General features: G+C 63.1%; 53 protein-coding genes (2 of these 53 running past the window's edge). 37 read left to right on the forward strand and 16 right to left on the reverse strand.

Features of this window, described 5'->3' with window-relative positions:
- Both glnD and map read right to left on the reverse strand, forming a co-directional pair.
- On the reverse strand, positions 1 to 1,274 hold the 5' portion of the coding sequence (gene glnD, locus ECTHA_RS0100410) for a [protein-PII] uridylyltransferase (RefSeq protein ID WP_025281070.1). 1,435 nt of this gene lie to the left of the window's left edge; only the first 1,274 of its 2,709 coding nucleotides appear in the window; its start codon is at positions 1,272 to 1,274; its stop codon lies beyond the left edge, outside the window.
- Between the two features lie 10 nt (positions 1,275 to 1,284).
- Positions 1,285 to 2,055, reverse strand: coding sequence for a type I methionyl aminopeptidase (gene map / locus ECTHA_RS0100415; protein WP_025281071.1), 771 nt, complete (start codon positions 2,053 to 2,055; stop codon positions 1,285 to 1,287).
- Positions 2,056 to 2,261: 206 nt separating this feature from the next.
- Between map and rpsB the strand changes: the two genes are divergently transcribed.
- The 13 genes from rpsB to lpxA all read left to right on the forward strand — a co-directional run bounded on the left by rpsB (position 2,262) and on the right by lpxA (position 14,885).
- Entirely contained in the window at positions 2,262 to 3,050 is a 789-nt protein-coding gene (gene rpsB / locus ECTHA_RS0100420; protein WP_025281072.1) for a 30S ribosomal protein S2, read from the forward strand.
- A 72-nt stretch (positions 3,051 to 3,122) separates the two neighbouring features.
- Positions 3,123 to 4,001, forward strand: a complete 879-nt coding sequence (gene tsf / locus ECTHA_RS0100425; RefSeq protein WP_025281073.1) for a translation elongation factor Ts — start codon at positions 3,123 to 3,125, stop codon at positions 3,999 to 4,001.
- A gap of 79 nt (positions 4,002 to 4,080) precedes the next feature.
- Positions 4,081 to 4,809: a UMP kinase gene (gene pyrH, locus ECTHA_RS0100430; protein WP_025281074.1), complete on the forward strand. Its 729-nt coding sequence runs from the start codon at positions 4,081 to 4,083 to the stop codon at positions 4,807 to 4,809.
- Between the two features lie 5 nt (positions 4,810 to 4,814).
- Complete coding sequence (frr, locus tag ECTHA_RS0100435; protein ID WP_025281075.1) at positions 4,815 to 5,372, forward strand: ribosome recycling factor; 558 nt, start codon at positions 4,815 to 4,817, stop codon at positions 5,370 to 5,372.
- Between the two features lie 26 nt (positions 5,373 to 5,398).
- Positions 5,399 to 6,151: a polyprenyl diphosphate synthase gene (gene uppS / locus ECTHA_RS0100440; protein WP_026623407.1), complete on the forward strand. Its 753-nt coding sequence runs from the start codon at positions 5,399 to 5,401 to the stop codon at positions 6,149 to 6,151.
- A complete protein-coding gene (locus ECTHA_RS0100445; protein WP_025281077.1) occupies positions 6,144 to 6,965 on the forward strand; it encodes a phosphatidate cytidylyltransferase in 822 nt (273 codons plus the stop codon). The genes uppS and ECTHA_RS0100445 overlap by 8 nt, the downstream gene beginning before the upstream one ends.
- 108 nt (positions 6,966 to 7,073) lie before the next feature.
- Positions 7,074 to 8,285 (forward strand): 1-deoxy-D-xylulose-5-phosphate reductoisomerase, encoded by a 1,212-nt coding sequence (gene ispC / locus ECTHA_RS0100450; RefSeq protein ID WP_025281078.1) that lies wholly within the window; start codon positions 7,074 to 7,076, stop codon positions 8,283 to 8,285.
- Entirely contained in the window at positions 8,285 to 9,646 is a 1,362-nt protein-coding gene (gene rseP, locus ECTHA_RS0100455; RefSeq protein WP_026623409.1) for an RIP metalloprotease RseP, read from the forward strand. The genes ispC and rseP overlap by 1 nt, the downstream gene beginning before the upstream one ends.
- A 6-nt stretch (positions 9,647 to 9,652) precedes the next feature.
- Complete coding sequence (gene bamA, locus ECTHA_RS0100460) at positions 9,653 to 11,956, forward strand: outer membrane protein assembly factor BamA (protein WP_029762303.1); 2,304 nt, start codon at positions 9,653 to 9,655, stop codon at positions 11,954 to 11,956.
- Between the two features lie 62 nt (positions 11,957 to 12,018).
- Positions 12,019 to 12,537 (forward strand): OmpH/Skp family outer membrane protein, encoded by a 519-nt coding sequence (locus tag ECTHA_RS0100465; RefSeq protein WP_025281080.1) that lies wholly within the window; start codon positions 12,019 to 12,021, stop codon positions 12,535 to 12,537.
- A gap of 5 nt (positions 12,538 to 12,542) precedes the next feature.
- A complete protein-coding gene (lpxD, locus tag ECTHA_RS0100470) occupies positions 12,543 to 13,589 on the forward strand; it encodes a UDP-3-O-(3-hydroxymyristoyl)glucosamine N-acyltransferase (protein ID WP_025281081.1) in 1,047 nt (348 codons plus the stop codon).
- A 61-nt stretch (positions 13,590 to 13,650) separates the two neighbouring features.
- The gene (fabZ, locus tag ECTHA_RS0100475; protein WP_128571863.1) at positions 13,651 to 14,100 is read left to right on the forward strand and encodes a 3-hydroxyacyl-ACP dehydratase FabZ; all 450 of its coding nucleotides are present in this window, start codon (positions 13,651 to 13,653) and stop codon (positions 14,098 to 14,100) included.
- Positions 14,097 to 14,885, forward strand: a complete 789-nt coding sequence (lpxA, locus tag ECTHA_RS0100480) for an acyl-ACP--UDP-N-acetylglucosamine O-acyltransferase (RefSeq protein WP_025281083.1) — start codon at positions 14,097 to 14,099, stop codon at positions 14,883 to 14,885. Before fabZ ends, lpxA begins: the two co-directional genes overlap by 4 nt.
- A 27-nt stretch (positions 14,886 to 14,912) precedes the next feature.
- Here lpxA and ECTHA_RS19705 read toward each other — a convergent pair whose 3' ends face one another.
- From ECTHA_RS19705 to ECTHA_RS0100515, 7 genes are all read right to left on the reverse strand, one after another.
- A complete protein-coding gene (locus tag ECTHA_RS19705; RefSeq protein WP_156946774.1) occupies positions 14,913 to 15,089 on the reverse strand; it encodes a hypothetical protein in 177 nt (58 codons plus the stop codon).
- 28 nt (positions 15,090 to 15,117) lie between these two features.
- Positions 15,118 to 15,981, reverse strand: a complete 864-nt coding sequence (locus ECTHA_RS18765; RefSeq protein ID WP_128571864.1) for a PH domain-containing protein — start codon at positions 15,979 to 15,981, stop codon at positions 15,118 to 15,120.
- Between the two features lie 93 nt (positions 15,982 to 16,074).
- Entirely contained in the window at positions 16,075 to 16,374 is a 300-nt protein-coding gene (locus ECTHA_RS0100495; RefSeq protein WP_025281085.1) for a hypothetical protein, read from the reverse strand.
- Positions 16,349 to 18,217 carry a Na/Pi cotransporter family protein gene (locus ECTHA_RS0100500; protein ID WP_025281086.1) on the reverse strand — a complete coding sequence of 623 codons (1,869 nt, stop codon included), beginning with the start codon at positions 18,215 to 18,217 and terminating at the stop codon, positions 16,349 to 16,351. The genes ECTHA_RS0100495 and ECTHA_RS0100500 overlap by 26 nt, the downstream gene beginning before the upstream one ends.
- Positions 18,218 to 18,269: 52 nt before the next feature.
- Positions 18,270 to 19,439: a lipid-A-disaccharide synthase gene (lpxB, locus tag ECTHA_RS0100505; protein ID WP_275259900.1), complete on the reverse strand. Its 1,170-nt coding sequence runs from the start codon at positions 19,437 to 19,439 to the stop codon at positions 18,270 to 18,272.
- On the reverse strand, positions 19,432 to 20,526 hold the full coding sequence (locus ECTHA_RS0100510; RefSeq protein WP_025281088.1) for a DegT/DnrJ/EryC1/StrS family aminotransferase: 1,095 nt from the start codon (positions 20,524 to 20,526) through the stop codon (positions 19,432 to 19,434). Before ECTHA_RS0100510 ends, lpxB begins: the two co-directional genes overlap by 8 nt.
- 52 nt (positions 20,527 to 20,578) lie before the next feature.
- Entirely contained in the window at positions 20,579 to 21,541 is a 963-nt protein-coding gene (locus ECTHA_RS0100515; protein ID WP_026623411.1) for a Gfo/Idh/MocA family protein, read from the reverse strand.
- 189 nt (positions 21,542 to 21,730) lie between these two features.
- Here ECTHA_RS0100515 and rnhB point away from each other — a divergent pair, with 189 nt between their 5' ends.
- The 6 genes from rnhB to hypE all read left to right on the forward strand — a co-directional run bounded on the left by rnhB (position 21,731) and on the right by hypE (position 30,418).
- On the forward strand, positions 21,731 to 22,351 hold the full coding sequence (rnhB, locus tag ECTHA_RS0100520; RefSeq protein WP_051582515.1) for a ribonuclease HII: 621 nt from the start codon (positions 21,731 to 21,733) through the stop codon (positions 22,349 to 22,351).
- Positions 22,352 to 22,441: 90 nt separating this feature from the next.
- Entirely contained in the window at positions 22,442 to 25,981 is a 3,540-nt protein-coding gene (gene dnaE / locus ECTHA_RS0100525; protein ID WP_025281090.1) for a DNA polymerase III subunit alpha, read from the forward strand.
- A gap of 85 nt (positions 25,982 to 26,066) precedes the next feature.
- Entirely contained in the window at positions 26,067 to 27,023 is a 957-nt protein-coding gene (accA, locus tag ECTHA_RS0100530; RefSeq protein ID WP_025281091.1) for an acetyl-CoA carboxylase carboxyl transferase subunit alpha, read from the forward strand.
- Between the two features lie 6 nt (positions 27,024 to 27,029).
- Positions 27,030 to 28,328: a tRNA lysidine(34) synthetase TilS gene (tilS, locus tag ECTHA_RS16370; RefSeq protein WP_025281092.1), complete on the forward strand. Its 1,299-nt coding sequence runs from the start codon at positions 27,030 to 27,032 to the stop codon at positions 28,326 to 28,328.
- A complete protein-coding gene (gene hypD / locus ECTHA_RS0100540) occupies positions 28,312 to 29,415 on the forward strand; it encodes a hydrogenase formation protein HypD (protein WP_025281093.1) in 1,104 nt (367 codons plus the stop codon). Before tilS ends, hypD begins: the two co-directional genes overlap by 17 nt.
- Complete coding sequence (gene hypE / locus ECTHA_RS0100545; RefSeq protein ID WP_025281094.1) at positions 29,408 to 30,418, forward strand: hydrogenase expression/formation protein HypE; 1,011 nt, start codon at positions 29,408 to 29,410, stop codon at positions 30,416 to 30,418. Before hypD ends, hypE begins: the two co-directional genes overlap by 8 nt.
- A gap of 13 nt (positions 30,419 to 30,431) precedes the next feature.
- On the opposite strand, the gene zapE is transcribed toward hypE, so the two are convergent.
- Positions 30,432 to 31,520, reverse strand: coding sequence for a cell division protein ZapE (gene zapE / locus ECTHA_RS0100550; RefSeq protein ID WP_025281095.1), 1,089 nt, complete (start codon positions 31,518 to 31,520; stop codon positions 30,432 to 30,434).
- Positions 31,521 to 31,682: 162 nt separating this feature from the next.
- Between zapE and trpB the strand changes: the two genes are divergently transcribed.
- Positions 31,683 to 32,912, forward strand: coding sequence for a tryptophan synthase subunit beta (gene trpB, locus ECTHA_RS0100555; RefSeq protein WP_025281096.1), 1,230 nt, complete (start codon positions 31,683 to 31,685; stop codon positions 32,910 to 32,912).
- Positions 32,913 to 33,038: 126 nt separating this feature from the next.
- Entirely contained in the window at positions 33,039 to 33,437 is a 399-nt protein-coding gene (locus tag ECTHA_RS0100560; RefSeq protein ID WP_128571865.1) for a hypothetical protein, read from the forward strand.
- A gap of 27 nt (positions 33,438 to 33,464) precedes the next feature.
- On the opposite strand, the gene ECTHA_RS0100565 is transcribed toward ECTHA_RS0100560, so the two are convergent.
- Positions 33,465 to 34,409, reverse strand: coding sequence for a sodium-dependent bicarbonate transport family permease (locus ECTHA_RS0100565; RefSeq protein WP_025281098.1), 945 nt, complete (start codon positions 34,407 to 34,409; stop codon positions 33,465 to 33,467).
- Between the two features lie 106 nt (positions 34,410 to 34,515).
- Between ECTHA_RS0100565 and ECTHA_RS0100570 the strand changes: the two genes are divergently transcribed.
- The 5 genes from ECTHA_RS0100570 to ECTHA_RS0100590 all read left to right on the forward strand — a co-directional run bounded on the left by ECTHA_RS0100570 (position 34,516) and on the right by ECTHA_RS0100590 (position 39,690).
- On the forward strand, positions 34,516 to 34,935 hold the full coding sequence (locus tag ECTHA_RS0100570; RefSeq protein WP_025281099.1) for a hypothetical protein: 420 nt from the start codon (positions 34,516 to 34,518) through the stop codon (positions 34,933 to 34,935).
- A gap of 99 nt (positions 34,936 to 35,034) precedes the next feature.
- Complete coding sequence (locus ECTHA_RS0100575) at positions 35,035 to 36,174, forward strand: DUF5610 domain-containing protein (RefSeq protein WP_025281100.1); 1,140 nt, start codon at positions 35,035 to 35,037, stop codon at positions 36,172 to 36,174.
- A gap of 74 nt (positions 36,175 to 36,248) precedes the next feature.
- Entirely contained in the window at positions 36,249 to 37,241 is a 993-nt protein-coding gene (locus tag ECTHA_RS16375; RefSeq protein WP_025281101.1) for a hypothetical protein, read from the forward strand.
- On the forward strand, positions 37,241 to 38,341 hold the full coding sequence (locus tag ECTHA_RS0100585; protein WP_025281102.1) for a hypothetical protein: 1,101 nt from the start codon (positions 37,241 to 37,243) through the stop codon (positions 38,339 to 38,341). Before ECTHA_RS16375 ends, ECTHA_RS0100585 begins: the two co-directional genes overlap by 1 nt.
- The gene (locus ECTHA_RS0100590; RefSeq protein WP_025281103.1) at positions 38,338 to 39,690 is read left to right on the forward strand and encodes a vWA domain-containing protein; all 1,353 of its coding nucleotides are present in this window, start codon (positions 38,338 to 38,340) and stop codon (positions 39,688 to 39,690) included. The genes ECTHA_RS0100585 and ECTHA_RS0100590 overlap by 4 nt, the downstream gene beginning before the upstream one ends.
- Positions 39,691 to 39,792: 102 nt before the next feature.
- Here the strand turns inward: ECTHA_RS0100590 and pdxH are convergent, their stop codons facing one another.
- The gene (gene pdxH / locus ECTHA_RS0100595; protein WP_025281104.1) at positions 39,793 to 40,431 is read right to left on the reverse strand and encodes a pyridoxamine 5'-phosphate oxidase; all 639 of its coding nucleotides are present in this window, start codon (positions 40,429 to 40,431) and stop codon (positions 39,793 to 39,795) included.
- A gap of 6 nt (positions 40,432 to 40,437) precedes the next feature.
- Positions 40,438 to 41,916, reverse strand: coding sequence for a phytoene desaturase family protein (locus tag ECTHA_RS0100600; protein ID WP_025281105.1), 1,479 nt, complete (start codon positions 41,914 to 41,916; stop codon positions 40,438 to 40,440).
- Between the two features lie 159 nt (positions 41,917 to 42,075).
- Here ECTHA_RS0100600 and ECTHA_RS0100605 point away from each other — a divergent pair, with 159 nt between their 5' ends.
- Genes ECTHA_RS0100605 through ECTHA_RS0100625 form a run of 5 tightly spaced genes read left to right on the forward strand, consistent with a single transcriptional unit; the run spans position 42,076 to position 48,189 of the window.
- A complete protein-coding gene (locus tag ECTHA_RS0100605) occupies positions 42,076 to 44,424 on the forward strand; it encodes a Tex family protein (RefSeq protein ID WP_025281106.1) in 2,349 nt (782 codons plus the stop codon).
- A gap of 24 nt (positions 44,425 to 44,448) precedes the next feature.
- On the forward strand, positions 44,449 to 44,790 hold the full coding sequence (hypA, locus tag ECTHA_RS0100610; protein WP_025281107.1) for a hydrogenase maturation nickel metallochaperone HypA: 342 nt from the start codon (positions 44,449 to 44,451) through the stop codon (positions 44,788 to 44,790).
- Between the two features lie 38 nt (positions 44,791 to 44,828).
- Positions 44,829 to 45,635, forward strand: coding sequence for a hydrogenase nickel incorporation protein HypB (hypB, locus tag ECTHA_RS0100615; RefSeq protein WP_025281108.1), 807 nt, complete (start codon positions 44,829 to 44,831; stop codon positions 45,633 to 45,635).
- 9 nt (positions 45,636 to 45,644) lie between these two features.
- Positions 45,645 to 47,954: a carbamoyltransferase HypF gene (gene hypF, locus ECTHA_RS0100620; RefSeq protein ID WP_025281109.1), complete on the forward strand. Its 2,310-nt coding sequence runs from the start codon at positions 45,645 to 45,647 to the stop codon at positions 47,952 to 47,954.
- Positions 47,955 to 47,973: 19 nt separating this feature from the next.
- Positions 47,974 to 48,189: a HypC/HybG/HupF family hydrogenase formation chaperone gene (locus ECTHA_RS0100625; protein WP_025281110.1), complete on the forward strand. Its 216-nt coding sequence runs from the start codon at positions 47,974 to 47,976 to the stop codon at positions 48,187 to 48,189.
- A gap of 108 nt (positions 48,190 to 48,297) precedes the next feature.
- On the opposite strand, the gene metK is transcribed toward ECTHA_RS0100625, so the two are convergent.
- Genes metK through ECTHA_RS0100640 form a run of 3 tightly spaced genes read right to left on the reverse strand, consistent with a single transcriptional unit; the run spans position 48,298 to position 51,158 of the window.
- Positions 48,298 to 49,455, reverse strand: a complete 1,158-nt coding sequence (metK, locus tag ECTHA_RS0100630; protein WP_025281111.1) for a methionine adenosyltransferase — start codon at positions 49,453 to 49,455, stop codon at positions 48,298 to 48,300.
- Positions 49,456 to 49,512: 57 nt separating this feature from the next.
- The gene (locus tag ECTHA_RS0100635; protein ID WP_025281112.1) at positions 49,513 to 50,349 is read right to left on the reverse strand and encodes a methyltransferase domain-containing protein; all 837 of its coding nucleotides are present in this window, start codon (positions 50,347 to 50,349) and stop codon (positions 49,513 to 49,515) included.
- Entirely contained in the window at positions 50,349 to 51,158 is an 810-nt protein-coding gene (locus ECTHA_RS0100640) for a glycine/sarcosine N-methyltransferase (RefSeq protein ID WP_025281113.1), read from the reverse strand. Before ECTHA_RS0100640 ends, ECTHA_RS0100635 begins: the two co-directional genes overlap by 1 nt.
- 878 nt (positions 51,159 to 52,036) lie before the next feature.
- Here ECTHA_RS0100640 and ECTHA_RS0100645 point away from each other — a divergent pair.
- The 6 genes from ECTHA_RS0100645 to ECTHA_RS0100670 form a co-directional block, all read left to right on the forward strand.
- Positions 52,037 to 52,579 (forward strand): flavodoxin, encoded by a 543-nt coding sequence (locus ECTHA_RS0100645; protein WP_025281114.1) that lies wholly within the window; start codon positions 52,037 to 52,039, stop codon positions 52,577 to 52,579.
- A gap of 130 nt (positions 52,580 to 52,709) precedes the next feature.
- Positions 52,710 to 53,459 carry a MotA/TolQ/ExbB proton channel family protein gene (locus ECTHA_RS16380; protein WP_025281115.1) on the forward strand — a complete coding sequence of 250 codons (750 nt, stop codon included), beginning with the start codon at positions 52,710 to 52,712 and terminating at the stop codon, positions 53,457 to 53,459.
- Positions 53,449 to 53,847 carry an ExbD/TolR family protein gene (locus ECTHA_RS0100655; protein ID WP_025281116.1) on the forward strand — a complete coding sequence of 133 codons (399 nt, stop codon included), beginning with the start codon at positions 53,449 to 53,451 and terminating at the stop codon, positions 53,845 to 53,847. Before ECTHA_RS16380 ends, ECTHA_RS0100655 begins: the two co-directional genes overlap by 11 nt.
- Positions 53,848 to 53,852: 5 nt before the next feature.
- Positions 53,853 to 54,278, forward strand: coding sequence for an ExbD/TolR family protein (locus ECTHA_RS0100660; RefSeq protein ID WP_026623415.1), 426 nt, complete (start codon positions 53,853 to 53,855; stop codon positions 54,276 to 54,278).
- A 2-nt stretch (positions 54,279 to 54,280) separates the two neighbouring features.
- Positions 54,281 to 55,051: an energy transducer TonB gene (locus tag ECTHA_RS0100665; protein ID WP_025281117.1), complete on the forward strand. Its 771-nt coding sequence runs from the start codon at positions 54,281 to 54,283 to the stop codon at positions 55,049 to 55,051.
- Positions 55,052 to 55,168: 117 nt separating this feature from the next.
- On the forward strand, positions 55,169 to 56,612 hold the 5' portion of the coding sequence (locus ECTHA_RS0100670; RefSeq protein WP_025281118.1) for a CTP synthase. The gene runs 215 nt beyond the window's last position; only the first 1,444 of its 1,659 coding nucleotides appear in the window; it begins with the start codon at positions 55,169 to 55,171; its stop codon lies beyond the right edge, outside the window.

Consider the following 56,612-nt stretch of genomic DNA (forward strand, 5'->3'; position numbering starts at 1 on the left):
AGTATCTCCATGAACAGGCTGCGGCAGGCCAGGTCCTGGCGGAAATTGTCGTCGATCAGACCACGATGGCAGCGGATCTCGCGGATGGTCGAGGCCCGGATCCCCTTGAGGTCCGGGTGCTGCTGGAGTAACAGGAAGACTTCCAGGAGGGCAGGGGGGTACTGGCGGAACACCCGTGGGTGGGTGATCTCCAGGAATCCGCGCCGGGCCTGGAAACGCCGGTTGATGGGCACGATGTCATCATCGGTTTCGTCCAGCAGAATGGCCTCGCTGAAGTGTTGCAAGAGCATCTCATTGAGCCGTTCCAGTTCCATCACGGTGCGGAAGTACTGCTGCATGAACTGCTCCACGGCCAGATTGTGGTCGTGGTCGCTGAAGCCCAGCAGATTGGCCAGGCGGCGCTGGTAGTCAAACAGCAAGCGATCTTCCTTGCGGCCGCTGAGCATGTGCAGTGCAAAGCGCACGCGCCACAGGAAGGCTTGCCCATCCATCAGGTCGTGGTACTCGGCCTGGGTGAGAAAGCCATGGGCCACCAATTCAGCCAGGGCGCTGGAGCCGAAGTGGCGCTGCGTGACCCAGCCGATCATCTGGATGTCGCGCAGGCCTCCCGGGCTCTCCTTGAGATTGGGTTCCAGGCGATAGGCGGTTTCGCCGAAGCGCTGATGGCGGGCCTCCTGTTCGTCCAGCTTGGCGCAGAAAAAGGCCCGACTGTTCCACATGCGCTCCGGGCTGATACGTGACTCCAGTTCGGAAAACAGTGACTCGGGGCCGGTCAGGGGGCGGGATTCAAGCAGGTTGGTGGCCACCGTGATGTCGGCGGCCGCTTCGCGACTGCAGTCCTCCAGGTTACGCACGCTGTGCCCCAACTCCAGGCCGATGTCCCAGAGGAAGGTCACGAATGCGCCCAGGCGTTCCTCGATGCCCGGAGAGATCCCGTTCTGGAAGAGGATCAGGATGTCCACGTCCGATCCTGGATGCAGGTCGCCTCGTCCATAGCCCCCTACCGCAGCCAGGCCCAGCGTCTCTTCCTGATCCAGGGCCATGCCGGCCCAAGCGCTGATCAGCAGTCGATCCATGGTGGCAGCGCGTGCCTGCACCAGGTCGGTGACATCGCAGCCCTCGGCAAAGGCCGTTTCCAGCGTCAGGCGCACATGGTTGAGGGCATCCACGTAGGTCTGTTTGTCCGGCGGGGAGTGAGCACGCAGGCGCTGCTCCTGCGACTCCCAGTCCAGGCGCTGTTGAATGGATTCCGGCAAGGGCCTCAATGCGGACATGGGACTGCCCTCAGCTGGCGCGCTCGTCCTTGCGCAGAGTCAGAATCTCGTGGCCGTCTTCGGTCACCAGGATGGTGTGCTCCCACTGGGCCGACAGGCTGTGGTCCTTCGTGACCACTGTCCAGCCGTCGGCCAGCAGACGGGTGTGACGCTTGCCGATATTCACCATGGGTTCGATGGTGAAGGTCATGCCTGGCTGCAGTTCCATGCCTTCTCCAGGGGTGCCGAAATGCAGCACCTGGGGGTCTTCATGGAACTCCCGGCCAATGCCGTGACCGCAGTACTCGCGCACCACGCTGCATCGTTCGGCTTCGGCGTAGGTCTGCACCGCATGACCGATATCACCCAGGCGGGCCCCGGGGCGCACCATCCGGATGCCCCGCCACAGCGCCTCATGGGCGATGTCCACCACGCGCTGCGCCTTCACCGAGGGCTTGCCGATGACGAACATGCGACTGGTATCCCCATGGTAGCCGTCATGGATCACGGTGATGTCGATATTCAGGATGTCGCCGTCCTTGAGGCGGCGTTCACCGGGGATGCCATGGCAAACCTGGTGGTTCAGTGAGGTGCAGATGGAACGGGGAAAGCCCCGGTAATTCAGCGGCGCGGGCGTCGCCTTCTGTACGTTGACAATGTGCTGGTGACAGAGTTCGTCCAGTTCGCCGGTGCTGATCCCGGCCTGCACATGGGGCGCGATCATCTCCAGAACTTCGGCGGCCATGCGGCCGGCCACGCGCATTTTTTCGATCTCTTCCGGGGTCTTGATGGATACGGGCATCAGGTGGGGTCCACGGCGGGTTGGGACGCGCTATGCGTTTGTTGTGAAAGACCGTTTATGGTATAAAGCGCCCGCGCTCCATGCAAACCAGACCGCCGGGAGCGTCCACTCTATCGAATCCACACATACGCCGTCACGCATGGCTGGGTGCCCTTGGTGGGTTGCCATGCGGGGCGTATGGAGGCTCAACCCTCGGGAGAATCATCATGCCTAACGTGACCATGCGTCAGATGCTCGAAGCGGGCGTCCACTTCGGACACCAAACCCGTTACTGGAACCCGAAGATGGATCAGTACATCTTCGGTCACCGCAACAAGATTCACATCATCAACCTCGAAAAGACGGTTCCGTGCTTCAACGATGCGATGAACTACCTGGGCAAGATGGCCGCCAATGGTGGCAACATCATGTTCGTGGGGACCAAGCGTTCCGCTCGTGATCTGGTGGCCGAGCACGCCAGACGCTGCAAGATGCCCTTTGTGAACCACCGCTGGCTGGGTGGCATGCTCACCAACTTCAAGACCGTGCGCCAGTCCATCCGCCGCCTCAAGGACCTGGAGGCCATGCAGGAAGACGGTAGCCTGCGGGTGCTGAACAAGAAGGAAGCCCTGATGCGCACCCGCGAGATGGAAAAGCTCGACCGCAGCCTGGGCGGCATCAAGGATATGCCGGGCCTGCCCGACGCCCTGTTCGTGATCGACGTGGGCTACGAGCGCATCGCCATCAGCGAAGCCCGCAAGCTGGGCATTCCCGTCGTGGCCGTGGTGGACAGCAACAACTCCCCCGATGGCGTGGACTATGTGATCCCCGGCAACGATGATGCCATGCGGGCCATCCAGCTGTATGTCAGCGCCGCTGCCGATGCCATCAACGATGCCCGGAGCGTGGCCCGTGCCGGCGCCGGCGACGAGTTCGTCGAGGTGAAGGACGAAGCGCCTGCCCCGGCCGCCCAACCCGCGGAAGCCCCCGAAGCCGGACAGGCTGAGGCCAGGTAACTCTTTCCAGACCCCGCCGATGCCCAGACGGCATCGGTGGGGCGCTGCAAACGAATCTTCAGGAGTATCCCCATGCAGATTACCGCATCCATGGTCAAAGAACTGCGCGAGACCACCGGCGCAGGCATGATGGAGTGCAAGAAGGCCCTGACCGCGGCCAATGGAGACATGGAAGCCGCCATCGAACAGATGCGCAAGTCCGGTGCCGCCAAGGCCGTCAAGAAGGCGGACCGTGTCGCTGCCGAAGGGCAGGTGATGGTGGCCAGTTCCGATGATCATCGTCGCGCCGTCATCGTCGAAGTCAACTGCGAAACCGACTTCGTGGCCAAGGACGAAAACTTCAACTCCTTTGTGACCCAGGTCGCCGAACAGGCATTGGCGCAGCAGCCCGCCGATGTGGACGCCCTGATGGCGCTGTCCGGCGCCGAAGGCAGCCTGGAGGAGACCCGTGCAGCCCTGGTGGCCAAGATTGGTGAGAACGTCCAGGTGCGCCGTTTCGAACTTTTCGCCAGCGAAGATGGTGAACTGGCCCATTATCTCCATGGCACCCGCATCGGTGTGGTGGTGGAAATGGTGGGTGGCAATCAGGACCTGGCCCGCGACGTGGCCATGCATATCGCCGCCAGCCACCCCGTGTGCGTTGACGAAAGCCAGGTGCCTCAGGATCTTCTGAAAAAGGAAGAGGCCGTGTTCCGTGCTCAGGCCGAAGAAAGTGGCAAGCCCGCCGAGATCATCGACAAGATGATCACCGGTCGCATGAAGAAGTATCTGGGCGAGGTCACCCTCCTGGGCCAGCCCTTCGTCAAGGATCCCGATCAGACCGTGGGTCAGATGCTCAAGGCCGCCGGTGCTCAGGTACGCCAGTTCGCCCGTTTCGAAGTGGGTGAGGGTATCGAGAAGAAGACGGAAAACTTCGCTGAAGAGGTCATGGCCCAGGCGAAGGGCTCCTGATATTGTTCTAGACAACACCGCCCCAGAACCCGGGGCTCACTGGCCCCGGGGACCGACAATCCAGCCATCAAGGTTACCCATGACTGACGACACCCGCCCTGCCTACAAGCGAATCCTGCTGAAGCTGAGCGGCGAGGCCCTGATGGGGGATCTGGAGTACGGCATCTGTCCGAACGTGCTGGGGCGAGTGGCTCGCGAAGTGGCCGAACTGAGCCGCCTCGGTATCGAAGTGGCCATCGTCATTGGGGGTGGCAACATCTTCCGGGGGGCAGGGATGGCCCAGGCTGGCATGGATCGGGTGAGTGCCGATCACATGGGCATGCTGGCCACCGTGATGAACGGCCTGGCCATGCAGGATGCCCTGGAACGGGTGGGCAAATTCTGCCGGGTGATGTCGGCGCTCAAGATCAATCAGGTCTGCGAGGACTACATTCGCCGCCGCGCGGTGCGTCATCTGGAAAAAGGGCGCATTGTCGTGTTTGCCGCCGGTACCGGCAATCCCTTCTTCACCACCGATACCGCTGCCAGCCTGCGTGCCATCGAGATGAACTGCGATGTCATGATCAAGGCCACCAAGGTGGACGGTGTCTATGATTCCGATCCCATGCGCCATCCCGAAGCCAAACGCTACGATCGGCTCACCTTTGACGAAGTCCTCACGGCGCGTCTGGGGGTCATGGATGCCACGGCCATCGTCATGTGTCGGGATAACGATATGCCCCTTCGGGTGATCAATATATTCAAGGAAGGGGAACTCATGCGACTCGTCATGGGCGAGCGCGTGGGCACCCTGGTCGAGAGAGGTTGAGTGACATGCTTGATGCCATAAAAGACGATGCTTCCACCCGCATGGGTAAGAGTATTGATTCCCTGCGGCTGGAAATGGCCAAGATCCGCACCGGCCGTGCCCAAACCAGCCTGCTGGACCACGTTCAGGTGGAATACTACGGTAGCGAAGTGCCCATCAACCAGGTGGCCAACGTCAACGTGGAAGACGCCCGTACCCTGACCGTGACACCCTGGGAACGGGATATGGTGAGCAAGGTGGAAAAGGCCATCATGAATTCGGATCTGGGCCTGAACCCTTCCTCCGTGGGCACCGTGATCCGCGTGCCGATGCCGGCCCTGACCGAGGAACGACGCAAGGACCTGGTGAAGGTGGTGCGCCACGAGGCGGAGAACGCCCGGGTGGCGATCCGCAACATCCGGCGGGACGCGAACAGCGATCTCAAGGCCCTGCTCAAGGACAAGTCCATCACCGAGGACGATGATCGCCAGGGCCAGGAGATCATCCAGAAACTGACCGATCAGCACATTGCTGAAGTGGACAAGGTGCTGGCCCAGAAAGAAAAAGAACTCATGGCCATTTGATTTCCACGGATGGATATCAAGACGCAGTGAGCCAATCTCCCGTGAATGCCGCGGGCACGCCGCGCCATGTGGCCATCATCATGGATGGCAATGGACGGTGGGCCCGCTCCCGCTTGCTTCCCCGGACAGAAGGTCATCGTCAGGGTGTGAACGCTGCCCGGATGGCGGTGCGTTACTGCGCCCAGCAGGGCGTCCGGGTTCTGACCCTGTTCGCCTTCAGCAGCGAGAACTGGCGTCGCCCACGTCAGGAGGTGGGCACGCTGATGGATCTGTTCGTGGGTTCCATCGGCCGCGAGGTACCGGAACTGGTGGAGAAGGGCATTCGCCTTCGCTTCATTGGCGATCGCACCACCTTCTCCGCCAAGCTCCAGGCGCGCATGGCCGATGCCGAGGAGCGTACCCGGAGCAATGAGCGTATGGAGCTGGTGGTGGCGGTCAGCTACGGCGGGCGCTGGGACATCGCCAACGCCGCTGCGGCGCTGGCTGAACGGGTGCGCCGCGGGGAGCTTGAACCGGAGCAGATCACCCCCGAAGTCATGGACAGGCATTTGTCCACAGCGGGTCTGCCTGAGCCGGATCTGTTCGTGCGTACCGGAGGCGAACAGCGCGTCAGTAATTTCCTGTTATGGCAGCTGGCTTACACCGAGCTGTTCTTTACCGATGTGCTCTGGCCGGATTTCGACGAAGATGAATTGGGTCGGGCCTTTGAATACTTCGCCGGGCGTCAGCGGCGCTTCGGGCATATCCAGGAACAGGTCGTGGGGACGGGGGATGCTTAAACAACGAGTGATGACCGGCGTGATCCTGGCGGCGGCCGTCGTGGCGGCCGTGTTGCTGCTGCCCAATTCCGTCTTCGCGGTGGTCATGCTGGCGGTGACGCTGCTAGGCGCTTGGGAATGGAGTCGTCTGTGCGGGCTCGATGAAACCCGGGTGCGCGCCGCCTACGTGGGAGGCCTGGCCGTTCTGGGAGGCATCACCTGGTGGCTGGTCTTCGTGCAGGTGCATCTCTGGCCCGTGGCCATTGGAGTCATCTGGTGGGTCTGCGTGCTGGTGATGCTGGCCCTCTACGAGCCAGGGTCCGGGGAGCGTCGGGCCCTGCGTCGGTACGGGCTGGCCTTGGCAGGGGCGTTGACCCTGATCCCCGCCTGGGCCGCATTGGTCTGGTTTCATCAAGTCCAGCCGCTTCTTGTGCTGTATCTGGTGTTGCTCACTGCCACCGCCGATACGGCGGCCTACTTCACGGGAAAGCGCTTCGGTCGGGTGAAGCTGGCACCGTCCATCAGTCCCGGCAAGACCCGGGAGGGCCTGCTCGGGGCCATCGCCGCCATCGTGCCCTTTGGTTTGCTGGGTGCCTGGGGCTTCGGTGTGGAACCCGGGTTGTGGTTTTATTTCGTGGCCCTGTGTGTGATCACTGCTTTGATTTCGGTGGCTGGCGATCTATTCGAGAGCCTGGTCAAGCGGGAGGCGGGAGCCAAGGACAGCGGTACCCTGTTGCCGGGGCATGGTGGGATAATGGATCGCATCGACAGCCTCACGGCCGCAGCGCCGGTCTTCCTGATCGGTCTCTTGTGGGCCGGAATTATGGCAAGATAGCGCTCGGCGAGGGACCGGGATTTCTCCAATCACCCGATCCCTGGCCTCGCACACGCCGGCGGTATCCGTCCGCGTCAACCTGACTGTATGAGTACCGGGAGTCTTTCCATGGCTGCTTCCCCCAAGGGCGTGACCGTTCTCGGCGCCACCGGAACCATCGGCGTCAACACCCTGGACGTGATGGCGCGCCATCCCCAACTCTATCGGGCCGTGGCCCTCACGGCCAACGGTAATGTGGAGCGCCTGGTGGAACAATGCCGCGCCCATCGACCCGCCTATGCCGTGGTGGCCGATCCCCAACACGAAGGCGCCCTGGCCGCCGGATTGAAGGCGGCCGGGCTGGACACCGAAGCCCTGTCGGGGCCCGAAGCCCTGGCGCATGTGGCCGCTCTGCCGGAAACGGATTATGTGATGGCAGCCATTGTGGGCGGTGCCGGCCTGCTACCCTCCCTGGCCGCGGCTCGGGCGGGTAAACGGGTGCTGCTGGCCAACAAGGAGGCCCTGGTCATGTCCGGGCGCATCTTCATGGACCAGATCCGTCAAAGCGGCGCAGAACTGCTGCCCATCGACAGTGAGCACAACGCCATCTTCCAGTGCATGCCGGGCGACTTCGATCGAGGTCTGGGGCGTGTCGGCGTGGAACGCATTCTGCTGACCGCGTCCGGTGGCCCCTTCCGTGCCTATGCCGCGTCGGATCTGGAGGCTGTGACCCCGGAGCAGGCCTGCGCGCATCCCAACTGGGTGATGGGGCGCAAGATCTCGGTGGATTCCGCCTCCATGATGAACAAGGGACTTGAACTGATCGAGGCCTGCTGGCTGTTCGATACCAAGCCGGACAAGGTGGAGGTGGTACTGCATCCCCAGAGCGTGATTCACTCCATGGTGTCCTATGTGGATGGCTCGGTACTGGCACAGCTGGGCAACCCCGATATGCGCACACCCATCGCCCATGCACTGGCCTGGCCGGAACGCATTGCCTCCGGTGTGGATCCCCTGGATATCGTGCAGGTGGCCCGGCTGGATTTCGAACGACCCGACATGGATCGCTTCCCGTGCCTGCGCCTGGCCTACGAATCCTTCGAGGCGGGGGGCACTGCCACGGCCATCCTCAACGCGGCCAACGAAGTGGCGGTGGAATCCTTCCTGGAGGCACGCATTCGCTTCACGGACATTCCCCGGGTGATATCCCACTGCCTTGAGACCATGGAACTGGGCACGGCGGATACCCTGGAGGAGGTCCTGGCGGCCGATGAGGCGGCTCGCGCCGTGGCCCGTGCGGTTGTCACGGCAGGTGGTCTTGGCCGGCGGGTCACCGCCTGATGACCTTCTTGATCAGCGTTCTGGCCTTTGTGGTGGCCATCGGGGTGCTGGTCACCGTGCATGAGTTCGGCCACTACTGGGTGGCGCGTCGCTGCGGTGTGAAGGTGCTGCGTTTCTCCGTGGGTTTCGGCCGCCCTCTTTGGAGACGGGTGGCTGGCAAGGACCGCACCGAATACGTGATTGCCGCGATCCCCCTGGGGGGGTACGTGAAGATGCTGGACGAGCGTGAGGAGCCTGTTGCCGAGAAGGACCTGCCTCGTGCCTTCAATCGCCAGAACGTCTGGCGTCGCATCGCCATCGTGATTGCCGGGCCCACCGCCAATTTCCTCTTCGCCATTGCCGCCTTCACCCTGATGTTCATCGTTGGGGTCTCGGGGGTGAAGCCGTTGGTGGGTGAGGTGATGCCAGGGTCCCTGGCAGAACAGGCGGGCTTTGAACGCCAGGATGAGATCCTGCGGGTGGAAGACAAATCCACGCCCACCTGGGAACTCGTGGCCCTGAATCTGCTCGAAAAAGGCCTGGATGCCCGTGAGGTTGATGTGCTGGTGCGCACGGCCGGGGGGCAGGAAGTGTGGCGGACGCTGGATCTCACCGATCGGCGTCAATTGCTGGCGGATGGGCCGCTGCTGGATAAACTGGGAATGGAAGTCTGGCGGCCCTGGTCCGAGCCGGTCTTTGGTGAGGTACTGGCGGATGGGGCGGCTGAACGTGCCGGCGTACGACCCGGGGACCGCATCCTGAGCGTGAACGGTGAATCCATTTCCAGTTGGCAGGCCTGGGTGGAGTATGTCCGGGCGCGTCCTGACGAAACACTGGAGGTTCGCCTGCAGAGGAATGGATCTCCCATCACGCTCACGTTGCGGACCGAGGTCCGCAACGACGGAGAAGAGCGGATCGGTCAGATCGGCGCCTGGCCCCGCATGGACGATGAGGCGGTCGAGGCCATGCAGCGGCAGGTGCGCTACGGGCCTTTCACCGCCATTGCCCTGGGTCTGGAACGGACATGGGATATGTCGGTGCTGACCCTGCGGGTGATGTGGCGTCTGATCACGGGGGAGGCCGCAGCCAGCAACATCGCTGGCCCGGTGGGCATTGCCGAATATGCCGGCGTGAGTGCGGTCATCGGCTTTTCCGCATTCCTGAGTTTTCTGGCCATCGTCAGTCTCAGCCTGGGCATCATCAATCTGCTGCCCATACCGATACTGGATGGGGGGCACTTGCTGTATTACCTAGTGGAGATCATCAAGGGCAGTCCGGTCTCACAAACGGTGGAGGCCATCGGTCAGCGCATCGGCCTGGTGATGATTGCCATGCTGATGTCACTGGCCCTTTACAACGATTTCATGCGAATCCTGGGTTGAATCTGAATGTTTCTTGAGGTGCGACGTCTGATCGCCGGCACGGGCCTGGCCATTGCCCTGGCCAGTACCCCCACCATCCTGCATGCCAGCAATGAGCGGTTTGTCATTGAGGATATCGAAGTGGAGGGTCTGCAGCGCATCGCTGCCGGCACCGTTTTCAGCTACCTGCCGGTGGGTGTGGGGGATTCCTTCGATGAGGCCCAGAGTGCCGAGGTGATCCGTGCCCTGTATCGTACCGGCTTCTTCTCGGACGTTTCGCTGCTGCGGCGTGACGGGGTGCTGGTGGTGATGGTGGAAGAGCGCCCGGCCATCAACGAGATTCGCATCAGTGGCAACCGGGACATCAAGACCGATCAATTGATGGATGCCCTGCAGCAGGTGGGCATGGCCCGCGGCCGCGTGTTCAACCGCAGCGTGCTCGAGCGGATGGAGAACGAGTTGCTGCAGCAGTATTTTGCCCGAGGCAAGTACAACGTCCAGGTGGATGTGGAAGTGGACGAGCTGCCCCGCAACCGCGTGGATGTGGTCATTGATATTGCCGAAGGTCGGGTGGCCCGTATCCAGCAGATCAATCTGGTGGGTAACGAGACCTATACCGACCGGGAGCTGACCCGCCGTTTTGATTCCGGGGCGCCACCCTGGTACAACCCCTTCAGCCGACGTGACCATTATTCCCGCCAGCGCCTGTCGGGGGATCTGGAGGAGTTGCGTTCCCGCTATCTGGATTCGGGTTTCGTGAATTTCAATATTGACTCCACGCAGGTCACGCTCACCCCGGATCGCAAGGACATCTACGTCACCATCAATATCGATGAGGGTGATCAATACTCCATCAGCGAAGTGAGTCTGGCAGGCGACCTGGTGGTCAGCGAGGAAGAGCTTCGTGAGTTGCTGGACATCCAGCCCGGGGACACCTTTTCCCGCAGCCGCATCACCCGCAGTGCCAACGCCATCAGCGACCGTCTGGGCGATGAGGGCCATGCGTTCGCCAACGTGAATCCCATCCCCGAACTGGATGAGGAGAATCAGACGGTGGCGCTGACCTTTTTCGTGGACCCCGGGCAACGGGTGTACGTGCGGCGCATCAATTTCAGCGGTAACACCCGTACCCGGGATGAAGTCTTCCGCCGCGAGATGCGACAGATGGAGGGGGGCTGGTATTCCGCATCCAACGTGGATCGCTCCCAGGTGCGTCTGCAGCGGCTCTCGTATGTGGAAAACGTGAATGTGGAAACCCGCCGCGTTCCCGGCACGGAGGATCAGGTGGATCTGGACATCACCGTGCGCGAGCGCCTGTCGGGCAACTTCATGGTGGGTGCGGGTTATTCCCAGAGCCAGGGGGTTCTGTTCAACACCAGTCTCTCCCAGGAAAACTTCTTCGGTACGGGTAACCGGGTCTCCCTGGCCGTGAATACCAGCCGGGTGAGCACCCTGTACAGCCTCTCCTATACCAACCCCTATTACACCATTGACGGCGTCAGCCGGGGCTTCAATATCTTCTATCGGGAAACGGATGCCTTCCGGGCTGACATCTCCCGTTACTCATCCAACCGGTTCGGGGCCAATGTCACTTATGGCATCCCGCTGACCGAGTACAACACCTTCCGGATCACGCCCGGGTTCGAGAGCGTGGAGATTCTCACCTCGGACAACACGCCCGACGAGATCTTCGACTATCTGGAGACCGAGGGGGATCGGTTCGACCTTTACACCCTGACGACCAGCCTCAGTCACGATACCCGTAACCGCACGGTGTTCGCGGAGAAGGGCAATCTGCAACGGGGCACGCTGGAATTCTCCCTGCCCGGTAGCGATCTGGAATATTACAAGATCGACTACCGTAACCAGCTGTTCGTGCCGGTGCGGGATAACCTCACCTTCAAGCTCTCCGGAGAGGTGGCGTATGGGGAGTCTTACGGGGATACGTCGGATTTGCCGTTCTTCGAGAAGTATTTTGCCGGCGGTACGCGCTCCGTGCGTGGCTACCGGGATCTCAGCCTGGGCCCCCGTGACAGCCGCGATGACCCCTTCGGCGGCAACTTCCGGGTGCTGGGCGGGGCCGAGTTGATCTTCCCGCCGCCCTTCATGGAGGAGGCGCCCAACGTCCGCATGAGTCTGTTCCTGGATGCAGGGCAGGTCTATCCCAGCTACGATGACTTCAAGGCGGACGAGATCCGTGCCTCGGTGGGCGTCGGCATGACCTGGTTGTCGCCGGTGGGCGCGTTGACTTTCAGTCTGGCCGAGGCGTTAAATGACGAGCCTGGTGACCGCCTGCAGTCGTTCCAGTTCAACATTGGCGCCTCCTTCTGAGATCCGGTGGACCCACTGCACGGGCGTCCCCATAGCCGCGGAGAAAGGGTTTGAAGAGTCATATGTCGCGAATCATCACCGGACTGGTGCTGGTCCTGGTGCTGATCATGCCCGGGCTCGCGCTGGGGGCAGGTTCCATTGCCTTTGTGAACATCAATCGTGTCATGGATCAGTCGCCCCAGGCGGAAGCCTCACTGAGTGCCCTGGAGGAAGAATTCGCCCCCCGGGATGCGGAACTGGTGGCCGAGCGTGACGCATTGCGTCGCTTGCAGCAGCGCCTGGAGCGGGATACGGACATCATGGGTTCAGAAGAGCGTCTTGAACTGGAGCGGGAATTTCGCAACCGCTCCCGAGAGTTCAAGCGATCCCAGGACATGTTTCAGGAAGACCTGAACGTTCGCCGCAATGATGAACTGGCCCGTCTGCAGCGACTGGTGCACAACGTGATCCTGGAGATCGCGAAAGAGCAGGGCGTGGATCTCGTGGTGACCGAACGCACCGTCCTGTTTGCCAGCGATCGTATCGATATCACCAGCAAGGTGCTGGACGAGTTGCGCCGGCAGCATCGGAACGGTGGTTGATGGGGATGACGGGGACCGTCATCACGCTTGGCGAGCTCGCAGAGTCTCTGGGTGCCGAACTGCAGGGGGGTGAGCCGGGTACGCGAATGCATTCGCTGGCCCCCCTGGAACGGGCTGGTCCGGGCCAGTTGGCCTTCATGACCCATCGTCGTTATCAGGACGCACTCATCCGCACTCGCGCCGGTGCAGTGATCCTCTCCCCCGAACACCTGCCCCATTGCCCCGTGCCGGCCCTGGTGTGCCAGCAGCCCCATGTGGCCTATGCACGGGCCGCACGATGTCTTCATCCGGATCCCGTGGCCTTGCCCGGCATTGCCCCCAGCGCCTGTGTCAGCGATCAGGCCCAGGTGCATCCCACGGCCGAGGTGGGCCCGCAGTGCGTGGTGGAGGCTGATTGCCTTGTGGGGCCGGGGGTGATCCTGGGGCCGGGATGCATACTCCAGCAAGGATGTCAGGTGGGCGAGGGTTCGCGACTGGTGGCGCGAGTGACCCTGGGCCCCCGAGTGCGGCTGGGAAGACGCAACCTGGTGCAACCGGGGGCGGTCATCGGCGCGGATGGCTTTGGTTTCGCCCGGCAGGGGGAAGCCTGGCTCAGAGTCCCGCAGGTGGGCAGTGTGCTGGTCGGTGACGATGTGGAAGTGGGCGCCAACACCACCATTGACCGGGGTGCTCTGGATGACACGATCATCGAGGATGGGGTCAAGCTGGATAACCTCATCCAGGTGGCGCACAACGTCGTCATCGGGGCGCACACCGCCGTGGCCGGTTGCGTGGGCATTGCTGGCAGTGCGCGTATTGGCCGGCGCTGCGGCATCGGTGGTGGTGCAGGTATACTGGGGCACCTGGAGATCGCGGACGATGTCACCGTGACCGCCATGACGCTGGTGACGCATTCCATACGGGCACCCGGGGTCTATTCTTCCGGCATGCCTCAGGCACCCGCCCGGGAATGGAATCGAAGCCTGGCTCATCTGCGGCGGCTGGGGGAGCTTTTTCGCAGGGTGAGGGGGCTCGAGCAGGGGGGCGATCCGAATGGCAGGCAGCGTCGCTGAGGCCTTTCATCGCCGCAATGCGGTTTTTCTCGGATAAGAACAGGACAATAATGTGGATCAAATGACCATACATGAGGTGCTGCGATATCTGCCGCACCGTTTTCCTTTCCTGATGGTGGACCGGGTGCTGGACTATCAACCCGGTGATTACATGAATGCCATCAAGAATGTCTCTTTCAACGAGCCTTATTTCCAGGGGCACTTTCCGATTCGTCCGGTGATGCCCGGTGTGCTCATCCTGGAGGCCCTGGCTCAGACCACCGGTCTGCTCGCCTTCAAGACTCAGGAACACAGCGGCGAGTCCGGTGACAAGCAGCAGCTCTATCTGTTCGTGGGCATCGACGAAGCCCGTTTCCGTCGCCAGGTGGAGCCTGGGGATCAGCTGCACCTGTACGTGAAGCATGTGCGTACCGTGCGTGGCATCTGGCGTTTTGAGGCAGAGGCCAAGGTGGATGGCAAGGTGGTTGCCACGGCCACACTCATGTGTGCGGGCAAGGACGTGGAATCATGATTGACTCCCGTGCCGTTGTGGACCCCGGCGCGCGGATAGAAGAGGGCGTCAGCATTGGCGCCTTTTCCATCATAGGGCCCGACGTGAAGATCGGTCGAGGCACCTGGATCGGTCCCCATGTGGTGATCAACGGGGACACCACCCTGGGGGAGGATTGCCAGGTATTCCAGTTTGCCTCTCTGGGGGAAGCACCTCAGGACATCGGCTATCGGGGTGAGCCAACCCGCCTGGTGATCGGTGATCGTAATATCATCCGCGAATTCACTACCTTGAGCCGCGGCACCCCGAAGGGTGGAGGCTGCACCCGGGTGGGGTCGGACAACCTCATCATGGCCTATGTGCACATTGCCCATGACTGCGAGGTGGGCGATCACGTGGTGTTCTCCAATGCCGCCTCGTTGGCAGGCCACTGCCATGTGGGGGATCGGGCGATCCTGGGTGGCTTTACCCTGGTGCATCAGTTCTGCCGGGTGGGTACTCAGGCCTTCACCAGCATGGGGGCCGCCCTGAACCGGGATCTGCCGCCTTACTGCCTGGCCAGCGGCAACTATGCCCGGGCGGTGGGTATCAACAAGGTGGGCCTGAAGCGGCGTGGTGTATCACCTGAGGCGGTGCGCGCCCTGCATCGGGCCTTCAAGCTGCTGGTTCGGGGCCGGGATCGGTCCCAGGGGCTTGAGGCCGTGGCTCCTCTTGTCCAGGCTCATCCGGAGGTGGCCGCCTTCGTGGACTTCATCCAGAACAGCCCTCGCGGCATCATCCGTTCCGGTCGTCGCGGCGAGGGCTGAGGAATCAGGGACGGGGTTGAGCCCCTGCTATTGCCCGCCCCCTGATCCGGAATCCTTGTCCTTGAGGCGCACATCCAGAATGCGCACGCTTTCCACCGCCTCCACCTGATTGGGAGCAATCAGGCGCTCAGCGAGGCTCTTGACGTCAGCCAGTTTCACCTTGCTCAGGTTAACGTCCAGTTCAACGGTTACTTCCACTTTCACGGTGTGACCTCCTCGCTGCAGGGCGTGTTCAGATGCTGGGGGCAGTGGTGTGGGTCGGGTCCAGCATGTCCCGCAGGCTCATGGGATCGGCGATCCCGGGCAGCTTGATGCTGCCACCGTCGCGACCGATGATGCCCACCTTGCCATAGCCCAGGAGTCGGCCCAGCCGGCCTTGAGACAGTCCGGCAGCCCGGATGTGGTCAAGTTCCAGCGTGCGCTTCCTCCGAAAGAGTGTGCCTGTCACCGTGATCAATCGTCGGTCGGTGACGGACACCTCGGTATTGAGGAAGATGGCCAGCGCGCGGGCCATGACCCCCGGTACGATCACCACATACACCACGGCGGCAACCACTTCACCCCCAAGGCCAAACGGACCCAACACCAGCAGGATGCAGAAGGTGAGGAGCTGGATGGGCGGCAAAAAGATGGCCCAGTGGGTGTCGGCGCGGAACAGGATATCCTCGTCAGGTTCCAGGAGGTCCTCGGTGACCTCGTCACGACTCAGGGAGAAGGACACCAGGGCAGCCACCATGGCAGCCGGCAATAGCAGCGTACCCGCAACCAGCAGAGTGGTGCCCAAGGGCGTGCCGAAGAAGTTCAGCCCTGCGAACACGTTGATGGCGGCGGCCACCAGCACCCCAGCGGATACGAAATTCAGTCGCCGTTTCCACCGTCGACTATTGGGCAGCGACTGGCAGGGGCGCGAAGGCCACCAGCGGACCAGCATCACGATCAGGGTGATGGGGAACAGGACGATAAAAAGGCTCAGGGAGAACAGGGCCGCCCGGCCCAGGAAGACAAGCGACCCCATGAGACTGAGCAGGGTGCACCAGAACAGCACGTGGGGAAGCCAGCGGCTCCAGAAGCTCCTTTTTTTGCGCTTTTCGTTCAAGGCCAGACTCCGGTGGGCATCTTGAGTATTTTCCCCTTTGGGGGATTGCCCTATTTTGCCTGAGTATCCACCGGATTGTCCCTGTATCGGCGGTTACGAGTCCTTGATCTGGTCCTCGGCCTTACCCTCTCCTTTCTCGGGTTTGTCGACGCCGCGCAGTTCCTTCACCCGATCCAGGCCCTTGCGTCGCTGCGCGTAGATCACCTCCAGCTTGGCGGCGATCTCGTCACGCTCCTCGCCCGCGGGAGCCTTGGGCAGCTTCTCGCGCAGGTCTCGCTCCTTGTGCTTGAGCTTCTTGAGCACCTTGCGGATGGAGTCAATCTCCTTACGCTGCGAGGCTCGGTCAGCATCCAGGAACCTGCCCAGCTTAGCGAGCAGTTTTTTCGTCGCCATGGGTATGATCCGGTTGGGGTGAGTCAGGTTCAGCACTGGCCATCCGCTCGATGTCGCTCGCGTCCAGCGCCAGCGCCCCCTCCGCGGCCTGCTCAGCCAGTGTACCGGTCTGGAGCAGTGCCTGTGCCGCCTCCAGGAGGTTTTCACACACCTCAGAGGCATACTTCTCATCGTTCAGCATCGATGTGGCAATGGCGGGGGATAATCGCCGGCTACGGACCATCCGGTTGATATCCGAGGTGAATCGGCGACCGGATTTCTCCATGCATAGCCTAAGGGAGTCCAGTGACAGGCTTGTGACAGTTTCGGGGTCCTGCTGCCGCAATTGCCGTATCTCCCGCAGCACCCGGGCAATGCGCAGGCGGATGTCGTCATAACCCTCCCGCACCGGCACGTTGGAGGACAGCCCGTAGCGTGACAGATTCTTGTGCAGGTGCTTGGTGGCCTTCACGGCCTCAACGATGTCCCGGCTGGCCTGCTGCAGGGCGTAGACCTGATTGATGGCGTATTCGGACAACTCCCTGCCCTGGATCTCGCTGGCAAAGGCGATGACCTCGTTATGCAGGCTCTTCACCTTGTGCTCGTACACATCATCCACGTCCAGCGGGATGATCCGGTGGGTCTTCTTCACCGCCTCCGTCAGGGAGTCGTCCGAGGCGATCACGGAGCGCCGCAGACTCACACCGTGGGCGATCAGGTCGTGGGCATTGTCATATAAGTGCCCCACCTCCTTGCGCAGTGCGGTGAGGGCACTGGCCGGCGTTTCCAGGGCCCCCGGGTACAGATAAAGCGGTTGCGCCCGGGACTTGGGGGTGAATTGCACATAGCGCAGCAGCGCCCATTCCAGTTGCTTGATGAAGGGGGCCAGCAGCAATACCCCGAGCAGGTTGAACAGCGTGTGAAACAGCGCCAGCTTGAGAAGAAGATCGTCCTGGATCCCCATGAGCACGCTGAGCTGATCCACCACCCAGCCCATCTGTTCGATCAGGGCAATGGCCACCGCAGCGGTCATGATGTTGAAGATCACATGGGCCATGGCCAGGCGCTTGCCGCCCAGGTTGGCGGTCATGCCGCCGATGGCGGTGGTGACGGCGCTGCCCAGATTGGCGCCGATGGCCAGTGCCAGGGCCGCATCGTAAGTGATCTGGCCGGCGGCCAGGGCGGCAATGATCACCAGCAGGGTGGCGTGGCTGGACTGCATGATCACCGTGATGAGCACACCGATTCCGGTGAACAGCAGCACACCCCAAAGACCGGGCACCTCGTAGGCCGAAAGTTCGAAGGCCTGCTGGAAGGCCTCGAAACCCTCCTTCATGTAATGGATGCCCAGGAACAGGAACCCCACGCCCAGAGCCAGGTACCCCAGGCCCTTCACCAGCTTGGAGCGCTGCAGCAGCATGACCACGCCAAACACCAGGGCGGGCATCGCATAACCGGCGATGTCCACCCGAAGCCCCAGCCCGGCGATGAGCCAGGCCCCGGTGGTGGTGCCCAGGTTGGCGCCCATGATGATGCCGATCCCCGCCGCCAGCGTGATCATCTCGGCGCTGACGAAGGAGATGGTGATCAGGGAGACCAGGGTGCTGGACTGCATCAGCGTGGTGGAGCCGATGCCGAAGGCGATGCTTTTCCACAGCCGGTTGGTGGAACGGCGCAACACCCGCTCCAGGGCGCCGCCGGTGAAGGCCTTGAAGCCCTTTTCCAGGGAGATCATCCCGAACAGGAACAGGGCCACGCCGGCGGCAATCTCCTTGAAATGCGGGCTCACCCAGAAGCCATAGCCCAGGATGATGAACACCACCAGGAGCCAGTAGCGACGCGGGTCCAGCAGGTGGATGTGCATCTTCAAGGCGTTGCTGTCCTCACGGTTGTGGGCACCGGGCAGGCGGCGTGATTCACGTTTCCTTCAGCGTGCCTTCCCGTATCAATTCCAGGGCCATGCGGGCCACCTTGTCCGAGCCTCCGCCTTCGCCCAGACGTTCGCGAATCTCGGCCAGAGAGGCCACCACCTCCCCATGATACGCTTCATCCATGAGCAGTCTCTCCACTTCCATACCGATCTGCTCGGCATTGGCTTCATCCTGCACGAACTCCCTCACCACACGTTTTTCGGCGACGATATTGGCCAGGCCGATGTCCCGGATGAGGATCATGCGCTTGAGGATGGCATGAGTGATGGGCGAGACGCGATAGATGATGGCCATGGGGGTCTTGAGCAGGGCGGCCTCCAGGGTTGCCGTGCCCGAGGCGATGATCAGGGCCCGGCTCACCGACATCACGTCATGGGCCTGGCCGATCACCTGATGAATGCCCAGCGAGGCATCCACGTGGGGTGTGATGTCGGACTGGATATCCACCCCCGGTGCCAGGGGCATCACCCACTGAATGTCCGGGTGGCGTGCCCTTAGCCAGCGGCAGGTCTCCATGATGATGGGCAGGTGGCGTCGCAGTTCACCGGAACGGCTGCCCGGTAACAGACCGATCACCGGCCGCTGGGGGTCCAGTCCTAGAGAGGTCATGATCTCCTGGCGACTCCCCGAGGGTTTGACACTGTCCACCAGCGGGTTGCCCACGTAGCGCACGGGGATCCCGTAACGCCGGTAGACCTCCACCTCGAAGGGGAACAGCACGGCCATGGCGTCGATGACGCGGCCAATGCGCTTCACCCGGTGGGGTCGCCAGGCCCAGATCTGCGGGCTGACATAAAACAGCACGCGGATGCCCTGCGCCTTGGCCGCCCGGGCCAGGCGCAGGTTGAATTCCACATAGTCCACCAGTACCAGCAGGTCCGGCGGATCGCTGTGCAGGCGTTCCTTGAGGACGTTCAGGGCACGGCGGATCTCCCGGTACTGGGCGATCACCTCCCACAGGCCCACTACCGCGAGGCGGCGCGCGTCAACCACCAGTTCCACACCGGCCTCACGCAGGGCATTGCAGCCCATGCCCGTGTAGCGGTTGCCCGGGCTCAGGTCCTCCAGGGCGCGGACCATGGCGGCCGCATGCTGGTCACCGGAGGCTTCTCCGGCCACCACCATCACGTGCAGGGGTTGGCCGGCCTCAGTCAAGGGCGCCCCGGATGACCTGGGTGATGCGCTCGATGGATGCATCGGGCAACTCCGGATAGATGGGCAGGGACAGGCAGCGCGCGGCCACCGAATCGGTCACCGGCAGGTTCACTCCGGCGGTGGTGTCGGCAAAGGCCTTCTGACGGTGCAGGGGGATGGGATAGTAGATGGCGCAGGCGATCTGTTCGGCCTGCAGGGCCTTCATGATGACATCCCGCTGATCGCTGAGGATCGTGTACTGGTGGAACACATGGGTGCCCAGACCGTCTTCAAAGGGCGTGGACACGCCGGTACCGGCCAGCAGTTCGTTGTAGCGATGGGCGACGCGGCGGCGGCTGAAGTTGTAGTCGTCGATATGGGGCAGTTTCACCCGCAGGATGGCCGCCTGGATCTCGTCCAGGCGGCTGTTGTAGCCGATGCGGTCATGGTGATAGCGCATGTCGCTGCCATGGTTGCGCAGATTGCGCAGCATGGCCGCATGGGCCGCGTCACGGGTGGTCACCAGGCCGCCGTCTCCGTAACACCCCAGATTCTTGCTGGGGAAGAAGCTGAAGCAGCCGAAATCGCCCGCAGCCCCGGTTTGTTGAACGCCCACCCGGGCGCCAAAGGATTGGGCGCAGTCTTCCAGCAGCATCAGGTCGTGTTGCCGACAGAGCTGTTTCAGGGTGTCCAGGTCGGCGGGCTGGCCGAACAGGTGCACCGGCATGATGGCGCGTGTCTTGTCATTGATGGCCCCACGCACCTGCTCCACATCAATATTGAAGCTGTGGGGATCGATATCCACGAATACCGGTGTGGCACCCACGTAACGGATGGCCTCGGCGGTGGCAATGAAGGTGAAGGCAGGGGTGATCACCTCGTCTCCAGGCCCGATGCCGGCAGCCCTGAGGGCCAGATGCAGGGCGTCGGTGCCCGAGGAGCAGGTGATGGCGTGCTGGACGCCCAGATAATCGGCCAGTTCCTGCTCCAGAGTCTGAACATTGGGGCCCAGGATGAAATGGGTGCTGTCGAGCACACCCTGCACGGCGGCGTCGATGTCGCTCTTGAGATGCTGGTATTGGGTCTTGAGATCGACCATGGGGATCATGGTGGGGTCCTTCTGCAAACGAATCGGGTGTTGGGACGATCGGGCGAGGGGCTCAGCAGTCCTCGCCCAGCACATGGGCGCCGTGGCGCACCTGCTCGGTGATGCGAATGGCGGTTTCCAGGGCGCGTTGCCCATCCTCGCCGGAGACAATCACCGGCCCACCGTTCCGCACGGCTTCCAGGAACGCGGCAATCTCGGTCTTCAGGGCATCGCCTTCCTCGAAGATGCTGGTTTCGGTGGTCACTTCCGGTATGCCGGGGAACATCTCTCGCTCACCCAGGCGGTGGATGGACAGGCCGCGATTCTGGAAATCCACAGAGACATAAGCGTTCTTCTGAAAGATGCGCATCTTGCGCTCGCTCTTCAGGCTCACCCGGCTGGAGGTGACATTGGCCACACAGCCATTTTCGAATTCAATACGGGCATTGGCGATGTCCAGCGCCTCGGATAGCACCTTGGCGCCACTGGCGGCCACGGATTTTACCGGTGAGCGCACCATGTCCAGGATGATGTCGATATCGTGGATCATCAGGTCCAGTACCACATTCACGTCGGTGGCCCGGGGCTTGAAGGGGGCCAGCCGGTGAGATTCGATGAACAGGGGGGGGCAGCGCTGGTCGGCCAGATCCAGCAGGGCGGCGTTGAAGCGTTCCAGATGCCCCACCTGCAGGATGGCATTGTGCTCGCGGGCGATGCGGTTCAGCTCCGCCGCCTCTTCCACGGTGCTGGTGATGGGCTTCTCCACCAGTACATGAGTACCTCGCTCCAGGAAGTCCCGCGCCACCTGATAGTGCAGGGTGGTGGGCACGGCGATGCTCACCGCGTCCACCTCACCGAGCAGCTCCCGGTAATCGGTCACCCCGCGACAGTCGCAGTCCGCCGCCACCCGGGCGACCGCCTCGGCGTCAGTATCGGCCACGGCGACCAGATCGGCGTGGGAAAAGGCGGCGTACTTCTGGGCGTGAAACTTGCCGAGATAGCCGACGCCGATGACGGCGCATCGGGTTGGAGTCATGGGTTTTCCAGGGTTCGGTTTTCCAGGGATTTTCCGGGACGGTGCGTGTGGAACGGCCAGTCGTGGGGTGCCAGGATACACCGTCGTGGGGCGCCGGGCCGCTTGGCCATGCATCCATGCCGCTGATGCCCGTGGGGCTGGCTTTGCCTTGGCTGACCTGCTTAATTGATTGTTGATGGCATCATTTTAATGGATCGTGAGGGCCTTGTGGTGACGGAAGCGGAACTGACCCGATTGCTGGCACAAAACGACGTGGCCGGCGTGGATGAGGTGGGGCGCGGCCCCCTGGCCGGCCCGGTGGTGGCTGCCGCCGTGATCCTGGATCCTGCCCGCCCCATTGCCGGGTTGATGGACTCCAAGTCCCTGACACCGGCCCGCCGCGAGGCGCTGGCGGTGCTGATTCGTGAGCGATCCCTCGCCTGGTCCCTGGCCCTTTGCACGCCGGGGGAGATCGACGAGATGAACATCCTGCGCGCCACTCTCGAGGCCATGCGGCGGGCTGTGGCCACGCTGACGCGACCGCCAGCCATCGCACTGGTGGACGGAAATCGCTGCCCTGAACTCAACTGTGCCGCCTACCCGGTGGTGAAGGGGGATGGCCGCGCCCCCTGCATCAGCGCTGCCTCCATCATTGCCAAGGTTCACCGGGATGCCCTGATGGCCGACCTGGATCAGATCCATCCCGGTTACGGGCTGGCCACCCACAAGGGCTACCCCACGCGGGCCCATCGGGATGCCCTGGTCAGGCTGGGCCCCAGTCCATGCCATCGCCGCAGTTTCGCTCCCGTCCGGGAAGCCGGGATGCGCTGAGCCTCCCTGGCCGCAAGGCTGGATCAAGGGCCCCCCTCTGGCCTTATACTCCACGACTGTCCAGCTCGACCCAGCAGCCCCACGGCACCCATGACACCCAGTTTTGTTCATCTCCATCTGCATTCCGAATTCTCCCTGGTGGACGGCCTGGTGCGCGTCGGTGCCCTGGTGGATACCGCGCGGGCCAACGGCATGCCGGCCTGTGCGGTCACGGACCAGAACAACCTCTTTGGCATGGTCAAGTTCTACAAGGCCGCGCTCAAGGCCGGGGTGAAGCCCCTCATTGGCGCCGATGCCTGGGTGACGGCACCGCAGCCTGGAGAGCCACCCACGCGTCTGGTCCTGCTCTGCCAGGACAACGAAGGCTATGGAAACCTCACGCGCCTGATCAGCCGGGGTTATCAGGAAGGCCAGCAAAGCGGTGCTCCCATCCTGGAGCGAGACTGGTTCACCCCGGAGACCTGTCGCGGATTGATCGCCCTGTCCGGCGCGCGCGAGGGGGAAGTGGGTCGCGCCCTGCTGTCCAGCCAGCCGGACATGGCCCCGCCCCTGTGCGATCACTGGGCAGGGCTTTTTCCGGGGCGCTTCTACCTGGAACTGGTCCGCACCGGGCGAGAGGGCGAGGAGGATTACCTGCACGCGGCGGTGGAACTGGCTGCCACCCGTGGCCTGCCGGTGGTGGCCACCAACGATGTGCGCTTCCTCAAGGCCGAGGATTTCGACGCCCATGAGGCCCGTGTGTGCATCCACGATGGCCGGGTGCTGGACGATCCGAGACGGCCACGTCTGTACAGTCGGCAGCAGTATCTGCGCACCCCGGAAGAGATGGCAGAGCTCTTCAGCGATGTGCCGGAAGCCCTTGAAAATACAGTGGAGATCGCCAGGCGCTGCAACCTCACGCTGACCCTGGGGGAAAACTATCTACCCCAGTTCCCCATCCCTGACGGGATGACCACCGACGAGTATTTTCGCAGTGAGTCCCGCAAGGGGCTGGAGCAGCGCCTGGTCCGTCTGGTGGCCGAGGATGATCCGGATCGGGAGGCCCGCATCCAGACCTACAAGGACCGTCTGGAGGTGGAGCTGGACGTGATCTGCCAGATGGGGTTCCCCGGCTACTTCCTGATCGTGGCGGATTTCATCCAGTGGGCCAAGGACAACGGCGTGCCGGTGGGCCCGGGGCGTGGCTCCGGGGCGGGCTCCCTGGTGGCCTATGCCCTGAAGATTACCGACCTGGATCCAATACGTTATGAGCTTCTCTTTGAGCGTTTTCTGAATCCGGAGCGGGTGTCCATGCCCGACTTCGATGTGGACTTCTGCATGGAGAAGCGGGACAGCGTCATCGAGTACGTGGCCCGTCGTTATGGTCGGGAAAAGGTCTCGCAGATCATCACCTACGGCACCATGGCGGCCAAGGCGGTGGTGCGCGACGTCGGCAGGGTCCTGGGACATCCCTACGGCTTTGTGGACCGGATCGCCAAGCAGATCCCCATGGAGATCGGCATGACCCTGGACAAGGCCCTGGAGCAGGAGGAGGACCTGCGTCAGAGTTACCAGGATGACGAGGAAGTCCGCGATCTCATCGACCTGGCCCTGAAACTTGAAGGGGTGGCTCGCAATGCCGGCAAGCACGCTGGCGGCGTGGTCATCGCCCCCACCACGCTCACGGACTTCTCGCCCCTGTTCTGCGAGCCGGGCGGGCAGGGGGTGGTCACCCACTTCGACAAGGACGATGTGGAGGCCATTGGTCTGGTGAAGTTCGACTTCCTGGGCCTGCGCACCCTGACGATCATCGATTGGGCGGTGCACAACATCAATGCCCGGCGCAGGGAAAACGGCGAGGATCTGCTGGACATCAACGATGTCTCCCTGGAGGACCCGGATACCTTCAGCCTGCTCAAGCGCCAGGAGACCACAGCGGTCTTCCAGCTGGAATCCCGGGGCATGAAGGATCTCATCAAGCGCCTGGAACCCGATGATTTTGAAGACATCATCGCGCTGGTGGCCCTCTACCGCCCTGGCCCGCTGCAATCGGGCATGGTGGATGACTACATCAACCGCAAGCACGGCCGGGCCAAGGTGGAATACCCCCACCCGGCCCTGGAGCCCATCCTCAAGCCCACCCATGGGGTGATCCTCTACCAGGAACAGGTGATGCAGATCGCCCAGGTGCTGGCTGGCTACAGCCTGGGCGGCGCTGACCTGCTGCGTCGAGCCATGGGCAAGAAAAAGCCCGAGGAGATGGCCAAGCAGCGGGAGATCTTCCAGAAGGGCGCCGTGGAGCAAGGGGTGGAGGCGGACACCGCCACCTACATCTTCGACCTGATGGAGAAGTTCGCCGGTTACGGATTCAACAAATCCCACTCGGCGGCCTATGCGCTGCTCTCCTACCAGACTGCCTGGCTCAAATGCCATTATCCGGCGGCCTTCATGGCGGCGGTGCTCTCCGCCGACATGGATCACACCGACAAGATCGTGAATCTCATCGACGAGTGTCGTTCCATGAATCTGGAGGTGATCCCGCCGGACGTGAATGCCTCCAGCTACGAGTTCACCGTGCGCGATGCGCGCACCATCGTTTACGGGCTGGGCGCCATCAAGGGCGTAGGGGAATCGGCCATTCAGGTGATCCTGGACAGTCGTAACCAGGGCGGGTCGTTCAGCAGCCTGGATGACCTGTGCATGCGCGCCGACTCCCAGAAGATCAACCGGCGCACCCTGGAGGCCCTGATCCGCGCTGGCGCCCTGGATTCCATCGGCCCCAATCGGGCCACGCTGATGCACACACTGCCCCAGGCGCTGTCCCGCGCCGAGCAATACCTGCGGGATCAGAGCATGGGGCAGGAGGACCTGTTCGGGGATCTGGTCGCCCCGACACCGGAGGTGACGGCGACCGAGCAATGGCCGGAATGGGACGAAGAGAGTCGCCTGCTGGCGGAAAAGGAAACCCTGGGCCTGTACCTCACGGGGCATCCCATCATCCGCTATGAGGCCGAACTGGCGCAGATCACCGGCAAGCGCATCGCCGATCTGCTCAGCGACCTGGCCGACAGCGCCCCTGGCAATGGTGGCGGCAATGGGGGTGGCAACGGCGAGGGCGGTGGTTATGGCCGGGGTCGGCAGCGGGAGCAGACCGTGATCGTTGCCGGTCTGGTGGTGGCCATCCGCACCCGCAACGGCAACTCCGGACGCATGGCCTTCCTCACCCTGGATGACCGCAGCGGCCGGGTGGAGGTGGGTCTGTTCGGCGACGACTACAAACGCTATCAGAGTCTGCTGGTCAAGGACCGACTGCTGGTGGTGGAGGGCAGTGCCGGCATCGACGAGTTCAGTGGCAATGTGCGGATGCGCTGCCGTCAGATCATGGACCTGGACCAGGCCCGCGAACAGTTTGCCAAACGTGTGGAGTTGTCCGTGAACGGCAAGGCCAGTCCGGGCCTTCTCGAGGGGCTGCACGCGCATCTGGAGCCGTTCAGCGAGGGACCATGCCCCATCTACCTGAGTTACTGCAACGACCAGGCCAGTGCGCGCTTTCGGCTGGGGGCCCGCTGGCAGGTGCGCCCCAGTGAGGAACTGATTCATCGCCTGCGAGAGCTGCTGGGGGAGGAGTCAGTGCGGATTGTCTACCGGTGAGATCAAGATGCTGCGATGCACTTGAGACGAGTCAGTTCCCCGCGTGTACAATGCCCCTTTCCCACACCAACCGACAAGTCATCGAATGAACCCGGATTTCCTTGAATTTGAGCAGCCTATCGCCGAACTGGAAGCCAAGATCGAAGAGCTCCGGTTCGTGGGTGATGATGCGGAAGTGAACATCCAGGATGAGATCGCCCGTCTGGAGGCCAAGTGCAAGAGCCTCACCGAGTCGATCTTCTCCAAGCTCACGGCCTGGCAGATTGCCCAGCTGGCCCGTCATCCGCGACGGCCCTACACCCTGGATTACGTGCAGCACATGCTCACGGACTTCGAGGAACTCCATGGGGATCGCGCCTTTGCCGATGATCCGGCGATTGTGGGCGGCATCGGGCGCCTGGGGGATCGGCCCGTGATGGTCATCGGCCACCAGAAGGGCCGTGACACCAAGGAGAAGATATTCCGCAATTTTGGCATGCCGCGCCCCGAGGGTTACCGCAAGGCCCTGCGCCTGATGCAGATGGCGGAGCGGTTTTCACTGCCGGTGATCACCTTCATCGATACCCCCGGTGCCTACCCCGGCGTAGGGGCCGAGGAACGAGGTCAGAGCGAGGCCATTGCCCGTAACCTCATGGAAATGTCGGAACTGCGCACGCCCATCGTCTGCACCGTGGTGGGCGAGGGTGGGTCCGGTGGCGCCCTGGCCGTGGGGGTGGGTGACAAGGTTCAGATGCTGCAATACAGCACCTACTCGGTGATCTCGCCCGAGGGCTGCGCCTCCATCCTCTGGAAGAGCGCTGAAAAGGCTGCCGAAGCCGCCGAGGCCATGGGCATCATCTCCACCCGGCTCAAGGAACTGGGACTGATCGACGAGGTGATCAATGAGCCGCTGGGAGGGGCACACCGGAATCCGGACGCCATGTGCCAGACCTTGAAGGCGAATCTCCAGGAGACCCTGGACGAGTTGCAGTGCATGGATGTGGATGAACTGGTGGAGCGTCGTTATCAGCGCATCATGAAGTACGGACAGGTCAAGGAGTAAGCTTCCGTGCTCAAGGACCTCGTCCAGGCCCTGGAACGTCTGCCGCCGGCACGACGGTGGTTGGTGGGGCTGAGCGGGGGGCTCGATTCCGTGGCCTTGTTGCACGGGCTGGCGCAACTGGACGCTCCGCCAGGCTCCCCTGGCTTGCGGGCGGTGCACGTGCATCATGGTCTTCATGCCCGTGCGGATGAGTGGGCCCGACAGTGCCAGGTGCTCTGTGATGCCCTGGAGGTGCCACTGGAAGTGGTGAACGTGGATGCCCGGCCCCGGCGGGGCCAGAGCCCCGAGGCAGCCGCCCGCCGGGCACGCTATGAGGCACTGGCCGACCGGATGGCCCCCGGTGACGCCCTGCTGACCGCCCATCACCGCCGCGATCAGGCGGAAACCCTGCTCCTTCAACTCCTGCGTGGCGCCGGCCCTGCCGGGCTCTCGGCCATGCCCCGCTGGCAGCCCTATGGTTCAGGCTGGCACGGTCGGCCTTTGCTGGACATGGATCGCTCCGTTCTCGAGGCCCATGCCCACCAGCATGACCTGGTCTGGGTGGAAGACGACAGTAATACCGACCTGGGGCTGGACCGCAATCTTCTGCGCCATGAGGTGATGCCCCAGCTGCGTCAGCGTTGGCCGGCCCTGGATACCACACTGGCCCGAGCCGCGGGCCTGCAGGCGGAGGCCCAGGAGCTTCTGGCGGAGCGCGCCCGGGAAGACCTGCAGGACCTGCGAGGGGAGGTGGCAGGCACCTTGTCGATTCCGGCGATCCGTGCCCTGCGCCGGCCCCGGCAACGCAACGCCGTGAGAGGCTGGTTGCAGGAGAAGGGGTTGCCGGTACCGAACCAGAATCGCCTGGAATCCCTGTTGCGCCAGATTCGGGATGCCAGTCCCGATACCCGGCTGCGGGTGAGCTGGCCCGGGGCAGAGGTGCGCGGGTATCGGGACAGTCTCCATGCCATGGCGCCATTGCCGCCGGTGGACCCTGGGCGGGTATGGTCATGGGATGGCACGACGGAACTTCACCTGCCCGAACTGGGGATGACCCTATCGGTAGAGGAAATGGCCCGCCTGCATGAACTGGACCCTACCCGCCTTGCATGGCCGCTGACGGTGCACCTGCGCCGGGGAGGCGAAACATGCCGTCTGCGCGGACAGACCCGAATCCTCAAGAAACTCTTCCAGGAGGCAGGCATCCCCCCATGGGAACGGGAACGCATTCCCCTGATATACGCCGGCGATCGTCTTGCCCTGGTGTGGGGCCTGTGGTGCTGTGATCTCCCGACCGGGGTGGTTGGCGGTGAAGCATCTGAGTGAATACCGGGACGCCGGAGCCGTGCGGCAGATGGCGGCGGCCATCGCCCGGGAGGTGGATGCGGCCCGGTATTATCGATTCATGGAGTTCTGCGGCGGCCATACCCACGCCATCGCCCGGGACGCCCTGGCCGGTCTGTTGCCGGAAAATCTGCAGTTTGTTCATGGTCCGGGGTGCCCGGTCTGCGTGCTCCCTGGCGAACGCGTGGATCTGGCCATCGCCCTGGCGCAACGCCCGGAGGTGATCCTGTGCACCTATGCCGATACCCTGAGAGTGCCCGGCTCCGGTGGCCACACCTTGCTTCGGGCTCGAGCCCAGGGAGCGGATGTGCGCATGGTGTATGCCACCACCGATGCCCTGCAGGTGGCCCGGGACCATCCGGATCGACAGGTGGTCTTTTTCGCCATCGGTTTCGAGACCACGGCCCCGGCCACGGCAGTGGCACTGTTGCAGGCCCGTGATGAGGCCCTGGGCAATTTCTCTGCCTGCTGCAACCATGTGCTGACACCCCCTGCGATGCGCGCCGTGCTGAGCGGCGATCAGGAGAGTGCGCCAGCGCGGGTGAATGGCGTGATCGGTCCATCACATGTATCGGCCATCATCGGCCTGGAACCCTACACCTTCGTGGCTCATGAACTGCAAACGCCTCTGGTGGTGGCCGGGTTCGAGCCCCTGGATGTGCTGCAGGCGGTGCTCATGCTGGTACGTCAGACCCATGCGGGTCGGTGCGAGGTGGAAAACCAGTACACTCGGGTGGTGTCTCCTCAGGGGAATCCCAAGGCCCGTGCACTGATGGACCAGGTGTTCCTGCCCCGGCCCAGCTTTGCATGGCGGGGCTTGGGGCGATTGCCGCACAGCGCCCTGGGTATTGCAGATGACTTTGCGGATCTGGATGCCGAGCGGCGCTTTCCCGTGCAGGTGGTCCCGGTGGAGGATCATCCCGCTTGTCAGTGCGCTGCCGTCCTGCGTGGGCAGATGGAGCCCCGGGCGTGTCGGGTGTTTGGTCGTGGCTGCACTCCGGAGAGTCCGCTGGGCGCGTGCATGGTGTCCTCGGAGGGGGCTTGCGCGGCGGCCTATCGATATGGCTGAGAACACCATCACCCTGGCCCACGGCAGTGGCGGGCGCGCCATGAGCCAGTTGATTGAGGATCTGTTTCGGTGCGCCTTTGACAATCCCTGGCTCAACCAGGGCAATGACTGTGCCGTAATGGACTCCCCGCCGGGCCGCCTGGTGATGGCTACCGATAGTCACGTGATCACGCCACTGTTCTTCCCCGGTGGCGACATTGGTAGCCTGGCCGTGCACGGCACCCTGAACGACGTGGCCATGAGTGGTGGCAAACCCATCTCCCTGTCGGTCGCCTTCATCCTGGAGGAGGGGTTTCCCCTGGCGGATCTGGAACGCATCGTCCGCTCCATGGCCGATGCGGCCCGGCAGGCGGGCGTGCCCGTGGTGACCGGGGACACCAAGGTGGTGCCGCGAGGGCAGGCGGATGGGGTGTATATCACCACCACCGGGCTGGGCCGGGTTTCCGAGGGCGTGAACATCGCCGGAAGCCGTGCCCGCCCGGGGGACGCCATCCTGGTGAGCGGCACCCTGGGGGATCATGGGGTGGCCATCCTGTCCCTGCGGGAAAACCTGCAGTTCCAGACAACCCTGGAATCGGATACCGCTGCCTTGCACGAATTGGTGGCGTCCATGCTGGCGGCCGTGCCGGATATTCATTGCCTGCGGGACCCTACGCGGGGCGGGCTGTCCTGCTGCCTGTACGAGCTGGCGCAGCAGTCGGGCGTGGGCATGATCATCGAGGAGGCGCAGCTACCGGTTCGGGAGGCCGTGGCCGGCGCCTGCGAACTACTGGGCCTGGACCCCCTCAATGTGGCCAATGAGGGCAAACTGGTAGCCATCTGTCCCGGACACCAGGCTCAGGCCTTGCTGGCTGCCCTGCATCATCACCCGCTGGGCCGGGAGGCGGCCATCATCGGCCAGGTGGTGGAGGACGCGCATGGGCTGGTTCGCCTGAAGACCCGCTATGGGGGGATGCGCCATGTGGAATGGCTGGCCGGCGAGGCCCTGCCGCGGATCTGCTGAAAACAGAATGCCTTCAAGGCCGGTGAGGCTGTGCCAGATAGTCCTCGGATTGCATCTCCAGCAGCCGGCTCACGCAGCGCTGGTACTCGAAGCGTAGCCGCTGGCCCTGATACAGCGCCTCGGGGCGCGCTTCGGCGGCGATGATGAGGTTCACCTTGCGGTCGTAGAACTCATCCACCAGCGCCAGGAATCGCCGGGCGGCATCGTCCATGGTGTTGTCCATGACCGGCATATCGGCGATCAGCACCGAATGGAACTCCCGGGCGATCTCCACGTAGTCCACCTGACTGCGCGGCCCTTCGCACAGATCGGCGAAGCGAAACCACACCACACCGTCGGCGCAGCGCTGAACCGGGATCTTGCGACCCTCCACCTTGATATTGCGGCAATCGTGTGGCGCATCGGGGGCCAGGGTGTCGAAGGTGCTGATCAGTCGCTCGCGAGACGCCTCGTCAGACGGTGTGTGATAAATCCGGGCCTGTTGCAGGCTGCGCAGCCGATAGTCCACATCCCCATCCAGATGGAACACCTCCAGGTTTCTCTTGATCAGCCCGATGGCGGGCAGGAACAGGTCCCGTTGCAGACCATCCTTGTAAAGCTCATCCGGTGGCAGGTTGGAAGTGGTCACCAGGCAGACGCCATTGTCCATCAGTCCCGCCAGCAGACGGTGCAGCAAGACCGCATCAGTGATGTCGGAGACGAAAAACTCATCCAGGCACAACAGACGGGCGCGGGCCATGCGTTTGGCGACAATGGCGATGGGGTCGCTCTGGTCCTTGAGTCCGCCAAGTTCGGCATGCACCTTCTGCATGAAGCGGTGAAAATGCAGCCGGGTCTTGTCCTCGATGGGCAGTTCATCGAAGAAGCGATCCACCAGGTAGGTCTTGCCACGACCCACATCCCCCCATAGATACAGGCCGCGCACCGGTTCTTGCACATCACCACGCCCCAGCAGGCGGGCCAGCGGACCGGGCCGCTTCGGTCGGGGCGCCGCCTCCAGGTCATCCGAGATGCGTCGCAAGCGCGCCAGGGCCTGTTCCTGAGCGGGATCCAGCTGGATTTCAGTTGGGTGTTCGGGTTGCACGCGACCGTGATGGGGCATGAGAACGGCTCTGTGATGACAGCGCTACGGCACTGCAGCATAGCATAGACACCCGTACACCCAACCCCGCGAATCCCGTGGAAAAGGACTGGTCAGGGGCCTATCCGGGGTTTAGCATTGCGACTATCCGTTTCGTTATCTGGTGAATGAGAGCTGTGATCCATGAATAAAGCCCCGGAAACCGACCTCCACGCCCTGCTTGACCAGCCCATGCCCGATCGTGACGGGCACTTCGGGCCCTATGGGGGGCAGGCCGTACCCCCCCAGTTGAAGGCCATCATGGATTCCATCGCCGAGGCCTATCTCGCCATCCGCGAGACCCAGGCTTATCAGGACGAACTGGCCGAGTTGTACACCCACTACGTCGGTCGCCCCAGCCCCATCTACCTGGCCCGGCGGCTGAGTGAGCACTGTGGTGGCCATGCCGAAATCTATCTCAAGCGGGAGGATCTGAATCATACGGGCGCCCACAAGATCAACCATGCCCTTGGGGAGGCCCTGCTGGCCAAGCACATGGGCAAGACCAAGGTGATCGCCGAGACGGGGGCGGGACAGCACGGTGTGGCCATGGCCACGGCCTGTGCCCTGGTGGGGCTGCCCTGCGAGATCCACATGGGTGAGATCGATATCGCCAAGGAACACCCCAACGTGGTCAAGATGAAGATCCTCGGGGCCACCCTGATCAGCGTGGATCGTGGCACACGTACCCTGAAGGATGCCGTGGATAGCGCCTTCGAGGAATACATGAAGGACCCGGACAACTTCTTCTATGCCATTGGCTCCGTGGTTGGCCCCCATCCCTTCCCCATGATGGTGCGGGACTTCCAGTCGGTGGTGGGGCGCGAGGCGCGTGAGCAGTTTCTCGCCATGAAGGGGGAACTCCCGGATTACGTGGTGGCCTGCGTCGGGGGCGGCTCCAATGCCATGGGGCTGTTCACGGCCTTCCTGCATGATCTGGACGTGAAGATGGTGGGCGTGGAGCCTTCCGGTCGGGGTCTTGGCCTGGGTGAACATGCTGCCACGCTGACCTATGGCAAACCTGGCACCATGCACGGATTCCATTCCTACATGCTGCAGGACGATGAAGGTCAGCCTCAGCCCGTGTATTCCATTGCCTCCGGCCTGGACTACCCCTCCGTGGGTCCTCAGCACAGCTACCTGAAGGATATTGGCCGGGCCGAGTACCATGCCATGGATGATGAGGCCTGCCTGAAGGCCTTCATGGATCTTTCCCGCTTTGAAGGCATCATCCCCGCCCTGGAATCCTCCCATGCCCTGGCCTGGGCCATGCAGGCCGCACGCGAGGCAGAGCCCGGCACGCGCATCCTGGTCAACCTCTCGGGGCGTGGTGACAAGGACGCTGACTTCGTCGCCGACAAGCTCGCCCTTTAAGCTCGTGCCGAACCCCTCTCCCTTCACGGGAGGGGGCAGCTGATCCTTTCCGGAACCACCGCCATCGGCGCGCTGTCTTCATCCTGTGGCCAGGGAAGGCCCGCATTGCCTGCCACCGAGGAGACCATGATGAAGACCCTGACCCTCTCCCGCCTGCCCTCGCCGGACAATCCCGCGCTCATCCTGCTGCCCTGGCTGGCTGCCCTGGCTGCGGTGATCGCGGCATTGACGCTGGGCGATCCTGCGGCCCACCTGGCCGGTGAGACCGACACCTCGGGCCTGCTGCGCGGTTTTGCCATGCTCAAGGGGGTGATCACACTGGTGGCCCTGCTGCTGCTTTCCTGGCGCCTGCTATGGCCGGTGCCCCGTTTTCTGCTGGTGGGGTATGTCCTGGCCATTGTGTCCATGGCGGGCGCGGCTGCCATGGTCTGGCAACTGTCCTATCTGGGCCTGGTCTCCATTTTCTTCCATGGCGGGCTGATCCTCCTCCTTCTGATGGCCTGGAAGGATTCGTCAGCCCATTGACTCCGCGCACGGGGTTGCCCTCGACCATCAGGCCACACCCAGCCACTGGACCAACTGGTAGTAAAGGGGAATCCCCACAATCACGTTGACCGGGAAGGTGAGCCCCAGGGCGGCCAGCATGGCCAGGCCGATATTGGCCTTGGGAATCGCGGCGCGAATGGCTGCCGGCGCCGCAATATAGGAGGCGCTGGCGGTCAGGGCCGTGAGAATCAGCACCGAGCCCGCCGGCAGGCCCAGCACAATGCCCATGCCCATGCCCATGGCAGCCAGCACGAATGGCGCAAACACGGCAAAGCACAACAGACGCCAGTGGTGCCAGGGGATGGGGCGCAGGGTCTCGGCGGCCGTCAGGCCCATTTCCAGGAGGAACAGGGCCAGAACCACCTTGAAGGCATTGGTCAGCAGGTCGGTGACCGCCGCGCCGTCCTGGGGACCATAGAGCAGACCGATGATCACGCCACCCACCAGCAGGATCACTCCGCGGTTGGTCAGGGTCTCATGCCAGATGCTGGGCGTGGCCGCACCTTTCTTCGCGCCGCTAAAACGGCGATACAGAAAGATGGCCACCATGATGGCCGGCAATTCCATCATCACCAGGTACAGGGTCACCTCGGGACTGATGGTGAGTTGCAGCCCTTCGGCATAGGCCAGGGCCACAGCGAAGGTGCCCGCGCTCACGGAACCGTAGTGGGCGGCCATGCTGGCGCTGTCGGCAGTGGACAGACAGACCACCCGCATCAGTAGAGGCATGAGTATCAATGGAATCAGTGCCCCCAGCAGGGCCACCGCCAGTAGATCCTGGATGACCGACAGGCTGATGTTGCCGTGCAGGGCCATTCCCCCCTTCAGGCCGATGGTCAGCATCAGCAGAAGGCTGAGGGTGTCGTAGGCGGCCTTGGGAATGGTCAGGTCTGATTTTAGCAGCCCGGCCACCAGGCCGAGCAGGAAGAACATGACGACAATATCAGGCATGGGCATGGAAGCAGTTGGCAAGTAGGGGCGGATTTTGAAGCGAAAAGCCCCTGGATGCCAGTACCTGGGGCTTGAGTAGCCCTCGGCCTGGTGGCACTCTCCTGTCATGACACTTTACACGCGCATCATGATCATTCCATGGGTTGCCCTGGCGTTGAGCTGGCTGGTACTGGCCCCGGTGCAGGCGCAGACCATCATCCTTCAGGAAGGGGAATCCTGGGAGCGGGGTGGCGTGCAGGTCTGGTGTGGGCCACCCCCTTCCAGCGTGCGCCCCATCGTGATCACGGAGTGCCAGTTCTGGGACGATTTCGACCGCACCTGCCTGTTCGAGCGCCGAATTCATCGGGTCGGCAGCCAGGCGTGTGTCGAGGAATGCCAGCACTGGGATGATTTTTCGAGCACCTGCAACTTCGAAACCCGCTGCGATTTCCACCCCGATCAAGGCGTGTTCGTGCACACTCGCTGTGAGCAATTCGACGACTTTTCCAGGACTTGCGAGCGAGAGCAAGCCCGTATTCTGCGCTGATGAAGGCCGTTTTCCCCGTTTTGTTGTGAAGGCCCCCTAAAGAATCCATCCAGGCCGCCGATACCGTCTCCATACCCCCCAGTGCAGGAGTGTGCCGCCGTGGCCATCGATAATAGTTCCTTCCCGGTCTCACTCAAGACCCCCGATTTCCGTCCCGGCGCCAGGGGCGCGGGACAAGGCCTGGCCGCGGGTGACAATGGATCGGCCCGCAGCCTGAATGCATTGCAGAACAAGATCCTGGAGAATCTGGCCAGGCAGATTCCCGGGCAGAGTGCGAGCAGCATGAAACGCCTGGATGCCAATGACTTCACCCCCGAGAAGGTGGCCGAGCGCATCGCCGGTTTCGTGGAGCTGGGGCTGGCCAATGCCCGTGCCCGGGGGGCATCCGAAGAACAACTGGAGAATCTCAGGCAACAGGCCACCCGCGGCGTCGAGCAGGGCTTCAAGGAGGCCCGTGAGATCCTGGGTGGTCTCAATCTACTCGATGGAAAGATCAAGGCGGACGTGGACGAGACCGAACGACTCACCTTCGACGCCCTTGAAAACCTCAAGCTCGCCCCTCAGGATCGGGACCTGGCCGGCGTGACCCGCCTCTCCATGATGGAGCGCTATCAACGGGCAGAGAGCCTGGAGTTGAACATCACCACCCAGTCCGGGGCCCAGGTGAGCATCCAGTTCCAGAGCGCCCAGGACACGCGTGTTCAGGCCGAGGCCCGCATGGAAGGCGGAGAGTCACGGGGGTGGCTGGATGTCAGTCGCTCCGAGCAGAGCGGCTACCGGTTCTCCGTGCAGGGCGACCTGAATCCCGACGAGCTCCAGGCCATCGAGAACCTGGTGCGGGATGTGGGCCAGTTGGCGGACGAATTCTTCAACGGAGATGTGCAGCGGGCCTTCGAGATGCTTCCCGACCTGCGTTTCGACACCAGCCAGCTGCAGTCCATGGACCTGAACATGACCCGCACCGAGACCTACAAGATGGCTCAAAGCTATGAGCAGACCCGACAGATGGAGTCGCCGGAGCAGTCCATGCCGGGACGTCGCATCGGTCAGTTGATGGAAGCCATGCAGGAGCGGTTCAACCAGCCTTCGCTTCAGTTCCTGGCCAATCCCATGGACGATGGTGGGCTGATCATGAAGACACTGGTGGAACAGGATACCCGCTTCAAGGAAGCCGCCACCGAGCAACAAGAGCGGTTCCAGGAGAACATGGCGCGGCTGCTGGACGCAGTACGTCAGTAGCATGAGGGCCCGCAGCGGGGAATATTCCGGTCACTCCACGGTCATAATTCCAGGTAACCACCCCTGGAGCTCCGGTGACCCCGCTAACCCATCATGAAATCCTCACCCTGGTTGGCCCCTTTGCCCGCGATGAATGGCGGGTGGATCTGGCGGCCACCGATCGCCAGAACCGGTGCGTGGTGTTCGAGCCGCGCACCCATGACAACCCCGAAGATCCTTCGAGCCTCTCGCTCACCGAACACCTGCAACTGGAAAACCCGGCCCGTGGCCGATTCTTTCTGCGGCGCACGCTGACCGAAGCATCGGGCCTGAGCGCCACACTGGAAGTCACCGGTGAAGACCCGGCCTCGGTGTACGCCCAGTGCGCACATGTGCCGCCACATGACCACTTTCGGCACCAGGCCGGCACGTTGGCGGCCATCAGTTACGCCCTGGAATATCGCCGCCCTGCACCTAATGCCGAGCCGGGCTGGAGGCGGCGTTTCACCCTGGGCGAGGCCTGCGTGCGCGGGCGACGCCTGCAGTTTGATGCCCGCACCGTCCCGGGTCTGCCGGCCAAGCTGACCCTGGACTGGCACCCCCGGGGGGATATCCATCTTCCCGGTGACCTGCTGGCAGTGCAGGGCTGGGCGTGGCGCCCGCTGCAACTCATGCCCGGCGGCTGGAAGGCCACCGTGAAGCTGTCCCGACGGGAGCCGGAGCGTTCACAAGAGGCCGAGGAGCGCTTTCTGGCCACCGTGGCACATCTGGAACAGACCCTGTCCCAACCCCCCGCGCGCTTTCATGAACGCTTCAAGTGGCAGCGCTGGCGGGTGGTCTTTCAGCGCAGCCTGGCCATACAGGGGATGCTGGCCATCCTGTCGGCCATCCCCATCCTGTACTGGGGCGATTTCGGGCAGGATGGTCAGGTGCCCCTGTGGACCACCGGTGTGCCACCCGTGATGCTGCTGGCCATCTTCCTGAGCTGGTCCCGCGAGGTGCCGGTGATGGAGATCCCGCCGCTGCCCAAACCGCTGCTGGCCAACGCCTGGGAGCAGGGTCCAACGACTGAAGGAGTTTCAGACTGATGCAGGGCAATCCCATGAACATCCCGGCGGTGTCCATTGCCGCTGCCAAGCAGGCACTGATCGAGCAATACGCGGATCCGGTGCTGCGGCTTCGTGCCTCCATGCTCTGGGGCACCCGCGGGGTGGGCAAATCCTCCATCATCGCCCAGGTGGCTGAGCACTACAGGGTGCCCCTGGTGGACCTGCGCTTGACCACCATCGAGCCGGTGGACATCCGCGGTGCCATCTATGCCGACGAGGAACAATCCCGTACGGTCTGGTTTCCCCCGGAATTCCTGCCCGGGCCGGATCAGCCCGAGGGCATCCTGTTCCTGGATGAACTCACCGCCGCCGATCAGCGCCTGCAGATCTCCGCCTATTCCCTCATCCTGGATCGTCGCGTGGGGCACTACCGTTTGCCTGATGGCTGGCAGGTGGTGGCAGCAGGAAATGCCCGCTTTCACGGGGCAGTGAGTCACGACATGGGCACCGCCCTGGCCGATCGCATGTTCCACTTCAACGTGCAGACAGCCATCGACGCCTTCCTGGAACACGCCCTGGAGCGTGGCTTTGCCCCGGAGGTGATGGCCTACCTGAAGGTGCGGGCCGACAAGCTGGATGACACCCAGACCCAGCTCGCCAATGATTATCTGATCGGCGCAAGCCCGCGGGGCTGGGAGGATATCTCCAACGTGCTGCACTCGGATATCTCCGACACGGCCAAGCGTCTGTTCGTCCAGGGTCGCATCGGGTCCGCCAATGCCGCAGAGTTCTTCGGGGTGTTGCGGGAGATCCAGTCGGGCGTGGATGTGACCCGGCTACTGGCAGCAGATGCGGGGCCGGAAACCGCGGACCTGCTGCCGCGCTCCCTGGATGGCCTGTACGGCATGATCTATGGCCTGCTGGCCGCCGTGGAGGATGCCACAGCCATGAACCGCGCCCTGGAGATCATCGAGCAGTATCCGGATATCCGCGCCGATGTGGCCTTGCCCATTCGTGAAGCCCAGACCCTCACCATGGAACTGCTGCTGCAAAAGGGCCTGGCCCGGGGGCTGGAGAACACCATCCTGGCCAGCCCGGCCTATGAGCGCTACATGGCCCAGCGGGAACAAGGGGCATGAAGGGCTACGACGACCCGGTTCATGCTGGCCACCGGGGGACCCGAGCGGTGCAGACCATGGTGGAGTACGCCCCGTCCACGGGGGGGCTGGCCCTGTGGATGCAACACCAGGACGTGGACGAACTCCCGGAGTCGGTCAGGGCGGCCAATGATGGTCAGACCATCTATTACGGACCCGGCTTCGGGGATCTGCCCTTGCCGCGCCAGGTGGGCCTGGTGGCACACCAGGTGCTGCACGTGGCCCTGCGCCATGCCCAACGCCGGGAGGAACTCAGACGCCTGGTGGGGGATGTGGATGCCCAGCTCTACAATATTTGCGCCGATGCCATCGTCAATACCAGCCTGAGTCATCTGGACTGGCTGGAGCTGCCCCGGGATGCGGTGACCCTGGAGCGCCTGCTGCGGGAGACCCTCGACACGCGCTACGGGCCCGAACAGGCCCTGCTGGAATGGGATGTGGAGCGGCTCTATCGTCAGGTGGACGATCGCCGCAAGGGGCGGGAATCCGGGCGCGGCGAGGGCGGCGATCAGGGGGGATCGGTAGGGGAGGGCAGCGAGGATGCCCGCGACGGCGCGCAGGACAAGCCCGGGCCGAGGCAGGATGGCCCCCGGGCCGAACGGGCGCGACGTCTGGATGGGGCAGAGTCCCGGGATCTGCTTCCCAGTGATGAGGATGTGAGCCGACCCGAGGCCGCAGCGGAGCAGAGTCGGGAGTGGGCCGAGCGCATCAGCCGTGCCCATGCCGGGGACGGTGCCTTCTCCATGATTCGCTCCCTGCTCGCGGATCTGCCCCGAGTGCGGGTGCCCTGGGAGCAGGTGCTGCGCACCCAGTTGACCCGTGGTCTGACCCGGAATCCCGAGTTGTCCTGGTCCCGCCCATCGCGCTCTTACCTGGCCAATCGGGGGCGTACGGCGGGTGGGCGTCGCATGCCTTGGGAACCCGGTATGGTGGGTTCCCGTGCCGTCCCCCGGCTGGTCCTGGTGGTGGATGTCTCGGGTTCCATTGATGAGGGTCTGCTGGGGCGCTTTGCCACCGAGATCGAGGCCATCACGCGTCGCACCGAGGCCAATCTGATCCTGGTGATCGGGGACCTGGTCGTACGCTCGGTGCAGCGCTTCGAGCCTGGGGTGTCCTCATTGCGGGATCTGGTCTTCGAGGGAGGCGCAGGCACTGACTTCACGCCCCTGCTCAAGGAGGCGGATCGGCAACAACCGGACATGGGGGTGGTGCTTACCGACCTTCAGGGACCGGCCCATTACCGCCCGGACTGGCCGGTGCTCTGGGCCGTGCCTCCCGAGCATGAATCCACCCCGGCGCCGTTTGGTCGCAAGCTGGTGCTGGTGGACTGAGGCGGTCCTTCCCTTCCCCTCACCCCAACCCCTCTCCCCCAAGGGGAGAGGGGCTTGTCACTTTCATCATCGGGGGTGCGTCACCACCGTGATGGATGAGCGTCAGGGCATCAGCCGCTGGATCTCCCAGGTCTCGTATTGCAGCCGGTACTGAAACCGGTCGTGCAGTCGGTTGTCCCTTCCCTGCCAGAATTCGAAGGTGTCCGGTACCAGTCGGTACCCGCCCCAGGTCTCGGGGCGGCGCACATCCCCATGGGGGTGGCGTAGCTGCACCCGTTCCAGACGTTGCTCCAGGGCCTCCCGGTTTTTCACTGGGCTGCTTTGCTCCGAGGCGGCCGCGGCCAGCTGGCTGCCCCGTGGGCGGGACCGGAAATAATCATCCGCATCCTTTGCGGGCAAGCGTTCCACGTAGCCTTCCACACGGATCTGACGTTCCAGCCCGGCCCAGTAAAACAGCAGGGCGGCCATCGGGTTCTCCGCCAGTTGCCGACCCTTCAGGCTGCGAGCATCGGAATACCAGCACAGCCCCCGATCATCCACATGCTTGAGCAGCACCGCCCGGGCCGAGGGGCGGCCCTTGGCATCCGCCGTGGCCAGCACCATGGCAGTGGCGTCGGGTTCGCTTTCGGCGTCCTTGAGCCAGTCGGCCAGTTGTTCGAAGGGGTCCAGGGCCAGATCGGCACGGCGCAGGCTCGCACGTTGATACGATCGGCGGGTCTGACGATGGTCAATGGGCGACATGGGCCGTCAACTCCTGCACTGTTGGAGGATCTGTTCAGCGGCGATGGTGCCGGACAGGATGGTCGGGGGGACGCCCGGTCCCGGTACCGTGAGCTGGCCAGCGTAATAGAGATTATCCAGCTTGCGGCTCTTCAGTCTGGGTTTGAGCATGGCCGTTTGCATCAGAGTGTTGGCCAGACCATAGGCATTACCCTTGAAGGCATGATAGTCGTGGATGAAATCCTTGTGGGCGTAGGATCGGCAGAACACCACATGATCGCGAATGGACTGGCCGGTGATGGCTTCCAGCCGGTCCAGGATCAGGTTCTGGTAATGGCGTCGCGTCTCGGGGGTGTCCTCCAGGCCAGCGGCCACCGGGATGAGAACCATGAGATTCTCCTGACCCTCCGGGGCCACCGAGGGGTCGGTCTGCGAGGTGGCGCTCACGTACAGGGCCGGTTCGGTGGGCCAGGTGGGGTTTTCATAGATTTGCGCCGCATGGGCCTCGAAATCGGCGTCAAACAACAGGGTGTGGTGCGGCAGCCCCTCCAGTTTCTTGTCCACACCCATGTAGAAGATGATGGAGGAGGGCGACATGACCCGTTTGTCCCAGTAGCTGGGTGAATACATACGATCCGCTTCGGGGAGCAGATCCTGTTCCACATGATGATAGTCCCCGGCGCCGATCAGATAGTCGGCCTCGAAGCGCCCCTGGTCCGTGTTCACGGCCACGACCTTGCCATCCCGGGTTTCAATGCCGCTGGCCTCGGTGCCGAACTGGAATCGGACCCCCATTTCCTCGGCCAGTTGATGCATGCCCTTGACCAGTTCATGCATCCCGCCCATGGGATACCAGGTGCCCAGCTTGAGATCGCCATAGTTCATCATGCTGTACAGGGCCGGTGTGGTGCGGCCCGTGCCCCCCAGGAACAGGATGGGAAACTCCAGCATGCGGTGCAGGCGCGGGCTCTTGAAGTAACGGGTGATATGGCTGCGGTAGGAGCGCAGCAGATGCATGGAGAAGAGATAGCGCAACAGCCGCAACTGGGCAAATTCCATGAAGGAAAGGCAGGGTTTATTGGCAAACTCGCCGATGCCGACAGTGTATTTCACCTCGGCCTCGTCCAGGAATCGTTCCAGCTGAAAACCGGCACCCGGCTCGATGCTCTCGAACAACTCAACGGTCTGTTTCACATCCGCCGGGATCTCCACATAGTCATCCTTGCCGAAGTAGATCCGGTAGGACGGGTCCAGGCGTTTGAGTTCAAAGTAGTCAGAACTCTTGCGCCCGAATTCGGCGAAGAACCCATCGATGACATCGGGCATCCAGTACCAGCTCGGCCCCATGTCGAAGGTGAACCCCTGGGCGGAGAACTGCCGCCCCCGGCCGCCGGGGATGTCATGGCGCTCGATGACGGTGACATCCATGCCCTCGCGGGCCAAGGTGGCAGCGGCGGCGAGCCCGGCAAAGCCGGCACCGATGATGACGATCTTGTTTTTCTTCATGATTTCTTCGGGAAATGACGGTGAATGGGTACGCTACTCCGGCGGCCCGTGGCTGGCAAGGTGTACCGCCCCGCGCCCCTCCATGAAAACCCGCCCATGGGACCCGGGCCATGGGTGGGTTATGATTGCCCCCTCATTTTGTTCAAGTAATGGCTCCCCATGACTTCCATATCCTCTCGTATTGCCCAGGAACTGGGCGTTCAGGCCAGCCAGGTCAACGCTGCCGTGGAACTGCTGGATGGTGGCTCCACCGTGCCGTTCGTGGCCCGCTATCGCAAGGAGGCCACTGGCGGCCTGGACGACACGCAGTTGCGTAACCTGGAGGAGCGACTGATCTATCTGCGGGAGCTGGAGGGTCGTCGTCAGGTGGTGCTCAAGGCCATCGAGGAACAGGGCAAGCTCACCGACACCTTGCGAGAGGCCATCGAGACCGCCGAGACCAAAACCCGTCTTGAGGACCTCTACCGGCCCTACATGAAAAAGCGCCGCACCAAGGCGCAGATTGCCCGGGAAAATGGTCTGGAGCCCTTGCTGGATAGCCTGCTGCAGGATCCGGCCCAGTCACCGGAGGCGGTGGCGGCGGGGTTCACCACCGAGGAGATCACCGTGGAGGCGGCCCTGGAGGGAGCCGGGCACATCTTCATGGAGCGCATTGCCGAGGATGCCGACCTCATTGAAGAGATGCGCAAGTTCGGCTGGGAGCATGGCTACATGGTCAGCCGTGTGGTGGAAGGCAAGGAACAGGCCGGTGCCCGTTTCCGTGACTATTTCGATCATGTGGAGCCCCTGTGCAAGGTGCCTTCCCACCGGGCCCTGGCCATGTTCCGTGGGCAGGCCGAGGAGGTGCTGCGCCTGGAAGTGGCCTGGAGCCAGGCCCAGGCCCGGGGTGAGAAGGAAGAGGCCGGCGCCTCCCCCGGCGAGCGTGCCGTGGTGCGACGCTTCGGCCTCTCGGACCAGGGGCGTCCCGCTGATACCTGGCTGGCGCGGCATGCCCGCCTGGCCTGGCGGGCCAAGCTTTCCATCCATCTGGATGTGGCCCTCAAGCGACGCTTGCGGGAACTGGCCGAGGAGGAGGCCATCCGGGTCTTCGGGGCCAACCTGGAGGACGTGCTGCTGGCAGCGCCGGCGGGCTCGCGGGTCACCATGGGCCTGGATCCGGGGGTGCGCACCGGTGTGAAGGTGGCCGTGGTGGATGCCGGGGGGGCGGTACTGGACACCGCCACCGTCTATCCCTTTGCGCCGAAGAACCAGGTGGACGCTGCCCTGCACGCCCTGGAAACCCTGGTCAAGCATCATCAGGTGGACTTGATTGCCATCGGCAACGGCACCCATTCCCGGGAGACGGATGCCCTGGCGGCCGAGCTCCTGCGGCGCCTGAACCGGCCCGGGCTGAACAAGGTCATGGTGTCCGAGGCCGGTGCCTCCGTCTACTCGGCCTCGGAGCGGGCCTCCCGTGAACTGCCGGATCTGGACGTCTCCTTGCGGGGCGCCGTATCCATTGCCCGGCGGTTGCAGGACCCGCTGGCGGAACTGGTGAAGATCGAGCCCAAGGCCATCGGTGTGGGCCAGTATCAGCACGACGTGAATCAGAGCCAACTGGCCCGCAAGCTGGATGCCGTGGTGGAGGACTGCGTGAACGCCGTGGGCGTGGACGTGAACACCGCCTCGGTGCCCCTGCTGGCCCGGGTGTCCGGTCTGGGTCCCACGCTGGCGGAGAACATCGTGGTGCATCGCACGGAGAACGGGGCCTTCAGGAACCGAACGGCACTCAAGGCCATCCCCCGCCTGGGGGCGAAGGCCTTTGAGCAGGCGGCAGGATTTCTGCGCGTGCCTTCCGGGGACAACCCGCTGGATGCCTCGGCGGTACACCCTGAGGCCTATCCCGTGGTCAAGCGCATCATGGCCGAAACCAAGCGAGACGTGAGCCAGTTGATCGGGGACGAGGCCTTCCTCAAGACCCTGGACCCCCGGGCGTTCACCGATGAAGCCTTTGGTGAACCCACGGTGCGGGACATCCTCGCTGAATTGGCCAAGCCGGGCCGAGATCCCAGACCCGAGTTCCGCACGGCCGCCTTCCGCGAGGGGGTGGACAAGCTGGAGGACCTGGAGCCGGGGATGGTACTGGAGGGTACGGTCACCAATGTGGCCAACTTTGGAGCCTTTGTGGATGTGGGTGTGCACCAGGATGGCCTTGTGCACATCTCCGCGCTGGCCGAGACCTTCGTCAAGGACCCTCGGGACGTGGTGCGGGCGGGCGATGTGGTCAAGGTGAAGGTCATGGAGGTGGATCCGGAGCGTCGTCGCATCGGCCTGAGCATGCGACTGGGGGATGAACCGGGGCAGGAGAGTCGCGGCGGTCGCAAGCCGCCTCGGGACCAGAAGGCCCCCCATGCCGGCCGCAACGGCAAGGGGGCACCGCCCAAGGTTCGGGCGAGCGGCAAGCCCCGCGAGCCCGAACCTGAGGGTGCCCTGGCCGCCGCCTTGAAAGCGGCCCAGGGCAAAGGCTGAGGGCCGGCCTCCGGGGCCGATGTCATGCACGAGATGTCCCTGGCCCGTGAGGTGCTTCGCATCCTTGAAACCCAGGCCCGTTTGCAGAAATTTTCCCGGGTCCACGCGGTCACACTCTCTGTGGGCCTATTGGCTGCAGTGGATCCGCATGCCCTGCGTTTTGCCCTGAAGGCGGTGACTCGGGGAACGCTTGCCGAGGGGGCGGAAGTGCATATCGAGCCCTCTGTGGCCAACGGGTGTTGCCGACACTGCGGACACTGCTTCAACATGGATTCCTGGCTGACCCCTTGCCCTCGTTGCGGTGGCCCTGCGCGGGCCGAGAACGGTCAGGAGATGCAGGTCAAGGATCTGCAGGTCAGTGATTAGGGCCGGGTAGGCGGTCACGGGATGCGGAGGAAAAGATCATGTGCACGGTTTGCGGTTGTGGTGACGATGAACACGGGCACGAGCATCATGGCAAGAACACCCGCCAGGTGTCCGTTGAAACGGACCTGCTGGCACAGAACGACGCCCATGCTCAGAACAACCGGGCCTGGTTCGAGCGCGAACGGGTACTGGCCCTGAACCTGGTCTCAAGCCCCGGGTCGGGCAAGACCAGCCTGTTGACCGCGACCATCGAGCGTTTGAGGGATCGCCTGCCGCTGGCGGTCATCGAAGGGGACCAACAAACCAGTCGCGATGCCGTACGTATCCGCCAGGCCGGCGTGCCCGCCGTGCAGATCAATACCGGCAAGGGCTGCCACCTGGATGCCCATCGGGTGGGGCATGCCTGTGAAGACCTGGAGCCACCCAAGGGCGGCATTCTTTTCATCGAAAACGTGGGCAACCTGGTCTGCCCGGCGGCCTTTGATCTGGGTGAGGCCTTCAGGGTCGTGGTCCTCTCGGTCACGGAGGGGGATGACAAGCCCTTCAAGTATCCGGACATGTTTCAAACCTCCCGGGTGATGATCGTGAACAAGCTGGACCTGCTCCCCCATGTGGACTTCGACCTGGACGCCTGCATTGAACAGGCGCGTCGGCTCAATCCAGAGATGGAGGTATTCCAGCTCTCGGCCCGCACGGGGCAGGGGATGGAGGCCTGGGTGCAGTGGCTGGAGGATCGGTGTTCAGGCCCGGGGGATGTGTCGGAGGGGCAGGAGCTGGAGGCCCTGCGCCAGCGTGTGGCCGAACTGGAGTCCCGTCTGCAGCAGGCGGGACTGATGAAGTCCTGAGGACACTCCGTGACCCAGGGCCCGGTTCGCCTGCATCTATGTATCCAGGGGTGTGTTCAGGGAGTGGGGTTCAGGCCTCATGTTCATCGTCTGGCTCAGTCCCTGGAACTGACGGGTTGGGTGCGTAACCAGGCGGACGGCGTTGAGGTGGAGTTGCAAGGGAATGCGCTGTCGCTGGATGTCTTTATCTCCGCTCTGCCAAAGGGGCTGCCCCCTCTGGCGAGACTGGATCACCTGGTACGCTCAAACCGGGTGCCATTGGATGGAGAATCCGGGTTCGTGATCCAGCCGAGCCAGACGGGCGGCGTTCACTTTGGCCCGATGGCGGATGGGGCGATGTGTCCGCAGTGCCTGCGGGAAATGTTCGACCCCCATGATCGTCGCTACCGCCACGCTTTCACCCATTGCACCCACTGCGGCCCCCGTTACACGATGCTGGATGCACTTCCCTACGATCGGGCCCGCACCAGCATGCAGGTTTTCACACCCTGCGCAGCCTGCCAAGCTGAATACGAAGACCCCGCTGATCGACGCTTCCATGCCCAGGCCAATGCCTGCCCCGACTGTGGTCCCCGCCTGGCGCTGTTGAACCCGTATGGCCAGCCGGTTGAAGCGGATGATCCCGTGGCCGAGGCGGCGGCGTGGCTTGCCGAGGGGCGCATCCTGGCACTCAAGGGAGTGGGTGGATATCAACTGCTGTGCAATGCCCGTGATGCCGCCGCCGTGGCCAGGTTGCGGGCGCGCAAGCATCGCGGTGAACAGCCTCTGGGCGTGATGGTGGTCAATACGGCTTCTCTGGACGGCCTTGCCCGAGTGGAGCCACCACAAAGAGCATGGCTGGAGGACTGGACCCGCCCACTGGTGTTGCTTGAACAGACCACGGACACGGAGACGGCGCTGCCGGGTGTGGCCCCCCATCTACCCTGGCTGGCGGCCATGCTGCCCTGCGCCCCGGTGCACTACCTGCTATTTCACGCCCTGGCGGGGCAGCCGCCCGGGACGGCATGGTTACAGCAACCCCAGCCCGTTGTGCTGGTTTGCACGTCGGGTAATCTTCATGGCGAGCCCTTGTTCATCGACGATGCTCAGGCGCTGGAGGGTCTGGCATCGGTGGCTGATGGCTTTCTGGTCCATGACCGGGTCATTCGCCAGCGCTGCGATGACAGCGTGTTACGTGTGACAGACGGAGGGATCACGATGATTCGCCGGGCCAGAGGCTTGAGTCCTGCGCCGATTACCCTGCCTCGTGAGGGTCCCACCGCCCTGGCCACCGGGGCGCTGTTGAAGAACACCCTGTGCATCACCCGGGGCCACCAGGCCCTGATGTCCCCCCATGTGGGGGATCTGGATCACGACGGGACCTGCCGGGCATTGGAGACACTGGCCCAATGGTGGCTGGAACGGCTGGACGAAACGCCCGCTGTGGTGGCCTGCGACATGCACCCGGACTTTTACAGCACTCGTCTGGCCTCGCGCCTGGCGGCTGAGTGGTCGGTGCCCTTGCTGGCGGTACAGCATCATCATGCCCATCTCGCAGCGGTACAGGCCGAGCATGGCCTCGAGCGGCCGATACTTGGCCTGGCCATCGATGGCTATGGTCTGGGGACGGACGGAGGCGCCTGGGGAGGAGAGTTGATGCTGCTGGAGGGCCAGGACTTCCAGCGGGTGGGCCACCTGCGGTCTCTGGCCCTCCCGGGCGGTGACCGGGCAGCAGTGGAACCCTGGCGAATGGCGGCGGCGGTCCTGCATGCCCTGGGCCGAGGCGAGGAGATCCCTGAGCGTTTCGCTCGATATCCCCAGGCCCAGGGTGTGGAGATGCTGCTGTCGTGCGGTAGTCTCTGTCCACGCACCACCAGCCTGGGTCGGTTATTCGATGCGGCTGCGGGTCTGTTGGGGGTGGTGGATTTCAATGGCTATGAAGGCGAAGCGGCCATGCGACTGGAGGGATTGGCTACTCGCCATGGCCCGGCAGAGGCGCTTCCTGGGGGTTGGGAGCTGGATCGGGACGTGCTGGATTTCTGGCCGCTGCTGGCTTGTCTGGCCGGAGGGCGGCTTTCGACAGCCGAGGCGGCTGCTGTCTTTCATGCCACGGTGGCCCGAGGCCTGGCCGAGTGGACCCTCAGCCGGGCCCGGCACCTGGGACTGGAGGAAGTGGTGGTGTCGGGCGGCTGCTGTCTGAATCAGATCCTGATGCGGGACTTGCGACGTCTTCTCGCCGGCGCCGGGTTGCGTGTCTACGAGCCCCGTCGGTTACCACCCAATGATGGCGGGCTGAGCCTGGGGCAGGCCTGGGTGGCCCTGCAAGCGGTGCGCGGTTGATCAATCCGGGAGGATTGCCATGTGTCTGGCCATGCCGGTGGAAGTGATCGAATGTCTGGAGGGAGATCGGGCCCTGGTGGATCTTGGCGGCATCCGCAAGGAGATCAGCCTGGCCCTGGTGGATGATGTCTCGGCGGGGGACTTCGTGATCCTGCATGTGGGCTTTGCCATTGGCCGCCTGGACCCCGACGAGGCTGCCCGTAGCCTGGAGATGTTCCGTCAGATGGGCATCTGAAGCACAGGGCAGGGCAATGTGCCGGGCACAAAAAAGGCCGGGAGAGGTTTCCCCCTCCCGGCCTCTCAATTGCATCGGGCGATGTCCGATGCAAGAGGCGCCAGGTACTTACTTGGCGGCCTTGGCCAGGGCGTCGGCGCGGTCGGTGCGCTCCCAGCTCACGCCCAGGTCTTCACGACCGAAGTGGCCGTAGGAAGCGGTCGGACGATAGACCGGCTTCTCCAGGTCCAGCATGGTCAGGATGCCATAGGGGCGCAGATCGAAGACGTCGCGGACGATTTCCGTCAGACGGGTCTCGTCGATCTTGCCGGTGCCGAAGGTTTCCACGGCGATGGAGGTGGGTTCGGCCACACCGATGGCGTAGGAGACCTGCACTTCGCAGCGCTCGGCCAGGCCGGCGGCCACGATGTTCTTGGCCACATAGCGGGCGGCGTAGGCAGCGGAACGGTCCACCTTGGAGGGGTCCTTGCCGGAGAAGGCACCGCCACCGTGACGGGCCATGCCGCCGTAGGTGTCGACGATGATCTTGCGGCCGGTCAGACCGCAGTCGCCCAGTGGGCCGCCGGTGACGAAGCGACCGGTCGGGTTGATGTGGAACTTGGTGCCCTTGTGCAGCCATTTCTCGCCCAGCACAGGCTTGATGATCTCTTCCATCACGGCTTCCTGCAGATCTTTCTGTTCGATCTCGGGAGCGTGCTGGGTGGAGAGCACCACGGCGTCGGCAGCCACGGCCTTGCCACCTTCATAGCGGAAGGTCACCTGGCTCTTGGCGTCGGGACGCAGCCAGGGCAGGGTGCCGTTCTTGCGCACTTCGGCCTGGCGCTGCACCAGCTTGTGGGAGAAGTGGATGGGGGCGGGCATCAGCACGTCGGTTTCGTTACAGGCATAACCGAACATCAGGCCCTGGTCACCGGCACCCTGTTCTTCCGGGCGGCTGCGATCCACACCCTGGTTGATGTCCATGGACTGGGCGCCCAGGGAGTTCAGCACGGCGCAGGTGTTGCCGTCGAAGCCCTTGTCGGAGCTGTCGTAACCGATGTCCAGAACCACTTCACGTACCAGGTCTTCCAGGTTCAGAACGGCAGTGGACTTCACCTCACCGGCGATCAGCACCATGCCCGTCTGGGTGACGGTCTCCGCGGCCACGCGGGCCTTGGGATCCTGCGCCAGGTAGGCGTCAAGGATCGCATCGGAGATCTGGTCGGCCATCTTGTCCGGATGGCCTTCGGAGACGGATTCGGAGGTGAATAGATAGGTCTTGCTCATGTAATGGTTTCTCCTGGTAATGGTCTTTCAGGGTTGAAGTCGGATCATGATCCGGAATCAGGCCTTGCGGAAGCGGAAAATGCCCCAGCACAAGTGCCCGGCCTTGCCACCATCAACCCAGTGTTGCAAACCTTTCTTCATGCGTGCGATGTAATCGTCTGAAATCAGCCCCTTGAGGCTTTCCTCGCGGGATTCCAGCTCCTTGAGCACCCGCCCGTAGTGGCGCGGCAGCTGGTGACTGTGATCCTCGAAGCCGATTTCTTCAAGACCCACCTTGCTGGCGGCTTCCCGGTAGAATCCGGGGGAACCCAGGGTTTCCAGGTGGATGCGGTCGAGGATGGGCTGCAGCTTCTCCTTGGGTGCATCGTCGGTCTGCATCGGGTCGGTGAAGATGAACACGCCGCCCGGCTTGAGCACGCGGGCCACTTCCTCCATGACCTTCATGCGGTTGCCGCTGTGCAGGATGGAATCCTGGGACCAGACCACGTCGAAGCTGTTGTCCTCGGCCGGGATGGATTCGAAACTGGCGTCAAGCACGTCGACGAGATGATCCAGCTTGAGGGCCTTGTTCATCTGCCGGTCGCGCTCGTTCTCCACCTCGCTCAGGTTCAGCGCCTTGACATGGCATCCGAAGGTGGTGGCCAGGTAGCGAGCCGCGCCACCATATCCAGCACCGATATCCAGCACCTTCATGTCGCTGGTGGGTTCGCCCAGCAGGTCACCCATGTGAGCGACGGTGCGGCGGCTGGCATCCGGAATGGCTTCCTCGTCGGACTCGTACAGACCGATGTGGATATCCTCACCACCCCACACCCGGTGGTAGAAGTTATCGGCGTCTTCGCTGTTGTAGTAGTCGCGGGCAGTGGCGACGGCACCTTCATACTGATTCGTCATTATTCTTTCCCCGTATATTTTTTGCTGGCTACGTGGATGAAGAAGTCCGGTTCAGTGTCGTGGTAGGTTTCCTTGAAGTCGCCGTAGGTTTCGATGTTCTGGAAACCCACCTCGCGCATCAGGCGGCGCACATAAGGCTTGCGCAGCGGGAACATGTTCAGGTGAAACACGGACTTGTCCGGGAAGGCGTAGCGGAAGCGAGCCAGGCCGTCGTCCACGTGTTCCGGATACACCGAGACGTTGTCGCCGCAATAATAGAAGGTGTGCGCACTGGAATAACCGTGATCCAGGATGGCGTCGTAGTTGCGCTGGTCCAGGATCAGGACGCCGTCATGATTCAGGGCGGCATAGAACTCGGCCAGCGCCTTGCGGCGATCGTTTTCGTTGAACAGATGGGTGAAGGAGTTACCCAGGCAGACAACGGCATCGTAGCGGCCATAGATGTCGCGATTGAGTTCGCGCCAATCAGCCTGTGTGGTGCGCAGGATGTGGCCACGCTTGCGGCCGTTTTCGAAGGCCTTGACGAGCATCTCGGGAGCGCCGTCAACGCTCACCACGTCGAAGCCGGCTTCAAGCAGGCGCACAGAGTGAAAACCGGTACCGGTGGCCACGTCGAGCACGCGCTTGGCGCCACGCTTCTTGAGTTCCTGAATGAAGAAGTCGCCTTCGCTCTTGGCGCGACTGTCCCAGTCGATCAGATCATCCCATTTGTCGACGAACGATTCGGTGTATTCCTTCACGTAGTTGTCGGTGTCGCGACGTTCTACCGGCTTCTCGCCAAAATCCTGGTCTGTCATGGTGTTGGACATAGTGATGTTCCCCGCCATTTGAGGTGTTTGATTTGCGTTGCATCGCGCGGCGCTCAGCGCCTCCACGATATCGACCACACCGCCATGACCGGGCCGAACGATTCGACCCTGTCTGCGATGCGTGGCCGGCTTGATGCTTGCCGGCGATGGTGTCCGCCTCCACCATCGAACTCTGTGCTGGCGTGTTGCTGTGTCCTGTAGAAGAGTCGCGACCGCCCGGATCCTGCAATCACCCAAAGGGTGCGGGGGTGCGTCTTCCTTGTGACGGTTACCGCGGCCGGGTCGTGGGGCACGACCGTTTCAATGACCTTCGGGCCAAGTAGCCCGAGTGCGGAAAACCGTGGACGCCTTGTTGGCAGGTGGTCGCCCCACGGGGCGACAAAATAATATGAACTCCGACTACGTTATTGCTCGCGCCAAAGACCTGCCTGGTTGCGGCTGATTACCACACTGCATTGCGTGGCGGTCACCGTATGCACCTTCAAGGTTATGCGCTGATGCATCCTTAGTAGCTTGGGGGACTTTCGCGAAGAATGCAAGTTTGGGCCCTGGGGATTCACTGAATCTTCACGCGAGAGGGCGCGTATCTCGTCACTCATCACGACACCTGCGTGCGCCCTGGAATGCGCTATGTCGCAAACCCCACATTGGGGCAAATGCCCTGTTCTGGTGCGCTACGCCACCCGCCGCGAGGGCGGGGTGGAAGGATTAAATTGTGATCCAAAACATGAGGATACGCGAGTGCTCTGTCTTTTTTCAGCGTTGGCACGGGAATTGCCCCTACTTTCGGCGAGGTCTTACGGGGCAAGGCGCGCCCAAGGCGAGTGCCCGGGCGCAGTATCGCCCCGTCATCCATTCTTTACCAAGAGGGCAATAGTATGGCGCGAATCGGCATTTTTTTCGGTACCACCTCCGGCAATACGCGCAAGGTGGCCAAGATGATCAAGAAGAAGTTCGATGATGAAACCATGGCAAAGCCCCTGAATGTAAACCGGGTTTCGGCTGATGATATTGCAGGCTATGACTATCTGATATTTGGTACTCCTACCATGGGTTCGGGCCAGTTGCCGGGCCTGTCTGCCGATTGCGAAGAGGAGAGTTGGGAGGAATTCATGCCGACGCTGGAAGAGGTGGATTTCTCCGGCAAGACGGTAGCCCTCTATGGCTTGGGCGATCAGGTGGGATACCCGGATGAATTCGTGGATGCGCTGATGGAAATCCATGATGTGGTCACCGATCGAGGGGGGCGCGTGGTGGGTTCGTGGCCAACGGAGGGGTATACCTTCAACAGCTCTCAGGCGGTGGTGGATGGGGCGTTTGTTGGCCTTGTGCTGGACCAGGACAATCAGAGCGATCAGACCGAGGCCCGTCTCGAGCAGTGGCTCAAGCAGATCGCCCCGGATTTCGATCTGCCGGTTTGATCACCCAGGCCGCCCCGGCGCTCTCCGGGGCGGTTTTTTTAGGCCCTATCGTTGATAATGATTAGCAACACCATTAGCATGCTGGTCCTGCGTGCCTGAGGCGCATACTGGTTCCGCGAGGTTTTGCCCCATGAATTCAGAAGATACAGCCCCAACAAGCAGCATCCTCCACGGCCTGCAGTCCGTGATTGACCTGGGTGGTCCGGTGGTGGTCATTTTGCTGGTCATGTCGGTGGTGGCGCTTACCGTCATCTTCGTCAAGATCTGGCAATTCAGTTGGCTGCGTCTGGGGGATCAGCGCAGCCTCGATGAGGCGCTGACGCACTGGCGTCAACACCAGGCTGACAAGGCGCTGGAAGTGCTCGCTCGATCCCGCAGTCCTGCCGCCCGGGTGGTGGAAACAGCTATCCAGGGTCGCCGGGACCCCAATATGCCCGAGCCCCTGATTCGGGAGGAAGTGGGGCGTATCGCTGCTGGCTGGCTGGAAAAACTGCGCAGCCAGTTCCGGGTGCTGGAGGTGATCGGTAGTCTGGCACCGTTACTGGGTCTGCTGGGAACCGTGCTGGGCATGATCGTGGCCTTCCAGCAATTGGAGGCGGCGGGTAACCGGGTGGACCCGGCCATCCTTTCAGGTGGCATCTGGGTGGCTCTGATGACCACCGCCGTGGGCTTGGCCGTGGCCATCCCGGTGGTGGCGGTGCTCAATGGTCTGGAGCGTTGGCTGGAGCGGTTCCGCTATCGCCTTCAGGATGCGGTGACACAGGTCTTTACCGTGCGACCGCCGGAGCCGATCGCCGAACGTCAGGAAGAAGAGGGGCCAGCGGCTCGGCAGGCCCGCATCAAGCTCTGGAAGGGGCGGGCGGCCTCTGATGCAGATTGAACTGCCACCACCACGCCGACGGGCACTGATCAGCTTGACGCCCCTGATCGATGTGGTTTTCATTCTGCTGATTTTCTTCATGCTCGCCTCCAGCTTTCTCGACTGGAGCGCGGTGCCGCTGAGTACGCCCTCCGCTCAACAAACACCGGCGGTTGTGGATGAGCCCCCCTTGTCAGTGCGCATCTTCGTCGATTCGGGCGTGCGCATCGAGGGTGAGGCCGTGGAACGTGACGCCATCAGGAGTGTGGTCCGGCAGTATCTGGATGACCAGCCAGAGCGCACTGTGGTGGTGCAGCCCGAAGGTGGCGTGCCCCTGCAGCAGGTGGTGGATGTGCTGGATGAGGTGCGCCATGCCAATCCGCGCTCCATGAGGCTGGCCCGAGAGTAAAGTCCATGCATCTTCCCGAGTTTCCACAGCGTGAAGCGGATGAAAACCATCTCATCCCACTGATCAACATCGTCTTCCTGCTGCTGATCTTCTTCATGGTGGCTGGTGCCTTGTCTTCCCAGGATGTGTTTGATGTGGAAGCTCCGGATTCGAGCATCGAAGAAGAGGTGAACGATGAGGGCTGGCTGGTCCTGCTGGGAGAGGGGGGGCGTCTGGCCTTCGAGAATGAGGAGCTGGAGAGTGAGGCCCTCAAGGCGCGTCTCGTGGAGGCCCTGGATGCGAGTGAAGGCGACGAAACCAGCCCCCAGCCCGCCGTGCGCATCAAGGCAGATCAGGCTGCCACCACAGAGGAACTGCTGGATCTGATGGAACTTCTCAGGGATGCCGGTGTGGAAAAAGTCATGCTGCTCACCGTGCTTGGTGATCATTGATCATGCAGATTCGAGGTTTTCCATGGGTCGTTGCACTGCTCCTGGCCGTGGGGGTGCACGCCTCCGTGCTTTGGTACCTGGCGCGCACGGACACCGAGGTCGACGGCGCTGAAGCACCGGGTGAGTCCGGTGTGGTCATCGACCTGGGGCCTGCAGGCCGCACCCTTGGAGATCCGGAGGCACTGCCCGAACCGGAACCCGAGCCGGAGCCCGAACCGGAGCCCGAACCGGAGCCCGAACCGGAGCCCGAACCGGAGCCCGAACCCGAGCCCGAGCCCGAGCCAGAGCCCGAGCCGGAGCCAGAGCCCGAGCCAGAGCCCGAACCCGAGCCGGAGCCACAGCCCGAACCGGAGCCGGAGCCCCGCGAGCCCGCAGAGGATCATCCGCGGGAAGCGTCGGTCCAGGGGGAGGAAAGTGAGCATGAAGCCCCCATGGACGAGGTCCGTGACGCACCCGCTGCCGACCAGGGTGGAGGCGATCCCGCCGCAGAGCAGGATTATGCCCGGGAGCTGCGCGCCTGGCTGGAACGTCACAAGGAATATCCCCGTCAAGCTCAGCGTCGGCGACAGGAAGGGGTGGCCACGGTGCGGGTCACCATCGACCGGGATGGCAACGTGCTCTCTTACGAGCTGGAGCAGGGGTCCGGCCACGGTCTGCTGGATCGGGCGGTGGAGGACATGATCCGCCGTGCCGACCCATTACCCGCAATGCCCGCCGATATGGGACAGTCGCGTTTTACCTTCTCGCTCCCGGTCTCCTTCAACCTGCGTTAACGGCTTGTGCCGGTGGTGATCGGGATAAGGCGCGTTGAGGGGGTATGACCCCTCTGGTATCCTTGCACGCCATCCGGCGCATTCAGTCGCCGTCACCCCATTTCCAACGACTATCTCATGACTCGATACGTATTCATTACAGGGGGCGTGGTTTCCTCCCTGGGTAAGGGCATTGCTGCTGCCTCCCTGGGAACCATCCTTGAGGCCCGCGGCCTGAAGGTGACCCTGCTCAAGCTCGATCCCTACATCAACGTGGATCCGGGCACCATGAGTCCGTTTCAGCATGGGGAGGTATTCGTCACCGAGGATGGGGCGGAAACCGATCTGGATCTGGGCCATTACGAACGCTTCGTGCGCATTCGTACCACCCGCCGCAACAATTTCACCACCGGTCAGATCTACGAGAACGTGATCCGAAAGGAACGCCGTGGCGACTATCTGGGCGGTACCGTGCAGGTGATCCCCCACATTACCGACGAGATCAAGCGCTCCATTCGTGCCGGTGCGGAGGGCGCCGACATTGCCCTGGTGGAGATCGGCGGTACCGTGGGCGACATCGAGTCGCTGCCTTTCCTGGAGGCGATTCGCCAGATGGGCGTGGAACTGGGCCATGACAATGCCCTGTTCATGCACCTGACCCTGGTGCCTTACATTGCCGCGGCTGGGGAAATCAAGACCAAGCCCACCCAGCACTCGGTCAAGGAATTGCGCTCCATCGGCATTCAGCCGGACATCCTGCTTTGCCGCAGCACCCACCCGCTGCCGGAGGGGGAGCGCCGCAAGATCGCCCTGTTCACCAACGTGGAGGAAAAGGCAGTCATTTCAGCGGTGGATGTGGACAACATCTACAAGATCCCCCTGTGGCTGCACTCCCAGAAGCTGGATGAGATCGTCCTTCGCAAGTTGCACGTGGAGGCCCGGGCGGCCGATCTTTCCGACTGGAAGAACGTGGTCAACGCCATGGAATTCCCCGAGGCGGAGGTCACCATCGGCATGGTGGGCAAGTACGTGGAACTCACCGAGTCCTACAAGTCCCTCAACGAGGCCTTGACCCATGCGGGTATCCACACCTCCACCAAGGTGAATATCCGTTATATCGATTCGGAAAAACTGGAGAATTCGGAAGACGATGTGCTGGGTGAGGTGGACGCCATTCTGGTGCCGGGCGGTTTTGGCGAGCGGGGCGTGGAGGGCAAGATCGCTGCGGTGCGTTATGCCCGGGAGCACCGGGTGCCTTACCTGGGCATCTGCCTGGGGATGCAGGCGGCCGTAATCGAGTTTGCCCGCCACGTGGCCGGCCTGGAGGATGCCCATAGCACCGAATTCCGGCCCGAGACGCCGCATCCGGTCATCGCCCTGATCACCGAATGGCAGAACGCCGAGGGTCAGCTGGAGCGCCGCGCCGTGGACGACGACCTGGGAGGCACCATGCGTCTGGGTGGCCAGGACGCGCGTCTCGACCCCAAGACCCTGGTTTGCCGGATCTATGGAAACGAGGTGATCAGCGAGCGTCACCGGCACCGCTATGAATTCAATAACCAGTATCTGGAAACCCTGACCA

Origin of the sequence: Ectothiorhodospira haloalkaliphila ATCC 51935, from assembly GCF_000633935.1 — a bacterium.
Taxonomy (GTDB): Bacteria; Pseudomonadota; Gammaproteobacteria; order Ectothiorhodospirales; family Ectothiorhodospiraceae; genus Ectothiorhodospira; species Ectothiorhodospira haloalkaliphila.

What these genes read in the sequence shown, in the direction of transcription:
- hypA (WP_025281107.1), top strand. Translation starts at nt 44,449, where the DNA reads ATGCACGAGATGTCCCTGGCCCGTGAGGTGCTTCGCATCCTTGAAACC.
- metK (WP_025281111.1), bottom strand. Translation starts at nt 49,455, where the DNA reads ATGAGCAAGACCTATCTATTCACCTCCGAATCCGTCTCCGAAGGCCAT.
- hypB (WP_025281108.1), top strand. Translation starts at nt 44,829, where the DNA reads ATGTGCACGGTTTGCGGTTGTGGTGACGATGAACACGGGCACGAGCAT.
- ECTHA_RS16380 (WP_025281115.1), top strand. Translation starts at nt 52,710, where the DNA reads ATGAATTCAGAAGATACAGCCCCAACAAGCAGCATCCTCCACGGCCTG.
- ECTHA_RS0100605 (WP_025281106.1), top strand. Translation starts at nt 42,076, where the DNA reads ATGACTTCCATATCCTCTCGTATTGCCCAGGAACTGGGCGTTCAGGCC.
- ECTHA_RS0100625 (WP_025281110.1), top strand. Translation starts at nt 47,974, where the DNA reads ATGTGTCTGGCCATGCCGGTGGAAGTGATCGAATGTCTGGAGGGAGAT.
- dnaE (WP_025281090.1), top strand. Translation starts at nt 22,442, where the DNA reads ATGACACCCAGTTTTGTTCATCTCCATCTGCATTCCGAATTCTCCCTG.
- ECTHA_RS0100665 (WP_025281117.1), top strand. Translation starts at nt 54,281, where the DNA reads ATGCAGATTCGAGGTTTTCCATGGGTCGTTGCACTGCTCCTGGCCGTG.
- ECTHA_RS0100655 (WP_025281116.1), top strand. Translation starts at nt 53,449, where the DNA reads ATGCAGATTGAACTGCCACCACCACGCCGACGGGCACTGATCAGCTTG.
- tsf (WP_025281073.1), top strand. Translation starts at nt 3,123, where the DNA reads ATGCAGATTACCGCATCCATGGTCAAAGAACTGCGCGAGACCACCGGC.
- ECTHA_RS0100495 (WP_025281085.1), bottom strand. Translation starts at nt 16,374, where the DNA reads ATGGCGACGAAAAAACTGCTCGCTAAGCTGGGCAGGTTCCTGGATGCT.
- pdxH (WP_025281104.1), bottom strand. Translation starts at nt 40,431, where the DNA reads ATGTCGCCCATTGACCATCGTCAGACCCGCCGATCGTATCAACGTGCG.
- ECTHA_RS0100570 (WP_025281099.1), top strand. Translation starts at nt 34,516, where the DNA reads ATGACACTTTACACGCGCATCATGATCATTCCATGGGTTGCCCTGGCG.
- lpxD (WP_025281081.1), top strand. Translation starts at nt 12,543, where the DNA reads ATGACGGGGACCGTCATCACGCTTGGCGAGCTCGCAGAGTCTCTGGGT.
- ECTHA_RS0100600 (WP_025281105.1), bottom strand. Translation starts at nt 41,916, where the DNA reads ATGAAGAAAAACAAGATCGTCATCATCGGTGCCGGCTTTGCCGGGCTC.
- ECTHA_RS0100590 (WP_025281103.1), top strand. Translation starts at nt 38,338, where the DNA reads ATGAAGGGCTACGACGACCCGGTTCATGCTGGCCACCGGGGGACCCGA.
- ECTHA_RS0100565 (WP_025281098.1), bottom strand. Translation starts at nt 34,409, where the DNA reads ATGCCTGATATTGTCGTCATGTTCTTCCTGCTCGGCCTGGTGGCCGGG.
- bamA (WP_029762303.1), top strand. Translation starts at nt 9,653, where the DNA reads ATGTTTCTTGAGGTGCGACGTCTGATCGCCGGCACGGGCCTGGCCATT.
- ECTHA_RS0100515 (WP_026623411.1), bottom strand. Translation starts at nt 21,541, where the DNA reads ATGACTCCAACCCGATGCGCCGTCATCGGCGTCGGCTATCTCGGCAAG.
- pyrH (WP_025281074.1), top strand. Translation starts at nt 4,081, where the DNA reads ATGACTGACGACACCCGCCCTGCCTACAAGCGAATCCTGCTGAAGCTG.
- map (WP_025281071.1), bottom strand. Translation starts at nt 2,055, where the DNA reads ATGCCCGTATCCATCAAGACCCCGGAAGAGATCGAAAAAATGCGCGTG.
- frr (WP_025281075.1), top strand. Translation starts at nt 4,815, where the DNA reads ATGCTTGATGCCATAAAAGACGATGCTTCCACCCGCATGGGTAAGAGT.
- ECTHA_RS0100465 (WP_025281080.1), top strand. Translation starts at nt 12,019, where the DNA reads ATGTCGCGAATCATCACCGGACTGGTGCTGGTCCTGGTGCTGATCATG.
- rnhB (WP_051582515.1), top strand. Translation starts at nt 21,731, where the DNA reads ATGGATCGTGAGGGCCTTGTGGTGACGGAAGCGGAACTGACCCGATTG.
- ECTHA_RS0100645 (WP_025281114.1), top strand. Translation starts at nt 52,037, where the DNA reads ATGGCGCGAATCGGCATTTTTTTCGGTACCACCTCCGGCAATACGCGC.
- zapE (WP_025281095.1), bottom strand. Translation starts at nt 31,520, where the DNA reads ATGCCCCATCACGGTCGCGTGCAACCCGAACACCCAACTGAAATCCAG.
- hypE (WP_025281094.1), top strand. Translation starts at nt 29,408, where the DNA reads ATGGCTGAGAACACCATCACCCTGGCCCACGGCAGTGGCGGGCGCGCC.
- rpsB (WP_025281072.1), top strand. Translation starts at nt 2,262, where the DNA reads ATGCCTAACGTGACCATGCGTCAGATGCTCGAAGCGGGCGTCCACTTC.
- ispC (WP_025281078.1), top strand. Translation starts at nt 7,074, where the DNA reads ATGGCTGCTTCCCCCAAGGGCGTGACCGTTCTCGGCGCCACCGGAACC.
- lpxA (WP_025281083.1), top strand. Translation starts at nt 14,097, where the DNA reads ATGATTGACTCCCGTGCCGTTGTGGACCCCGGCGCGCGGATAGAAGAG.
- trpB (WP_025281096.1), top strand. Translation starts at nt 31,683, where the DNA reads ATGAATAAAGCCCCGGAAACCGACCTCCACGCCCTGCTTGACCAGCCC.
- ECTHA_RS0100635 (WP_025281112.1), bottom strand. Translation starts at nt 50,349, where the DNA reads ATGACGAATCAGTATGAAGGTGCCGTCGCCACTGCCCGCGACTACTAC.
- ECTHA_RS0100660 (WP_026623415.1), top strand. Translation starts at nt 53,853, where the DNA reads ATGCATCTTCCCGAGTTTCCACAGCGTGAAGCGGATGAAAACCATCTC.
- ECTHA_RS0100510 (WP_025281088.1), bottom strand. Translation starts at nt 20,526, where the DNA reads ATGATCCCCATGGTCGATCTCAAGACCCAATACCAGCATCTCAAGAGC.
- ECTHA_RS0100640 (WP_025281113.1), bottom strand. Translation starts at nt 51,158, where the DNA reads ATGTCCAACACCATGACAGACCAGGATTTTGGCGAGAAGCCGGTAGAA.
- fabZ (WP_128571863.1), top strand. Translation starts at nt 13,651, where the DNA reads ATGACCATACATGAGGTGCTGCGATATCTGCCGCACCGTTTTCCTTTC.
- rseP (WP_026623409.1), top strand. Translation starts at nt 8,285, where the DNA reads ATGACCTTCTTGATCAGCGTTCTGGCCTTTGTGGTGGCCATCGGGGTG.
- ECTHA_RS0100560 (WP_128571865.1), top strand. Translation starts at nt 33,039, where the DNA reads ATGATGAAGACCCTGACCCTCTCCCGCCTGCCCTCGCCGGACAATCCC.
- ECTHA_RS0100585 (WP_025281102.1), top strand. Translation starts at nt 37,241, where the DNA reads ATGCAGGGCAATCCCATGAACATCCCGGCGGTGTCCATTGCCGCTGCC.
- accA (WP_025281091.1), top strand. Translation starts at nt 26,067, where the DNA reads ATGAACCCGGATTTCCTTGAATTTGAGCAGCCTATCGCCGAACTGGAA.
- ECTHA_RS0100500 (WP_025281086.1), bottom strand. Translation starts at nt 18,217, where the DNA reads ATGCACATCCACCTGCTGGACCCGCGTCGCTACTGGCTCCTGGTGGTG.
- ECTHA_RS0100445 (WP_025281077.1), top strand. Translation starts at nt 6,144, where the DNA reads ATGCTTAAACAACGAGTGATGACCGGCGTGATCCTGGCGGCGGCCGTC.